At 69.2% G+C, this 50,244-nt stretch carries 40 protein-coding genes and 1 tRNA gene; 23 read left to right on the plus strand and 18 right to left on the minus strand.

What is annotated here, in order from left to right:
- Window positions 1-12: 12 nt before the first annotated feature.
- Genes ACFWP5_RS27470 through ACFWP5_RS27490 form a run of 5 tightly spaced genes read right to left on the minus strand, consistent with a single transcriptional unit; the run spans window position 13 to window position 4,983 of the window.
- Window positions 13-1,032, minus strand: a complete 1,020-nt coding sequence (locus ACFWP5_RS27470) for a Gfo/Idh/MocA family protein (protein WP_384162029.1) — start codon at window positions 1,030-1,032, stop codon at window positions 13-15.
- 25 nt (window positions 1,033-1,057) lie between these two features.
- The gene (locus ACFWP5_RS27475) at window positions 1,058-1,966 is read right to left on the minus strand and encodes a sugar phosphate isomerase/epimerase family protein (protein ID WP_384161916.1); all 909 of its coding nucleotides are present in this window, start codon (window positions 1,964-1,966) and stop codon (window positions 1,058-1,060) included.
- A gap of 1 nt (window position 1,967) precedes the next feature.
- On the minus strand, window positions 1,968-2,882 hold the full coding sequence (locus tag ACFWP5_RS27480) for an ATP-binding cassette domain-containing protein (protein WP_384161919.1): 915 nt from the start codon (window positions 2,880-2,882) through the stop codon (window positions 1,968-1,970).
- Between the two features lie 5 nt (window positions 2,883-2,887).
- A complete protein-coding gene (locus tag ACFWP5_RS27485) occupies window positions 2,888-3,964 on the minus strand; it encodes an ABC transporter permease (protein ID WP_384161922.1) in 1,077 nt (358 codons plus the stop codon).
- Window positions 3,964-4,983: a sugar ABC transporter substrate-binding protein gene (locus ACFWP5_RS27490; protein WP_384161924.1), complete on the minus strand. Its 1,020-nt coding sequence runs from the start codon at window positions 4,981-4,983 to the stop codon at window positions 3,964-3,966. The genes ACFWP5_RS27485 and ACFWP5_RS27490 overlap by 1 nt, the downstream gene beginning before the upstream one ends.
- Window positions 4,984-5,270: 287 nt before the next feature.
- Between ACFWP5_RS27490 and iolC the strand changes: the two genes are divergently transcribed.
- From iolC to ACFWP5_RS27520, 6 genes are all read left to right on the plus strand, one after another.
- The gene (iolC, locus tag ACFWP5_RS27495; RefSeq protein WP_384161927.1) at window positions 5,271-6,239 is read left to right on the plus strand and encodes a 5-dehydro-2-deoxygluconokinase; all 969 of its coding nucleotides are present in this window, start codon (window positions 5,271-5,273) and stop codon (window positions 6,237-6,239) included.
- A 261-nt stretch (window positions 6,240-6,500) separates the two neighbouring features.
- Window positions 6,501-7,379: a deoxyribose-phosphate aldolase gene (locus ACFWP5_RS27500; protein WP_384161930.1), complete on the plus strand. Its 879-nt coding sequence runs from the start codon at window positions 6,501-6,503 to the stop codon at window positions 7,377-7,379.
- A 14-nt stretch (window positions 7,380-7,393) separates the two neighbouring features.
- Window positions 7,394-8,290 carry a 5-deoxy-glucuronate isomerase gene (gene iolB, locus ACFWP5_RS27505; protein ID WP_384161933.1) on the plus strand — a complete coding sequence of 299 codons (897 nt, stop codon included), beginning with the start codon at window positions 7,394-7,396 and terminating at the stop codon, window positions 8,288-8,290.
- Window positions 8,290-10,167, plus strand: a complete 1,878-nt coding sequence (gene iolD, locus ACFWP5_RS27510; RefSeq protein WP_384161936.1) for a 3D-(3,5/4)-trihydroxycyclohexane-1,2-dione acylhydrolase (decyclizing) — start codon at window positions 8,290-8,292, stop codon at window positions 10,165-10,167. Before iolB ends, iolD begins: the two co-directional genes overlap by 1 nt.
- 29 nt (window positions 10,168-10,196) lie before the next feature.
- Complete coding sequence (locus ACFWP5_RS27515) at window positions 10,197-11,690, plus strand: CoA-acylating methylmalonate-semialdehyde dehydrogenase (protein WP_384161939.1); 1,494 nt, start codon at window positions 10,197-10,199, stop codon at window positions 11,688-11,690.
- 32 nt (window positions 11,691-11,722) lie between these two features.
- Window positions 11,723-12,508: a GntR family transcriptional regulator gene (locus ACFWP5_RS27520; protein WP_384161942.1), complete on the plus strand. Its 786-nt coding sequence runs from the start codon at window positions 11,723-11,725 to the stop codon at window positions 12,506-12,508.
- On the opposite strand, the gene ACFWP5_RS27525 is transcribed toward ACFWP5_RS27520, so the two are convergent.
- Window positions 12,498-13,496 carry an aldo/keto reductase gene (locus ACFWP5_RS27525; RefSeq protein WP_384161945.1) on the minus strand — a complete coding sequence of 333 codons (999 nt, stop codon included), beginning with the start codon at window positions 13,494-13,496 and terminating at the stop codon, window positions 12,498-12,500. The genes ACFWP5_RS27520 and ACFWP5_RS27525 overlap by 11 nt on opposite strands.
- A gap of 87 nt (window positions 13,497-13,583) precedes the next feature.
- The gene (locus ACFWP5_RS27530; protein WP_384161948.1) at window positions 13,584-14,246 is read right to left on the minus strand and encodes an NUDIX domain-containing protein; all 663 of its coding nucleotides are present in this window, start codon (window positions 14,244-14,246) and stop codon (window positions 13,584-13,586) included.
- Between the two features lie 165 nt (window positions 14,247-14,411).
- On the opposite strand from ACFWP5_RS27530, the gene ACFWP5_RS27535 reads away from it, so the two are divergent.
- Window positions 14,412-15,539, plus strand: a complete 1,128-nt coding sequence (locus ACFWP5_RS27535; protein ID WP_384161950.1) for a DUF5954 family protein — start codon at window positions 14,412-14,414, stop codon at window positions 15,537-15,539.
- Window positions 15,540-15,592: 53 nt separating this feature from the next.
- On the opposite strand, the gene ACFWP5_RS27540 is transcribed toward ACFWP5_RS27535, so the two are convergent.
- From ACFWP5_RS27540 to ACFWP5_RS27570, 7 genes are all read right to left on the minus strand, one after another.
- On the minus strand, window positions 15,593-16,216 hold the full coding sequence (locus tag ACFWP5_RS27540) for a DUF305 domain-containing protein (protein ID WP_384161953.1): 624 nt from the start codon (window positions 16,214-16,216) through the stop codon (window positions 15,593-15,595).
- A gap of 73 nt (window positions 16,217-16,289) precedes the next feature.
- Window positions 16,290-16,706: a DUF6153 family protein gene (locus ACFWP5_RS27545; protein WP_384161956.1), complete on the minus strand. Its 417-nt coding sequence runs from the start codon at window positions 16,704-16,706 to the stop codon at window positions 16,290-16,292.
- Window positions 16,707-16,791: 85 nt separating this feature from the next.
- The gene (locus ACFWP5_RS27550; protein ID WP_384161959.1) at window positions 16,792-17,439 is read right to left on the minus strand and encodes a hypothetical protein; all 648 of its coding nucleotides are present in this window, start codon (window positions 17,437-17,439) and stop codon (window positions 16,792-16,794) included.
- 136 nt (window positions 17,440-17,575) lie between these two features.
- Window positions 17,576-19,549, minus strand: coding sequence for a discoidin domain-containing protein (locus ACFWP5_RS27555; protein ID WP_384161962.1), 1,974 nt, complete (start codon window positions 19,547-19,549; stop codon window positions 17,576-17,578).
- 102 nt (window positions 19,550-19,651) lie between these two features.
- Window positions 19,652-23,209, minus strand: a complete 3,558-nt coding sequence (locus ACFWP5_RS27560; RefSeq protein WP_384161966.1) for a choice-of-anchor D domain-containing protein — start codon at window positions 23,207-23,209, stop codon at window positions 19,652-19,654.
- A gap of 250 nt (window positions 23,210-23,459) precedes the next feature.
- Window positions 23,460-26,573 carry a carbohydrate-binding protein gene (locus ACFWP5_RS27565; RefSeq protein ID WP_384161969.1) on the minus strand — a complete coding sequence of 1,038 codons (3,114 nt, stop codon included), beginning with the start codon at window positions 26,571-26,573 and terminating at the stop codon, window positions 23,460-23,462.
- A gap of 363 nt (window positions 26,574-26,936) precedes the next feature.
- Window positions 26,937-27,923 (minus strand): aldo/keto reductase, encoded by a 987-nt coding sequence (locus ACFWP5_RS27570; RefSeq protein WP_384161972.1) that lies wholly within the window; start codon window positions 27,921-27,923, stop codon window positions 26,937-26,939.
- Window positions 27,924-28,171: 248 nt separating this feature from the next.
- Between ACFWP5_RS27570 and ACFWP5_RS27575 the strand changes: the two genes are divergently transcribed.
- The 7 genes from ACFWP5_RS27575 to ACFWP5_RS27605 all read left to right on the plus strand — a co-directional run bounded on the left by ACFWP5_RS27575 (window position 28,172) and on the right by ACFWP5_RS27605 (window position 37,623).
- Window positions 28,172-29,032, plus strand: coding sequence for a FadR/GntR family transcriptional regulator (locus tag ACFWP5_RS27575; RefSeq protein ID WP_384161976.1), 861 nt, complete (start codon window positions 28,172-28,174; stop codon window positions 29,030-29,032).
- A 193-nt stretch (window positions 29,033-29,225) separates the two neighbouring features.
- Window positions 29,226-32,432 carry a discoidin domain-containing protein gene (locus tag ACFWP5_RS27580; protein ID WP_384162032.1) on the plus strand — a complete coding sequence of 1,069 codons (3,207 nt, stop codon included), beginning with the start codon at window positions 29,226-29,228 and terminating at the stop codon, window positions 32,430-32,432.
- Window positions 32,433-32,499: 67 nt separating this feature from the next.
- On the plus strand, window positions 32,500-33,597 hold the full coding sequence (locus ACFWP5_RS27585) for an enolase C-terminal domain-like protein (protein ID WP_384161979.1): 1,098 nt from the start codon (window positions 32,500-32,502) through the stop codon (window positions 33,595-33,597).
- Window positions 33,598-33,650: 53 nt separating this feature from the next.
- Window positions 33,651-35,036 carry an ABC transporter substrate-binding protein gene (locus ACFWP5_RS27590; protein ID WP_384161983.1) on the plus strand — a complete coding sequence of 462 codons (1,386 nt, stop codon included), beginning with the start codon at window positions 33,651-33,653 and terminating at the stop codon, window positions 35,034-35,036.
- A complete protein-coding gene (locus ACFWP5_RS27595; RefSeq protein ID WP_384161986.1) occupies window positions 35,033-35,965 on the plus strand; it encodes a carbohydrate ABC transporter permease in 933 nt (310 codons plus the stop codon). The genes ACFWP5_RS27590 and ACFWP5_RS27595 overlap by 4 nt, the downstream gene beginning before the upstream one ends.
- A complete protein-coding gene (locus tag ACFWP5_RS27600; RefSeq protein WP_384161989.1) occupies window positions 35,962-36,876 on the plus strand; it encodes a carbohydrate ABC transporter permease in 915 nt (304 codons plus the stop codon). The genes ACFWP5_RS27595 and ACFWP5_RS27600 overlap by 4 nt, the downstream gene beginning before the upstream one ends.
- Before the next feature lie 45 nt (window positions 36,877-36,921).
- The gene (locus tag ACFWP5_RS27605) at window positions 36,922-37,623 is read left to right on the plus strand and encodes an ROK family protein (protein ID WP_384161993.1); all 702 of its coding nucleotides are present in this window, start codon (window positions 36,922-36,924) and stop codon (window positions 37,621-37,623) included.
- Window positions 37,624-37,774: 151 nt separating this feature from the next.
- On the opposite strand, the gene ACFWP5_RS27610 is transcribed toward ACFWP5_RS27605, so the two are convergent.
- Window positions 37,775-37,848: transfer RNA gene (locus ACFWP5_RS27610), tRNA-Pro, on the minus strand.
- Window positions 37,849-37,947: 99 nt separating this feature from the next.
- On the opposite strand from ACFWP5_RS27610, the gene ACFWP5_RS27615 reads away from it, so the two are divergent.
- The 4 genes from ACFWP5_RS27615 to ACFWP5_RS27630 all read left to right on the plus strand — a co-directional run bounded on the left by ACFWP5_RS27615 (window position 37,948) and on the right by ACFWP5_RS27630 (window position 42,016).
- A complete protein-coding gene (locus ACFWP5_RS27615) occupies window positions 37,948-38,469 on the plus strand; it encodes a DUF309 domain-containing protein (RefSeq protein WP_384161996.1) in 522 nt (173 codons plus the stop codon).
- 99 nt (window positions 38,470-38,568) lie between these two features.
- On the plus strand, window positions 38,569-39,342 hold the full coding sequence (gene cobF, locus ACFWP5_RS27620; RefSeq protein ID WP_384161999.1) for a precorrin-6A synthase (deacetylating): 774 nt from the start codon (window positions 38,569-38,571) through the stop codon (window positions 39,340-39,342).
- 84 nt (window positions 39,343-39,426) lie between these two features.
- Complete coding sequence (locus ACFWP5_RS27625) at window positions 39,427-41,502, plus strand: MDR family MFS transporter (protein WP_384162002.1); 2,076 nt, start codon at window positions 39,427-39,429, stop codon at window positions 41,500-41,502.
- A gap of 43 nt (window positions 41,503-41,545) precedes the next feature.
- Complete coding sequence (locus ACFWP5_RS27630; protein WP_384162005.1) at window positions 41,546-42,016, plus strand: hypothetical protein; 471 nt, start codon at window positions 41,546-41,548, stop codon at window positions 42,014-42,016.
- Here ACFWP5_RS27630 and ACFWP5_RS27635 read toward each other — a convergent pair.
- Both ACFWP5_RS27635 and ACFWP5_RS27640 read right to left on the minus strand, forming a co-directional pair.
- Entirely contained in the window at window positions 42,000-42,749 is a 750-nt protein-coding gene (locus tag ACFWP5_RS27635; protein WP_384162008.1) for a cobalt-precorrin-6A reductase, read from the minus strand. The genes ACFWP5_RS27630 and ACFWP5_RS27635 overlap by 17 nt on opposite strands.
- 32 nt (window positions 42,750-42,781) lie before the next feature.
- Window positions 42,782-43,573 carry a sulfite exporter TauE/SafE family protein gene (locus ACFWP5_RS27640; protein ID WP_384162010.1) on the minus strand — a complete coding sequence of 264 codons (792 nt, stop codon included), beginning with the start codon at window positions 43,571-43,573 and terminating at the stop codon, window positions 42,782-42,784.
- Window positions 43,574-43,772: 199 nt separating this feature from the next.
- Here ACFWP5_RS27640 and ACFWP5_RS27645 point away from each other — a divergent pair, with 199 nt between their 5' ends.
- Entirely contained in the window at window positions 43,773-44,597 is an 825-nt protein-coding gene (locus tag ACFWP5_RS27645) for an alpha/beta hydrolase (RefSeq protein ID WP_384162013.1), read from the plus strand.
- 90 nt (window positions 44,598-44,687) lie between these two features.
- Complete coding sequence (locus tag ACFWP5_RS27650) at window positions 44,688-45,500, plus strand: SAM-dependent methyltransferase (protein WP_384162015.1); 813 nt, start codon at window positions 44,688-44,690, stop codon at window positions 45,498-45,500.
- Window positions 45,501-45,559: 59 nt separating this feature from the next.
- Here the strand turns inward: ACFWP5_RS27650 and ACFWP5_RS27655 are convergent, their stop codons facing one another.
- A complete protein-coding gene (locus ACFWP5_RS27655; RefSeq protein ID WP_384162018.1) occupies window positions 45,560-46,063 on the minus strand; it encodes a MarR family winged helix-turn-helix transcriptional regulator in 504 nt (167 codons plus the stop codon).
- Between the two features lie 252 nt (window positions 46,064-46,315).
- On the opposite strand from ACFWP5_RS27655, the gene ACFWP5_RS27660 reads away from it, so the two are divergent.
- The 3 genes from ACFWP5_RS27660 to ACFWP5_RS27670 all read left to right on the plus strand — a co-directional run bounded on the left by ACFWP5_RS27660 (window position 46,316) and on the right by ACFWP5_RS27670 (window position 50,230).
- Window positions 46,316-47,353: a zinc-binding dehydrogenase gene (locus tag ACFWP5_RS27660; protein WP_384162020.1), complete on the plus strand. Its 1,038-nt coding sequence runs from the start codon at window positions 46,316-46,318 to the stop codon at window positions 47,351-47,353.
- Between the two features lie 78 nt (window positions 47,354-47,431).
- A complete protein-coding gene (locus tag ACFWP5_RS27665) occupies window positions 47,432-48,655 on the plus strand; it encodes a sensor histidine kinase (RefSeq protein ID WP_384162023.1) in 1,224 nt (407 codons plus the stop codon).
- A 105-nt stretch (window positions 48,656-48,760) separates the two neighbouring features.
- Window positions 48,761-50,230, plus strand: coding sequence for an MFS transporter (locus ACFWP5_RS27670; protein ID WP_384162026.1), 1,470 nt, complete (start codon window positions 48,761-48,763; stop codon window positions 50,228-50,230).
- The last annotated feature ends 14 nt before the right edge of the window (window positions 50,231-50,244 follow it).

Raw genomic sequence — 50,244 nt, forward strand, 5'->3', positions numbered from 1 at the left:
CCCTCGAAGTGGTCACCGGTAGAACTCAGGCCGCTCCACCAACTCCACTTCCACCCGCACCCCATCCTCCAACGCCCGCACCCCCGCCTCGCACACGGCCGCCGCCGCGTACCCGTCCCAGACGCTCGGGCCGGTGACCTCGCCGCGGCGGGTGGCGTCGATCCAGGTCTGGATCTCGCGGTCGTAGGCGTCGGCGAAGCGTTCGACGTAGTCCTGGGCGATGGTGCCGCCCCAGCGGCCGGCCATGTTGGTGACCATGGCGTGGCCGTCGCCGATGCGGGCGGTCCCGCGTTCGCAGACGATCTCGGCCTGGACCTGGTAGCCGAAGCCGCAGTTGACGAACATCTCGACGTCGACGATCGCGCCGCCGTCGGTCTCGAAGACGACGAACTGCGGGTCCTGGAGGTCGTCCGGGGCGCTCGCCGAGGGGCGCGGGCGCAGTACCTGGACGGCCGTGATCTCGTGGCCGAGCAGCCAGCGGGTCGCGTCGGTCTCGTGCGCCACGGAGTCGCTGATGAGCATGGAGCTGGTGAAGCCGGGCGGACTGGCCGCGTTGCGGTGCCGGTTGTGGAGCATGAGCGGTCTGCCCAACTGCCCCGTCCCCAGCAGGGCCTTGAGCTTCATGTACTCGGCGTCGTAGCGCCGCATGAAGCCCACCTGGACCCGGCGGTGGCCGAGTCTCTGCTCCGCCTCCAGCACGCGTAGCGCCGAGGCCGCGTCCGGAGTGAGGGGCTTCTCGCACAGGACCGGGAGGTCGTGCTCGAAGGCCGTCAGCAGGGCGGCCTCGTGGGCCGGGCCCGGTGAGGCGATCAGGACCGCGTCGACGTCGGCCGCCGCCATCGCGGCGGCCGGGTCGGTGTACGCGGTGCAGCCGTCGACACCGGACGCGATCCGTTTGGCGCGCTCGGCGTCGACGTCCACGACGGCGGTCACCCGGGCCCCGTTGACCACGTCCTGGATCCTGCGGACGTGGTCGGCCCCCATTTTTCCGGTTCCGACGACTGCCACTCCGAGCGGGTCGCGCGGGTTCATGGCCATCAGCCGTCCTTTCGGATCGTCAGGCACCGCAGGAACGGAGGAACTTGCGCGTGCGCTCCGCGATGGGCAGGGGCTTGTCCGGCTCGCACGGGTACATGTCCTGCTCGACGATCGCGAACAACTCCACGCCGAGGCGCTGCGCCGCGATCAGCACCGGCTCCAACTCCGGTACGCCGGACGGTGGTTCGCACATCACCCCGCGCGCCACGGCCGGTCCGAACGGCACCTCGTTCTTGACGACGTCGGCGAGGATCTCCGGGTCGACCTGCTTGAGGTGCAGATAGCCGATGCGTTCGCCGTACGCCTCGATCAGCTTGACGCTGTCGCCGCCGCAGTAGGCGTAATGCCCGGTGTCCAGGCAGAGGTTGACCAGTTCGGAGTCGGTCGAGTCGAGGAAGTGCTCGACGTGGTCCTCGGTGTCGAGGTGGGTGTCGGCGTGCGGGTGGACGACGATGTCGAGCCCGTACGCCTCCTTGACCTCGTGCCCGAGCCGCTCCATGCCCTTGGTGAGGTGCGCCCACTGCTCGCCGGTCAGCTCCGGCGGCTCCAGGATCTCGGCGGTCTTGTCGTCCCGCCAGAAGGAGGGGATGACGACCAGGTGCCGCGCGCCCATCGCCTGGGTGAGCGCGGCGACCTGACTGACGTGCTCCCACGTGGCGTCCCAGACGGAGGGGCCCCGGTGCAGGCCGGTGAAGACCGTGCCCGCGGAGACCTTCAGGTCACGTTGGGCGATCTCGTCCGTGAGCCGGGCCGGGTCGGTCGGCAGATAGCCGTACGGGCCCAGTTCGATCCAGGAGTACCCGGCCTGCGCGACCTCGTCCAGGAACCGTTGCCACGGCACCTGTTGGGGTTCGTCCGGGAACCACACGCCCCACGAGTCGGGGGCGGAGCCGACCCGGATGCGGTCCAGGAAGGGACGGTCCGACATGTCAGGCGGTCCCTTCGGGAGACGCGGCCACCGGCGCCTTGAGGGACTTCGCGTCGGGGAGCTCTTCGACGTCGACGCCGCGCACCTGGGACAACTCGTGCTTGAGCGCGGCGAGTTCGGTACCGCCGGCCATGTGGTTGGTGAGCTCTTCGAGAGTGATCTCGCTGCGCTCGGCCGACAGTTCCATCGTGCCCAGCCGCAGCACGCTGAAGTGGTCGCCGACCATGTAGGCGTGGTGCGGGTTGTGCGTGATGAAGATGACCCCGAGACCGCGCTCGCGGGCCGCGGCCACGTACTTGAGGACGACACCGGACTGCTTGACACCCAGCGCGGCGGTCGGCTCGTCCAGGATCAGGACGCGGGCGCCGAAGTAGACGGCGCGGGCGATCGCCACACACTGGCGCTGGCCGCCGGAGAGGGTGCCGATGGGCTGGTCCAGGTTGTCCAGGACGATGCCCATGTTGCGCAGCTCTTCGTCCGCGGTCTTCTTCATCCGCTCGATGTCGAGACGGCGCACCGGCCAGGGGCCCTTGGTCATCTCCGAGCCGAGGAAGAAGTTGCGCCACACCGGCATCAGCGGCACGACGGCCAGGTCCTGGTAGACCGTGGCGATGCCGCGGTCGAGCGCCTGCCGCGGAGTCGTGAAGTGCACCGGCTCCCCGTCTACGAGGAACTCGCCCTCGGTGTGCTGGTGCAGCCCGGAGATGATCTTGATCAGGGTCGACTTGCCCGCGCCGTTGTCACCCAGCACACAGGTGACCTGGCCCGGGCGGACCGCGAGGTCGACACCGTGCAGGGCACGGACGTTGCCGTACGCCTTGCCCGCGTTGCGCAGCTGGACGATCGGTGCGTCCGCGTCCCTCGGCACACTGTCTTCGAGGACGGCGCCGTGGGTGCCGGATTCATTGCTTGCCATGAAGGTCACCTCCGGGAAGCGGTCCGCTGGACCCACAGATTGATGAGGACGGCGCCCAGCAGCATCACGCCGAGGAACGCCTTGAACCAGTCGGGGTTCCAGCCGGCGTAGACGATGCCCTGCTGCACCATGCCGAACATGAACGCGCCGAAGACCGGGCCGATCGCCGAGCCGGCGCCGCCGGTCAGCAGGCAGCCGCCGATGACGGCCGCGGAGATGTAGATCAGCTCCTGACCGACGCCTTCGCCGGACTGCACGGTGTTGAAGGTGAACAGCTGGTGCATGCCGATGAACCAGGCACCGAAGCCGACCAGCATGAACAGGGAGATCTTGGTGAACGCGACGGGCACGCCGACGGCCCGCGCGGAGTCCTTGTTGCCGCCGACCGCGAAGATCCAGTTGCCGTACTTCGTGCGCAGCAGCACCCAGGTGGCGATCGCCGCGAACACCAGCCAGTAGACGATGGTGATCTTGATGTTGACGCCGCCGACGTCGAAGGACGTCGCGAAGACCTTCTTGGCCTGGTCGAAGCCGTCCATGTTGCTGATGTCGTCGGTCGCCACGTTCCCGGTGACCAGTTTCGTCACCGCGAGGTTGACGCCCTGGAGGATCAGGAAGCTGCCCAGCGTGACCAGGAAGCTTGGCAGCCCGGTCTTGACGACCATCCACCCGTTGAGGAAACCGATCCCCAGCGACACCAGCAGCGCGACGATCACACCGACCCACACGTTCATGGTGAGTTGGTAGCTGAGCATGCTCGCGGTCAGCGCCGAGGTGATCACCGCGACACCGGCGGAGAGGTCGAACTCGCCGCCGATCATCAGCAGGGCCACCGGCAGCGCCATGATCCCGATCGTCGACGAGCTGTAGAGGATGTTCGCCATCGAGGCGCCGTCCCGCACGGGCGGAGCGGCGATCAGGAAGAACACGTACACCGCGGCCGCGCCGAGGAAGACACCCACCTCGGGACGCGCCAACAGCCGTAGCGCCAGGGGCCGTTCAGAGGTCCGGCCGTCGGTTTCCTTCGGGCCGGGGGCCGGCGGTGAGGTCACCGCCGGCTCGGCGTGCTGGGTCATACTCATCACCGGGTTCCGTTGGCGGCGTACTTCGCGACGGCGTCGACGTTGGTCTTGTCGACGAAGGCCGGGCCGGTCAGTACGGGCTGCTCACCACCGCCGCTGTAGTTGCCGTTGTTCTTGTAGAGCCACAGCGAGTCGACCGCCAAGTAGCCCTGCAGGTACGGCTGCTGGTCCACCGCGAACTGGACGGTGCCCTTCTTGATGGCGCCCGTCAGGGTGCTGTTCAGGTCGAAGGTGGCGACCTTCGCCTTGCTGCCCGCGTCGGACAGCGACTGCACGGCCGTCATGGCGAACGGGGCGCCCAGTGTGACGACGTAGTCGATGGCCTTGTCCTGCGTGAGCTTGGCGGTGATCGTCGACTTCACCGACGGCATGTCCGTGCCGTTGACGTTCAGCACCTCGGTGGTGCCGGTGAACGTCTTCTTCACGCCGGCGCAGCGCTGGGTCAGACCGATGTTGCCCTGCTCCTGGATGACACAGACGGCCTTCTTGGCGCCCTCCGTGTTCAGCCGCTTGCCGAGCGCCTCGCCGGCCACCGTCTCGTCCTGGCCGAAGAACTCCAGCAGTCCGAGCCTCTTCCAGTCGCTGAGACCGGAGTTGAGGCCGACCACGGGTATGTTCGCGGTCTTCGCCTTGCCGATGACGTCCTTCAGGGCGTCGGGCTTGGCGAGGGTGACGGCGATGCCGTCGACCTTCTGGTCGATCGCGTTCTGCACCAGGTTCGACTGGTTGCCCGCGTTCGGGTCGGCCGAGTAGATGAGCTTGACGTTGTCCTTGTCGGCGGCGGCCTGGGCGCCCTTGCGGACGATGTCCCAGAACGTGTCGCCGGGCGCCTGGTGCGTGACCAGGGCGACCGTCATCCGGGGAGTGCTGGCCTTGCCCGCGGAAGCGCCGGAGCTGTCCTCCGTGGACTTCTTTCCGCCCGAGCTGCTGGAGCAGCCTGCGAGGGTCAGGGCCGCTGCCGCGGCCACCGCCACGAAGGGGGCCATTCTGCGCGAGCGGGAGTAAGTGGAACGGTCCATCTTTCCTGCACCTCACTGTGCTTCTGGGGAAAGGGAGTCATGATCGCAGAAATCCGGGCTCGGGGCCTGTCGACCCCGGGTCGTTTGCCGCGAAACACGGCTGTTGCGCTGGGACGGAATCAAATCCCTGGGCGCGTCCGCTGTCAATACTTTGTTAAGACATCATTTCACGAGCAGGTCCGAATGTAAGTACAAACTATTGACAGGGAGGCCCTCCGAGACCTACACCTGGGAGGCGGCAGGCCCATGGACCCGCCCACCCCCAGCAGCTCAGAGGAGTGTCGCGCATGGCCGAGTCAGCCCAGTCCTTCGATCTCATCACCATGGGCCGCATCGGGGTCGATCTCTACCCGTTGCAGTCTGGCGTACCACTGGCCCGTGTGGAGACGTTCGGCAAGTTCCTCGGAGGTTCGGCGAGCAATGTGGCCGTGGCGGCCGCCCGGCTCGGCCGCAGCACCGCGGTGATCACCCGCACCGGCGACGACCCCTTCGGAACGTATCTGCACGAGGCACTCAAGGACTTCGGGGTCGACGACCGCTGGGTCACTCCCGTCGCGGACTACCCGACCCCGGTCACGTTCTGCGAGATCTTCCCGCCGGACGACTTCCCGCTGTACTTCTACCGGCAGCCCAAGGCGCCGGACCTGGAGATCCGCACCGACGAGCTGGACTACTTCGCGATCCGCCAGGCCCGCGTCTTCTGGATCACCGGCACCGGTCTGAGCGAGGAGCCGAGCCGCTCCGCCACGCTCGCCGCCCTCAAGGCGCGCGACAAGGCGGGCACCACGGTCTTCGACCTCGACTGGCGCCCGATGTTCTGGAAGGACCCGGAGGAGGCCCGCCCGTACTACGCCGAGGCGCTGCGGCACGCGACGGTCGCGGTGGGCAACCTCGACGAGTGCGAGATCGCCACCGGCGTCCGCGAGCCGCGCGCCTGCGCCCAGGCGCTGCTGGACGCGGGCGTGGAGCTGGCCGTCGTCAAGCAGGGCCCCAAGGGCGTCCTGGCCGTGCACCGCGACGGCACGACCGCCGAGGTGCCCCCGGTGCCGGTCGAGGTGCTCAACGGCCTCGGCGCGGGCGACGCCTTCGGCGGCTCGCTGTGCCACGGGCTGCTGGCCGGCTGGGACCTGGAGAGAACCATGCGGTACGCCAACGCGGCAGGCGCCCTCGTCGCCTCCCGCCTCGCCTGCTCCACCGCGATGCCCACCGAGTCCGAGGTCGAGGGCCTCCTCGCCGGCGCGCGAGTGGGCGACTGAGCACGTGGCCGATCCAGTGCCCCGACACGCGACGTTCGCCCCGTCGCGACGCCCGGCACGCTCCCCCAGTGCCTCAAGGGCCTGGGAGGTGCCCCCACTCGCCGCACCGGCCGAAAGCCCAAGTACGTCCAGTACGAGGACTTCCGGCCGGCACTCCCCCAGCCTCCGGCCGGCGGACCCCCAGGGCACGCACCGGACGCCGCTCCTTGACGGGCAGACGTTGCCTGCCGGGTCACTGGCCACCCCTGAACGGAGCTTCTCTTGAGCATCAGCATTCCCGACCTGGTCACGGTCAGAGCCCGGCATCCGGAGGCCGTCGCCGAGGCGGCCGCGCGCCGGGTGCGCCGCCCGCTGCTGGGCGACAGCGGCCGTCTGATGATCGTGGCCGCCGACCACCCGGCCCGCGGTGCCCTGGGCGTCGGCGACCGCCGCACGGCCATGGCGAACCGCGGCGACCTGCTGGAACGCCTGTGCGTCGCGCTGTCCCGGCCCGGTGTCGACGGGGTGCTCGCCACCGCCGACATACTTGAGGACCTGCTCCTGCTCGGGGTCCTCGACGGCAAGGTCGTGATGGGCTCGATGAACCGCGGCGGCCTGTCCGGTGCCGCCTTCGAGATGGACGACCGGTTCACCGGCCACCGCGCCGAGGACATCGCCCGCCTCCGCTTCGACGCGGGCAAGCTGCTGCTCCGCATCGACTACGACGACCCGGGCTCGCTGACCACCCTGGAGGCCACCGCGCGGGCGATAGACGACATGGCCGCCCGCCAACTCCCCCTGTTCGTCGAGCCGTTCATCTCCCGCCGGGTCGACGGCAAGGTCCGCAACGACCTGTCCGCGGAGGCCGTGACCCGCTCGATCGCGATCTCCTCGGGCCTGGGCGGCACCTCCGCCTACACCTGGCTGAAACTGCCCGTCACCGACGACCCGGACGACATGGCCGAGGTCCTGGAGACCTCGACACTGCCCACCGTCCTGCTCGGCGGCGAGGTCGGGGACGACCAGGACGGCGCGTACGAGAAGTGGCGCAAGGCCCTGCGCCTGCCCACCGTCCAGGGCCTGGTCGTCGGCCGCTCCCTGCTGTACCCCGCCGTGGGCAGCGTGGAGACGGCGGTGGACACGGCTGTAGGTCTGTTGTGAACCGGAGGCACACGATGACGAGCGCTTATCACCTTCCCGCGGGCAAGGCCCTCGGCGGCCCCTACGTCGTGGACGTCACGCCCGAGTCCGCCGCGTGGGGCTACTCCAGCCTGCGGGTCCTGGAGCTGCCGCCGGGCGGCACGCACACCTTCGACACCGACGACAGCGAGTGGATCGTGCTCCCGCTGAGCGGCGCCTGCACGGTCTCCGCGTCCGACGACTTCGGCCACGACACCTTCGAACTCGACGGCCGCGAGAGCGTGTTCACCTCCGTCAGCGACTTCGCGTACGTCCCCCGGGACTCCCGTACGACGATCTCGTCCAACGGCGGCGGCCGTTTCGCCCTCAACGGCGCCCGCTGCAGCCGCCGCCTGCCCGCCCGCTACGGCCCGGCCTCGTCGGTGCCGGTGGAGCTGCGCGGCACCGGCAACAGCTCGCGGCAGGTCAACAACTTCGGCGCGGCCGGCGTCTTCGAGTGCGACAAGCTCATCGCGGTCGAGGTGATCACGCCCGGCGGCAACTGGTCGTCGTTCCCGCCGCACAAGCACGACGAGCACCGGCCCGGCGAGGAGTCCGTCCTCGAAGAGGTCTACTACTTCGAGTTCGCCGACCACGAGGGCACCCCGGGTCTCGGCTACCAGCGTGTCTCCCCGTCCGGGCAGGGCCGCAACACGGACGTCCTGGCCGAAGTGCGGGGCGGAGACGTCGTGTTGATCCCGGACGGCTGGCACGGGCCCTCGATGGCGGTGCCCGGTCACCACATGTACTACCTGAACGTCATGGCGGGTCCCGAGGACGACCGCTCCTGGCTGATCTGCGACCACCCCGATCACGCCTGGGTCCGCGGCACGTGGCCCGAGCAGCCCGTCGACCCCCGCCTCCCCCTCTACACGGCACCGGAGAAGTCCTGATGAGCACCCCCACCCGCCGCCTGACCGTCGCCCAGGCCCTGGTGCAGTTCCTGTCGGTCCAGTACACCGAGCGCGACGGCGTACGGCACCGGCTGATCGCCGGCACCTGGGGCATCTTCGGCCACGGCAACGTCGCGGGCCTCGGCCAGGCGCTGCTTGAGGCGGGCGAGGACACGATGCCGTTCCACCAGGGCCGCAACGAACAGGCCATGGTGCACGCGGCGGTCGGTTACGCCCGTCAGCTCGACCGGCTCTCCGCGCAGGCCGTCACGACGTCCATCGGACCGGGCGCCACCAACCTGGTCACGGGTGCCGCGCTGGCCACGGTCAACCGGCTGCCGGTCCTTCTCCTGCCCGGCGACTACTTCGCGACGCGCGCCGCCGACCCGCTGCTCCAGCAGCTGGAGCACCCGGTCGAGGCCGATCTCTCGGTCAACGACACCCTGCGCCCGGTCTCCCGCTACTTCGACCGCGTCATGCGCCCCGAGGCCCTGATCCCGGCCGCGCTGAACGCGATGCGCGTGCTCGCCGACCCGGTGGAGACCGGAGCGGTGACTCTCGCGCTGCCGCAGGACGTTCAGGCCGAGGCGTACGACTGGCCGGAGGAGTTCTTCGCCGACCGCGTGTGGCACGTACGGCGTCCCGCGGCCGATCCGTTCGAGCTGGCGGAGGCGGTCGCGGCGATCCGGGCCGCCGAGCGCCCGGTGATCGTCGCGGGCGGCGGCATCCACCACAGCCGCGCCGAGGAGGCGCTGAAGGCGCTGGTGGACGCCACCGGCATCCCGGTCGCCTCCACCCAGGCGGGCAAGGGCTCGCTCCGCTACGACCACCCGGCCGACCTGGGCGGCATCGGCCACACCGGCACCGCGGTCAGCGACGACATCGCGCGCACCGCCGACCTGGTGATCGGTGTCGGCACCCGCTACACGGACTTCACGACGGCCTCCCACACGCTCTTCCAGAACCCGGACGTCCGCTTCGTCAACCTCAACATCACCGCGTTCGACGCCCACAAGCTGGCGGCGCGCACCCTGGTGTGCGACGCGAGGGCCGGGCTCACCGCGTTGACCGAGGCACTCGCCGATCACCGTGTGAACTCGGTTTACGAGGCCGAGTACCGCGCGGGCAAGGAGCGGTGGGAGCAGGTTGTTGACACCGCGTTCACCGCCCCCGACGAGAACGCCGTACCGACCCAGACCCAACTCCTCGGCGCCCTCGACGCGGTCGTCGGCGACGACGACGTGGTGATCAACGCGGCCGGCTCGCTCCCCGGCGACCTGCACAAGCTGTGGCGGGCGCGCAGCCCGCGCCAGTACCACCTCGAATACGGCTACTCCTGCATGGGCTACGAGATCCCGGCCGGCATCGGCGTCCAGCAGGCGGCCCCCGACACCCCCGTGTGGTCGCTGGTCGGTGACGGCACGTACCTGATGATGCCGACCGAGATCGTCACCGCCGTCCAGGAAGGCCTCCCGGTCAACCTGGTCCTGATCCAGAACCACGGCTACGCCTCCATCGGCGGCCTCTCCGAGCAGGTCGGCGGCGAGCGCTTCGGCACCGCCTACCGCTACCGCGCGGCCGACGGCACCTTCTCCGGCGCCCCGCTCCCGGTCGACCTCGCCGCCAACGCGGCCAGCCTCGGCATGGACGTCCTGCGCGCCAAGACGGTCCGCGAACTGCGCGAGGCGCTGGCCACGGCCCGCGCCTCCGACCGTCCGACCTGCGTCTACGTCGAGACCGACATCGCCACCCCGACCGCTCCCCCGGCCGAGGCCTGGTGGGACGTACCGGTCGCCGAGACCGCCTCACGGCAATCCGCCGTACAGGCCCGCGAGGAGTACGACCGCCAGGTCGTCGACCGCCGCCGCCACCTCTGAACTCCCCTCCCCTGAAAGGCCCTTGCACCATGAAGACCATCACCCACTGGATCGACGGCAAGCCCGTCGAGAGCACCTCGGGCCGATTCGGTCCCGTGTACAACCCGGCGACCGGCGCGCAGGAGAAGCAGGTCGGCTTCGCGACCGTCGACGAGGTGGACATCGCCGTCGCCTCCGCGAAGGCCGCGTTCGAGAGCTGGGGCACCGCCTCCCTCGCCAAGCGCACGGCGATCCTGTTCAAGTACCGCGAGCTGCTGGACGCGCACCGCGACGAGATCGCCGAGCTGATCACCGCCGAGCACGGCAAGGTGCACTCGGACGCGCTCGGCGAGGTCGCGCGCGGCATGGAGATCGTCGAACTCGCCTGCGGGATCAGCGTGCAGCTGAAGGGCGAACTGTCGACGCAGGTCTCGACCCGCGTCGATGTCGCCTCAATCCGCCAGCCGCTGGGCGTGGTTGCCGGCATCACGCCGTTCAACTTCCCGGCCATGGTGCCGATGTGGATGTTCCCGCTGGCCATCGCGACCGGCAACACCTTCATCCTGAAGCCGAGCGAGAAGGACCCGTCGGCGTCCTACCGCCTGGCCGAACTCGCCTCCGAGGCGGGCCTGCCCCAGGGCGTGCTGAACGTCGTGCAGGGCGACAAGGTCGCCGTCGACCGCATCCTGGAGCACCCGGACATCGAGGCCGTCTCCTTCGTCGGCTCGACGCCGATCGCGAAGTACATCCAGCTCAAGGCAGTCGAGCACGGCAAGCGCGTACAGGCCCTCGGCGGCGCCAAGAACCACATGCTCGTCCTGCCCGACGCCGACCTGGACTTCGCCGCCGACCAGGCGATCAACGCGGCCTACGGCTCGGCCGGCGAGCGCTGCATGGCCGTCTCGGTCGTGGTCGCGGTCGGCGACACCGGTGACGAGCTGGTCGCCAAGATCGCCGAGCGCGCCGGCAACCTGCGCATCGGCCCCGGCAACGACCCGGCGAGCGAGATGGGCCCGCTCATCACCCGCGAGCACCGCGACAAGGTCGCCTCGTACGTCGCGTCGGCCGCCGAGCAGGGCGCCGAGGTCGTCGTGGACGGCACCGGCTTCTCGGTCGACGGCCACGAGGACGGCTTCTTCCTCGGCGTCTCCCTCCTCGACAAGGTGCCGCTGACCGCGGACGCGTACAAGGACGAGATCTTCGGCCCGGTCCTGGTCGTCGTCCGCGCCGAGTCCTACGACGAGGCCATCACCCTGATCAACAGCTCCCGTTGGGGCAACGGCACCGCGATCTTCACCCGGGACGGCGGCGCCGCCCGCCGCTTCCAGATGGAGGTCAAGGCAGGCATGGTCGGCGTGAACGTGCCGATCCCGGTGCCCGTCGGCTACCACTCCTTCGGCGGCTGGAAGGACTCCCTCTTCGGGGACCTCCACGTCTACGGCAACGACGGCGTCGCCTTCTACACGCAGGGCAAGGTGATCACCACCCGCTGGCCGGACCCGGCCGACGGTGGCATCAACCTCGGTTTCCCCAGCAACTCCTGACAATCCGTCACGATCCGTGAGGAGGTGCCCCTGTGGCGAAGACCGGTGGCTACTCGCGTGCCGCGAACGGGTCCCCGCTCGATGCCCTGCATTTCGCGCTGGACCGCAACAGTCCGGTGCCGCTGTACTACCAGCTCGCACAGCAGCTGGAGGCGGCGATCGAGCACGGGACCCTCGCTCCGGGCAACCTCCTGGGCAACGAGATCGACCTGTCCGTACGCCTCGGACTGTCCCGCCCCACCGTCCGCCAGGCCATCCAGTCCCTTGTCGACAAGGGACTGTTGGTCCGGCGGCGCGGGGTCGGCACGCAGGTGGTGCACAGCCAGGTCAAGAGGCCGCTGGAACTCAGCAGTCTCTACGACGACCTGGAGTCGGCGGGGCAGGGCCCGACCACAGAGGTCCTGCGCAACGAGGGTGTGCCCGCGACCGCGGATGTCGCGGCCGCCCTCGGTGTCCCGGAGGGCAGCGAGGTCACCCTCCTGGAACGGCTGCGCTCCACGCACGGCCAGCCGGTGGCGTTCCTGTGCAACTACCTCCCGTCGAACCTGCTCCAACTCGACACCGCCCGGCTGGAGTCGACGGGCCTGTACCGGATGCTGCGCACCGCCGGCATCACCCTGCACAGCGCCCGCCAGACGATAGGCGCCCGCTCGGCCACCCCGGCGGAGGCCACCCGCCTCGACGAGAAGGAGGGCGCGGCACTGCTCACGATGCAGCGCACGGCCTACGACGACACGGGGCGGGCGGTCGAGTACGGCACGCACATCTACCGGGCGTCGCGGTACGCGTTCGACTTCCAGTTGCTGGTCAGGCCCTGACCGTCCCGGCGGAGTCCAGGAACTCCCGCTGCTCCGCCGTCAGTTCCAGGTCCACGGCCGCGAGGTTCTCCTCCAACTGGGCGACCGACGACGCGCCCGCGAGCGGGACGATCGGCAGCGGACCGCCCAACTGCCAGGCCAGGACGACCTGGTTGACACTCGCCCCGGTCTCCTTCGCCACCTCCCGCAGCGCGGCGAGGCGGGCGGGGGTGCCCGGGTGGTCGTAGTCGGCGGGCAGGGGTTTGTCCTCGCGTGTGTAGGCGCCCGCCAGCAGAGGTGAGTAGGCGACCAGGGTGAGGGCGGGCTCGGCACGCAGGTAACCGAGCAGGTCCGGGCCGGCGCTGCCGAGGCTGCCGTCGGGGAAGAGGTCCGACGGCACGTCCGTCCGGGGGCGCAGATAGCTGTGCTGGTACTGGAGGATCTCGTAGCCGGGCAGGCCGGCCGCGGCGGCGAGCGCGCGGGCCCGTTCCACGCGCCAGGCGGCGTGGTTGCTGACGCCCAGGAGACCGACGGTGCCCTCGGCGACCAACTCGGCGAACCCTTCTACGGTTTCCTGTAGCGGAACGCTCCGGTCCTCGATGTGCGCGTACAGCAGGTCGAGTTTGTCGACGCCGAGGCGTTCGCGGCTGCGCTCGGCCGACTCGCGGATGACCTTCGCGGACAGGCCCTCCGGGTTGTCGGCGAACCCGGTGCCGGGTGCCAGGGGGCGGGCGCCGAGCTTGGTGGCGATCACGATCTCGTCGCCGATGCCGCGGCTGCGCCGCCACCGTCCGAGCAGTTTCTCGCTCTGGCCGCCCTGGCTCCCGTCGGTCCAGAAGGCGTAGTTGTCCGACGTGTCGATGAAGTTCCCCCCGGCCTCGACATAGCGGTCGAGTACGGCGAAGGAGGTCTCCTCGTCGGTGCGGGAGCCGAACAGCATCGCGCCGAGCGCGAGCACGCTCACCTCACGGCGGTGCGCCGGATCGGTGCCTATCGTGCGGTACTTCATGGTGGTCCCTCCCGTTCGCACCCGGTACTCCGGGCGCGAACGGGAGTCTTCCTCTTGAAGCGCACTTCAAGTCAAGGCCCCAGGCGGCTACTTGGCGAACGGCCCGTCCAGCGCCGCCCATTGGAGCAGCATGATCGTCTTGGCGTCGGCGATCTCGCCGGTGCGGATCATCTCCAGGGCTCTGCGGAAGGGCAGTTCGAGGATCTCGATGTCCTCGCCCTCCTCCTGGAGTCCCCCGCCCTCGTGCGTGCGGGTCGAGGGGCCGTAGGAGGCGGCGTAGAAACCGATGCGTTCGGTGACCGACCCCGGACTCATGTAGACGTCGAAGACGTGCTCCACCTCCCCCACGGTGTGCCCGGTCTCCTCCACCACCTCGCGCCGAACAGCCTCCTCCGGGTGCTCGTCCTCGTCGTCGAGGAGTCCTCCCGGTGTCTCGACGAGCATGCCGTCGGGGTGGCCGTTGACGTACACGGGGAAGCGGAACTGGCGGGTGAGCAGGACCGTTTCGCGCTCGGCGTCGTAGAGGAGCAGGGTCGCGCCGTTGCCGCGGTCGTGGGTCTCGCGTTCCTGGGTGGTCCAGGTGCCGTCGGCGTGCCGGAAGTCGAAGGTCGTGGTCCGCTCGACGTACCAGTGGCTGGACAGCAGGGTCACGTCGCGGACCTTGACGCGGGGGTTGCCGGTCAGGTCGAGGCCGGTGCGGTCCAGGCCGGTGCGGCCCCGGCGGTCGGGGGTGTCGGCGCCCGCGGTCATCGGACACCGGCCGGACGGGAGGGGGCGATCGAGTTGGTCATGTCCGACGTCTATCACCCCGGAGCGCGAGACGCCTGGCCGGAACCTGTGCCCCACGAGCCCAACTGGTGTGCCGGTTGCGTTGATTCGTCGCGTACCGTCCCGGGGTCCGGGCATGCTGGAAGCATGTCTGAGCACGGTGATCAGGTTCCCGGATACCGGATGATCAGGATGGAGGCCCTGCCGGACGCCCCGGCGGCGGCCCTCGCGGACGTGGAGGCGTGGCAGGCCCGCAAGGCCTATCCGAACGTCCTCGGCGGTGGTGGCCCGGTGTTCGGTGTGGCCGAGGAACTGGAGACCGGTGGCTGGCAGATCATCTCCCTCTTCTCCAGCTCCTACCCGCAGGGCTCCCGCGACACCCTGGCCATGACCTTCCGCGAACGGGCGCGGGACGCCGGTGACGCGGGCGACACGGCGGCACAGCAGGAGTGGCAGCGGAACGCGGAGCGGCTGGACTGGGAGGCCCTGAACGAACTCACGGTGCTCGGCCGCCGGTTCCGGATCGTGCGGGGGGACCAGTTCATCCGGATGGGCCCGACGGGACCGGAGCCGCCCCGGCCGTCGGACCCCGATCCGGCGAAGGTCGGGCACGGTCACGAATACCGCGGCCGTACCAAGGGATTCGTGATCGACCCGTTCACCCCGACGGGCATGTCCGAGGGCATCCTGCGGATGGAGCTGCTGTCGCTGGTCCAGGCCCCGGGCACGGCTCCCTCCGCCGTACGGAAGGACTCGTTGCGCGCCGTGGAGACGCATCCCGGGGGTGTGCTGCTGCCCGCCGAGTTCACCGCGGCCGAGTTCTCGGACGGCCACTGGGCGCCGAGGCAGATGACGAACGCGAGCCCGCAGGGGTCGCGGGACACGCTCACCACCTATCTGCGGGTGATGGCGCCGGTCATGGAGAAGCTCGACGACGAGACCCGGGCCGAGTACGGGCGGCTGGCCGACCGGATCGACGACGAGCGCTGCGACGAGATCGTGATCGACGGATGCCGGACGCGGATCGTGCGCGTAGAACGCCTCGTCCGCGTCGGCCCCGACGGTCCCGAGAGCCCGCGCCCCTCCGACCCCGACCCCGAACTCCCCACCGCCGTCCAGGAGGAGCAGCTCCGCGAGGAGGGCGTGTTCGACGAGTACCGGGTACTGAACGAGGAGGAGACCGAGCAGCGCCGCGTGGCGGAGGAACAGGCGAAGGAGTTCCTCCGGCTGTTCGAGGAGCAGCGGCGACGGCGCGAGGCCGCGGAGGAGGCCTGAGTTGACGCGGTGGGTGGGGCCGATCGGCCCCACCCACCTCTTGGACGGTGCCGTCAGCTCTTGCCAAGCATCTTGTTCATCTGCTTGATCTCGGCGCTCTGAGCCGTGATCACGTCGGCCGCGAGAGTGGTGGCGGGGGTGTAACTGCCGTCCGCCTTCTCGGTCTTGGCCATGTCGATGGCACCCTCGTGGTGCTCGACCATCATGGTGAGGAACATGGTGTCGAAGTCGGCGCCGGAGGCCTTCTCCAGTTTGCCCATGTCGGCGTCGCTCATCATGCCGGGCGTGGCGGACGACGACATGTCGTGACCCATGCCGGAGTCCATGCCGGACATGTCCTGGGGAACCTGCTCGCCCCACGAGGTGAGCCAGCCGGACATGGTCTTGATCTCCGGGGCCTGGGCGCCCTTGATCTTCGTGGCGAGGCTCTTGACCTGCGCCGAGGAGGCGTGGCCGGCGGCCAGTCCGGCCATCTCCACGGCCTGGCGGTGGTGCTGGATCATCTCCTTCGAGAAGGAGACGTCCGCGGCGTTGTGGCCGCCGGTCGCGGTGGCGGTCGCGGTCCCGCTGCTCGCCTTGCCGCCGCCGTCGTTGCCGCACGCGGCGAGCGTGAGGGCGGCCACCGAGGCGGTGACGGCGAGAACGGTACGACGGACGAACCTGCGCTGTGCGGTCATGGTGGAACTCCTGGTGTGTGGATCCGTTCAGGGCATGCCGATGCGCGCACGGTGACGTGTCGCGCAGGTTGCTCTAGATCCGCAGGAGTTGGAGTTCGGCGAGCGAGGGCGGGGCCCGGCCCCCGTCGGGACCACTGCCCGTCCCGGACGTACGCCCGTCCGGTACCTCGGCGCAGGCCGCCACATCGGGTTGCAGCACCGGAATCACGGCCGGGGCACCGGCGACGGACGCGGAGGCGCAGGTCGCGTCGGCGTGCGCCATGTGGCTGCCGCCGCAGTCGCCCGAGCCGTGATCACAGGCGTCCGGCATCGACGCCTTCTCGCCCGTCGCCACCGTCGTCGCCATCCCGGCATGCCCATGCGCGGAGTCGGCCATGGGAACGGGCCCGAGGCCGTGCATCCCGAGCAGGCCGAACAGCAGGACGGCAACGAGCAGCCCGTAGGACCGCACGCGACGGTGCGGTCCTACGGGCTGCTCGGGACGGGCCATGACGCCACCATACCCACCCTGGGTATCGGGCCCGCACCGGACACCCCTGTCGTTACGGCTGCCAGTGCGGCTGTCAGGGCATTTGTCAGGGTTGCAACGCGGGTGCCCTCGCGCTGCGGTAGGTGGAGATGCCCAGGGCCAGCAACCAGTAGCTGAGGATCGCGCCCATCAGGGCGGTGGTGCCCCAGCCGTTCGCCGCGTAGAAATGCGCGGGAGTGTTCCCGAAGAACAGGGACGGCACGAAGGCCAGGTTGATCCCGGCCAGGACATAGGCCGACCTGGCGGTCCAGCGCGGCAGCAGTTGCGTGCGGGAGACGGCGAAGCCCAGCGCGGTCAGGAAGAACGCCAGCATCAGCCGGGAGATCGACCCGTAGAGGATGTAGGTGCCGCTGACGTCGATCGTCGGGTCGATCGGATGGTCGGCGGCGATGACCGCGCCGGCCTCCAGTCCGCTGGAGACCAGCGTGATCGTCGTGTAGACCAGCCCCGCCGTGAAGGCCATCGAACCGGCCCACTCGTAGTCCGGGTTCACGCGTTTCACCAGTTCGCGGAACGCGGTCACGAACACGAGCAGGAACGCCAGCGCGACGATCCCGATCAGCAGCCGCGCCAGCACGTTGGCGTCCGGCGGCGGGCCCGAGTAGACGAAGTACAGGGGCACTTCGACGATGAGAGCGACGGCGGCGGCGATGCCCGCACCGCCCGCCAGACGCCTGGCCGACATTTCGTTCATGGGGTCCCCCGGAGTTCCGTGTGGTGGATTCGGTACGTCATGAATCCTGCCGCCGACGGCACTCACGGTCCCTGGGCCTGAGGACCGGATCGGGGGTGGGCCTGACGACACCCCCCATCCATCGGATGTAAAGGAGTCAGGCGCCGAAGACCTGGAACTCCGAGACCTGCGCGGCCGGCCAGCCATTGTTCGCGGTGATGTTGAGTCGTACGTAGCGGGTGGTGACCGTGGAGGGCAGCGTGAGGGTCGCGGTGTTGCCGGTCGCCGGGTCGAAGGTGTAGCCCGCCTGGGCGAGGAGCTGGGTGGAGGTGCCGGCGTCCGTGCCGCCCTGGACGGAGATCGTCTGGGTACGGGTGGCCCAGGCGGTGGCCGGGGGAAGTTTCAGGACGATCCGCTTGACGCCGGTCGCGGCGCCCAGATCGACCTGGAGCCACTGCGGGAAGGCGTTGTTGGCGGACTCCCAGTAGGTGTTCGTGTCACCGTCGGTCGCGTTGCCCGAGGCGTACGACTGGGTGTGGCTGCTCTCCGAAGTGGGGCGGTGGAGCGCCAAGTTGGTGGTGCTGGACGGGGCGTCGGTGGTGACGGTGACCTGGTTGGAGGGCTGCGACACGTTGCCCGCCGCGTCGTAGGCGACGATGTCGAAGGTGTACCCGGTGGACGCGCCAAGTCCGGTGACGGTGAAGGAGGTTGAACTGGTCGTACCCACCTGTGTACTGGTCGAGCCGGACACCCGCAGGACTCGGTAGCCGCTCACGCCGACGTTGTCGGTCGACGTGTTCCAGGTCAGCGAGACGGAGTCGCTGGTGTGCCCGGTGACGGTCAGGGCACCCGGCGCGGCGGGCGGTGCGGTGTCACCACTGGTCGGAACTACCGGCTGGGTGGGGCGAGTCGGGGTCAGCGCGAGCTGGCCCTTGAGCATGCGGCCGCCGTCACCGGTGAGGCGCAGGTAGTAGTCGGAGGAGCAGGCGGTGCCGTCCTCGTCGAGGGCGAGGAACCCGGAGTTGGTGGGCACCCACGCCTGGGTCTCGGCGGTCTTGGCGATCTGGTTGCCCTCGTTGTACTCGTCGAACATGGAGATGTAGATGCCCTGCACCCCGGCCCGCACCATGTTGTAGAACTGCCGCCACATGAAGTCGCCGTGCGCGCGCTGCCGGCCGGAGACGTCGCCGGGCAGGACGCAGGGCTGGAAGTCGATGCCGTTGGCGTTGCAGTCGGCCTGGTCGGGGACGGTGTAGGTGGTGTAGGCGTTGTCGGCCTCGGTCACGTTGCCGATGGCGCCGACCATCCACGGCGAGATCATGTTGAAGGCGTGGTAGACACCCAGGTAACCGGGCTGTGAGCCCCCGGTGCCGGTCCGCCATTCGCGCGGGACGCCGCCGATGACGTAACAGCCCTGTCCCTTGAACCAGTTGACGACGTCGAGGCAGGCGTCGGCGGTGAAGGGGTGGTTGGGGTCGTTGAAGCCGAAGCCCCAGACGCAGACGACCGGCTTGCCGTTCTGCTTCGCGTACGCCGAGGACACGGTGTGCGCGGACATCTTGTTCGTCCAGTCCGTCTTGATCTCGGACTGCATGTTCGTCCAGTTGGAGACGTCGTACATGATGTAGAACTTCCGGCCGTACGACTCGGCGGCGCTGCGCACCTTGGTCGCCATGGCGTCGCGGGTGGGGCCCTCGCCGCCGGTGGGGTTGAAGCGTTGCAGGGCTGCCGTGTCGATGTTGTTCTGCTGCATCCACAGGAAGTGGGTGTTCACCGTCTGCTGGTCGTAGGAGGAGAACAGCTTGGCGGGCTGGCCGTTGCCCAGGGCGGCGTACGACGTCTGGTAGGTGTTGGTGTACTCCCGCACATCGGGCCAGCAGCTGATGCCGGTGTTGGTCGGGGACGGCGGCTGGCTCCAGTTCTGGGTCCAGTGCCACCAGCCGTTGATGGGCGCGCCGTCGCCGGTACAGGCGAACCAGCCCTGGTAGCCGACGGTGATCTTGCCGACGACGTCGCCCGGCGCGCCGGCCGCCGACGCGGTGGGGGCGAGCACGGTCTCGGCCGCTCCCGTGGTTCCCACCGCGGTGGCCGCGATCGCGGCCCTCAAGAAGACTCTGCGTGTGACACCCATGTGGACTCCTCCGGACTCCTCTTCGGTGGTCGGTGCCTCCGGGCGCGGGCGTGAACGCGCTCGCGCCCGGCGACACCATCGGGTCGGGTCAACCGGCTCGGATCAGCTGTTCCAGACCTGGAACTCCGAGATCTGACCGGCCGGCCAGCCGTTGTTCGCCGTGATGTTCACCCGGAGGTATCGCTGGGTGGTCGCGGTGAACGTGAGGGTGACCGTGTTGTTGGTGGTCGGGTCGAAGGTGTACGTCGCCGACGACTTGAGGGTGGTGAAGGAGGAGCCGTCGGTGCTGCCCGACAGGGACAGCGTCTGGTTGCGGGCGCCCCAGCCTGCGGGGAGTTGGAGGACGACCCGGCCGGCGCTCTGAGCGGAACCGAGGTCCACCTGCACCCACTGCGGGAAGGCGTTGTTGGCGCTCTCCCAGTAGCTGCCCTGGTTGCCGTCCGTCACGTTCGACGCCGCGTACACGTCGGTGTGGCTGGACTCGGTCGTGGACGCGCCGGCCGCCATGTTCCTGCTCACCGTGCCGGCACCAACGCCGGTCAGCGCGACCGTAGTTGTGCCGTTCGACGCGTTGCTGGCGATGCTGAGATCACCGGCGCGGGTGCCGGACGCGGTGGGTGTGAACGTGACGCTCACCGTGCAGGAGGCGTTCGCCGCGATCGACGTCCCGCAGGTGTTGGTCTGCGCGAAGTCGCCCGTGACGGTGATACCGGAGACGGTCGCGGCGGCGGTTCCGGTGTTGGTCACCGTGACCGTCTTCGCACCGCTGGCGGTGTTGAGCGCCTGGGTGGGATACGACAAGGACGTCGGGTCGGCCGCCAGGGTCGCCGACGAGGAGCCGCCGCCGCTCGGGAACACCTCGAAGTCCGACAACTGGGCAGCGTTCCAGCCCGTGTTGGCGGTGATGTTGACCCGCACGTATCTCGCCGTGGCGGCACTGAACGTGATGGTCACCGTGTTGCCGGTGCTCGGATCGAAGGTGTACCCGGCCGAGGCCTTGACCGTCGAGAAGCTCGAACCGTCCATGGATCCCTGCACCGACAGAGTCTGCGTACGAGCCGACCACGCAGTCGCCGGCGGGAGTTTGAGCACGACCTTGCCGACGCTGTAGTTCTGGCCGAGGTCGACCTGGGCCCACTGCGGGAACGAACCGAGCGTGCCCTCCCAGTACGTCGACGCGTCCGTGTCGGTGAGGTTCGAGGCGACGTACGGACTGCTGCTCGAACTCGCCGCCGCCGGGCGCCCGGCGGCGATGTTGGTGGTGCTGTCGATGCCGCTGCCGGTCAGGGAGACGGTGGTCGGGCTGTTGTTGGCGTTGCTGGTGACGGTCAGGTTGCCCGCGCGCGATCCGCCCGCCGTGGGCTTGAACCCGACGTTCACCGTGCAGGACGCGCCGACCGCGAGGGTTGTGCAGTTGTTGGTCTGGCTGAAGTCACCGGTCGCCGCGACGGCCGAGACGGTCGCCGACGCGGTGCCCGAGTTCGTCACCGTCACCGTCTGCGCGGTGGCCGACGAGCCGACCACCGTGGCGGCGAAGGACAGACTCGCCGGATCGGTGTTCAGCACCGGCCCCGGCGCGGTGCCGGTACCGGAGAGGCTGACCGTGTTGGTGGTCCCGCCCGCGTTGACGGTCAGCGCGCCGTTACGGCTGCCGGTCGCCGTCGGCGTGAACTTCACGCTGACGGTGCACGAGCCGTTCGCCGCGATCGACGAGCCGCACGTGTTGGTCTGGGCGTAGTCGCCGCTGGTGGAGATCGCCGAGACGGACGCGGCGGTGTTGGTCGGATTGGAGACCGTCACGGTCTGTGCGGTGCTCGTCGAACCGGTCGCTACCGAACCGAAGTTGAGCGCGCCGGGGGTGGCCGTGACGCCCTCCGACGGGTAGGGCGGGAAGACCGGAGCGGGCCAACCGCCGCAGTACGGCGTGCCGCTGATGCCGGAGTTGCCGCCGCCGTCGGTGATGACGAAGTTGCCGCCCGAGCAGTTGTACACCGGGGACGAGTAACCGACGCCGGTAGCCGTGACGTTGGTGAACTTGGCGGCGCCGCCGGTCTGTTCCTGCAAGGCGAAGGTTCCGGTGCCCGCGATGGTCACGTTGTTGAGGTTGACCCCGCTGATGGTGCCCTCGACCCACTGGACGGCTTCGTAGGGGCTCTGCTGGATCAGCGCGTTGGTCACGTTGATCGGGCCGGTGATCGCGCCCTGGCTGCCGTCGAACCACAACGCACCCACGCCGAACTGCCAGTTGGGGTCGAGGCTGCCGGCCCGGACCATGGTGTTGTCGGAGATCGTGGTGGTGCCGACCGGCGTCGACGTGAAGCGCTGCCCCACGTGGATGCCGCCGCCCTGGGCGATGCCGGTGTCCACCACGCGGTTGCCGCTGACGGTGTTGTCGTGGCCGCCGTAGATCGCGATGGCGTTGGCGAGGATCTGCAGTGACACGGTGTTGTTGGAGATCGTGTCGTTGGCGTCGGCGCCGATACCGGAGTCCGCCCAGGTGGCGATGCCGTCGTCGCCGGTGTTGCGGATCTCGCTGTTGGTCACCTTCGAGTTGGTGACGCCGCCGTGGAAGTTGATGCCGTCGGCGGTGGTGTCCCGGATGCGCATGCCGGTGAATGTCAGGCCGTCCATCGGCCCGTCCATCCAGGCGCCGACCTTCATGTGGTCGATCCACACACTGGAGACGGTCGAGTTGCTCATCGCGCCGCCGATGCCGTTGACCTGGGCGCTGTCGTCGCGTTCCTGCACGTTGCCGAAGATCGCGAAGTTCTGCAGGCGCACGTCGGTGCTCGCGTTGGGCGCGGAGTTGCCGTAGAAGCCGGGGGCCGTGCCGGTGACGGTCGAGTACCACATGCCGGCGCCGGCGATCGTGACGTTGTTGACGCTGATGTGGCCGGGGATGTTGAAGGTGCCCGGCGGGATCCACACGGTGCCACCGGGTCCTGCCGAGCTGATCGCGGCGTTGAACGCGCTGGTCGCGTCGGCCACGCCGGTCGCGTCGGCGCCCTTGCTGGTCACCGACACCGCCCCGGAGGGTGCGGTGAGGGCGGCGCCGACCTGCTCGAAGTCGGCGAAGTCGAGCGTGTACGAGGAGGCGGTATCCCCCGCGTCGACCTGGAGCTTGAAGGTCGTTCCCGCCGGATAGGTGGTGGAGAACAGGCGGTGGGCCTCGTCGAAGAAGTGGTGCGGGTTGCTGCCCGGCGTGTTGGTGAAGGGGTAGCTGCCGTAGTACCAGCTGTAGGCGTTGGTCAGGGTGAAGTCGGGCTGCTTGACGCCGTTGACGTACAGCGACAGCGCGGCGGTGTAGACCGAGCCGCCCGAGGTGTCGGGGATGCTGTACCGGAAGTTGATCGAGTTGGTCGCCACCGGCGTGGTGAACGTGACGTACTGGCCGGTGCCCTGCAGCGTCGTCGCCTTGCGGTACGACGCCTCGTCGGCCAACTGGCCCTGGGTGTAACTCGGGCCGATGGACGAGCCGTTGGTGGCGGAGTTCTCCGCCTGCACCTCGACGTACGGCAGGCTCGCGCCGCTGCCGCCGGTGGCGGTGGATGCCGCCGCAGCGGGTGGAACAGCCAGAGCGAAGACGCCTACGGCGGCCAGCATCACGGTGCTGACCCCGCAGACGAGGGCTCGTCTCAGATCTCGGATGGAATGGAACACGTGCCACTCCTTACGTAATGAAATGCCGGAACAGTCGCGCTGGTGCCGCCAGAGAGGGAGGGGAGACGGGGGGTTGATGACGATGCATGGGGGACCGTAATATCGTTGACATGATCACGCAATATCTGGACAGAGCTTTGCAACAAACAAAATTGGATCCCGCAAGATCTCAGGTGTCCGCACACGATGGTGCCGCCGGACGGGTTGTCCGGCGGCACCATGGGGAGGGTGGGTCAGGAGGAGGGCGGGGTCAGGCGTTCCAGACCTGGAATTCGGACAACTGACCCGCGGGCCAGCCGGTGTTGGCGGTGATGGTGACGCGGAAGTAGCGCTCGGTGGCGGCGGGGAAGGTGAGCGTCACGGTGTTCTTGGTGCCCGGGTCGAAGGTGTGGGCGGCCGAGGACTTCAGGGCGGTGAAGGTGGCGTTGTCGGTGCTGCCTGCGAGGGTCAGGGTCTGGGTGCGGGCGCCCCAGCCCGCGGGGAGTTGCAGGACCACGCGGGAGGCGCTCCGGTCCGAGCCCAGGTCGACCTGGACCCACTGCGGGAACCTGTTGTTGGCGCTCTCCCAGTAGGAGCCCTGGTTGCCGTCCGTCACGTTCGACGACGGGTACACGTCGGTGTGGCTGGACTCGCCGGTGGGCCTGCCGGCGGCGAGATCGGTCCCGGCGGTGTCGGTGCCGATGCCCGAAAGGGCCACCGTGGTGGGGCTGTTGGACTGGTTGCCGGTCAGGGCGAGGGTGCCGGTGCGGGTGCCGGAGGCGGTGGGTCCGAAGGTGACGGAGACGGTGCAGTTCGCTCCGGCCGCCAGGGAGGTACCGCAGGTGTTGGTCTGGGCGAAGTCACCCCCGGCGGTGACCCCGGTCAACGACGCAGTGGCGGTACCGGAGTTGGTGACCGTGACGCTCTGCGCGGCACTGGTCGTGTTCACCGCCTGGTCGGCGAAGGTGAGTGATCCCGGAGACGCGGTCAGGGTGGCCGACGGTGAGCTACTCCCCGCGGCGAAGCTGAAGTTGTTGATGTTCCAGCCGCCGCTGTCCTGATCGAGCGTCAGAATCTGCCGGCCGGCGGGCAGGGTCACGTGGGCGGTCGCGGTGCCCCAGGTCTGCCAGTCGCCGGTGGCGGGCAGGTCGACCGCTCCGGTGAGGTTCGTGCCGGAGTCGTCCGACAGGTGCAGCGCGCCGGTCACCGCGGACGGGGCCGCGACGCGGAGGTCGAGGGTGTAGGTGCCGGCCGTGGCGACGTCCACGGTGTAGCGGAACCACTGTCCGGCGCCGGTCCAGCCCAGGTTGTAACCGCCGCCTGTGTCCGAGGTGTTGTCGAGGTCCACGCCGTCGGCGCGGTAGGAGTTGGCGTTGCCGTTGACAGAGGTGACGTTGTAGGCGACGCCCTGGCCGCCGGTGTCGTAGTTCTCCGCCTGCACCGTGCCGGGTACGGCGGCGGGGGTGCCTCCGTAGGGGCCCTCGGGAGCGGCCGGCGGCCAGTGGTTGTCACTCAACGTCGCGACGAAACCGGTGGAGTTGTTGACGAAGGCCGAGGTGTCGGAGCCAAGTCCCGTGACCGTGTTGCCGGTTATCGTCGCGGAGCCGGTGGGCGCGGAGTAGAACGGCGGCGAGATCGCGATGCCGTTGCGGCCGGGATCGCTGACCGTGTTGTCCTGCAGCAGGGTGTTGGTCGAGGTGGAGAAGGCGATCCCGTCGTAGAGGGAGTCGGTGACGGTGTTGCCGGTCACCGTGACCTTGTCGACGGTCCCGGTGTTCTGCCCGTCGCCGCCGTTGCCGATGTGCAGGGCGGGCTGGCCCTGGCTGTAGGCGTTGCCGCCGGAGCGGACCACGGTGTTGCCGGTCACGGTCGCGGACAGCAGGTCGCTGCCGTTGACACCGAAGCGCCCGGCGCCCAGACCGATGTAGCGGGCGGTGTCGCTGATGTAGTTGTCCTTGACCTGGTGGCCGCTGCCGCCGTAGATCCCGATGCCCTTGCCGCCCCACGGCGCGATCGAGGTGTTGTCGCTGACGGTGACATCGCTCATCGGTTTGTACTGGGTCTGGGAACCGTCGCTGTTGGTGTTGTAGGCCACCGAGTTGATGGCGATCGCGTCGTCCCCGGTGCCGCGGACGAAGTTGTTCGTGACCATCAGGTCGTTCCCGGTGTCCGCGCCCAGCGACACGTTGTTGACGTTGATCCCGTCGGCCCAGATCGACGTCAGCCTGCTGTTCTTCACCGTTCCGCCGGTGCCGGAGGCCCAGAAGCCCGACATGGTGTGCTGGGTCCAGATGCCGTCGGCCAGCCAGTTGGTGCCGGTGGTGTCCATCGCGCCGCCGTCCCCGCCGATGGTGCTCCGGCTGACGGCGTTGGCGTCGATGTGGAAGTTGCGCACAGTGCACGAGGTCAGGTCGAACAGGGCTGCCAGCGGTGTGCTGTTGGGGACCGGGACGTCACGGTAGACCGTGCTGTACCAGAGGCCCGCGCCCGCGATGGTGATCCCCTGCGCGTTCAGTCCGGCGGTGCCCTTCACGTAGAAGGTGCCCTGCGGAATCCACAGGGTCCTGCCCTGCGACTGGGCCTGGTCGACGCAGCTCTGGATGGCGGCCCGGCTGTCCACGGACTGGCTGTCGGCCGCGCCGTTGGTCGGATTGTCGTCCGCCACCGCACCGCAGCTCGTGATCGAGATCGAGTCCGCCGGCTGCGTCAGCGGCGCCGGCGGGTTCTCCACGTCGAGGGAGTCCACGTCGTAGAAGGACGCGCTGTTGTCGGAGTCCTTCCGCAGCGAGAACGTGGCGCCCGCCGGGATCGGGGACCCGGTGACGAAGGTGTGCGACTCGTCCCAGAAGACCCTCGGGTCGCCGTCGGCCGGGTTCTGGTCGTCGCTCGTGTTGTAGTTGCCGTTGCCCTCGTACACCCAGCTCTGCCGGGAGTTGAGGTTCAGCGCCTGCCGGAACACGCCGTTGACGTACAGGTTCAGCGTGCCGGTCTCACCACCGCCGGACGCCGAATCCGGAATGCTGGCACGGACGTTGAGGAAGGAGATCGGCTGCCCGGTGGTGTTCGTCCACTGCACCGACTGGCCCGTGCCATCCAGGTGGACATAGGAATGGCCCGAGGCCTCCAACGCGGCGCTTGAGTACTGCGTCGTCGGCGCCGAGGTCAGCGACCGGACGGCCGCGCCCCCGCCCGGCGTTCCGCCCTCGGCCTCGTAGACGGAGAACGGCGTCGTCGCACCTGCCGCGGCGCTCGCCGCCGCGCTCGCTGCGACCTTGATCGGCGGCGCCTGCTGTGTGGCGGCGGCCGGTAAAACGGACACGCACAGCGCACCGACCGCGGCGACGGCGGCCACCGCCAGTCGCCGGGGTCTGAGGATCGTCAGCATGTGAGGCTCCTTCACGGAGTGGGGGGAGACCGGCGCCCCGACCGTACAGAGACCCCATCCACCCCGCTAGATTCCGACGAAGTAAAGAATGAATCACGCAAGCAGCTGTAAGTTTCTTGCGGAACTCTGCAAATAGTGGACGTATCGTGAACGGCCGACAATCGCGGGGCGGGCGCGCCAGGCTGGTCGATCGTGGACACGGACCGCGTCGTGCTCGCCGGCTTGGTCCCCGAGACGCTGGTCCCCAAAGGGGATTGAGGGTGGCAGGAGTCTTTGCGCTCAGGCTTCCACCGGACAGCCTCGTCGCCTCGCACACCACCTTTCACCGATCTCCGACTCCACGTCATGCCGTTTCAGCCGCTGCTACGAGGGCGGGACTTCCGCCGCCCGTGCGGCTGCCGTGTCGAGGTCCAGCCATGCTTCCTCGGTCAGTTCGGTGGCGGTCCAGCGAGCAGCGGACACGACCTCCTCAGAGGTACGGAAACCCGCGACCACACAGGCCACGCGGGGGTCGCGCAGCGGAAACCGCAGGGCGGCGTGCGGGAGTGATGTGCCGTGTCGAGCGGACACCGCGGCAAGAAGCCGAGCACGACGCAGTGCCGATTCCGAGGCGGGGCCGTAGTCGAAGGTGGCGTCACTCGCGGGGTAAGTGCGGCTCAGCAGACCCGAGTTGAACGGTGCGGCGGCCACCACCGCGACCCCACGCTCGGCGCACGCGTCCAGCAAGGGGCGAGCGGTACGGTCGAGAAGGGTCCACCGCCCGGCCACCATGACGGCGTCGACCTCCGCCTCCGCGACGATGCGCAGCAGTGGGGCGACCGTGTTCGCGCCGACACCGACGGCGCCGATGACGCCTTGGTCGCGCAGAGCGGTCAACGTGGGCAGGGCATGGCCGAGGGCGGCGTCCAGGTAGTCGTCGGGATCATGGACGTAGACGATGTCCACATGGTCCAGTCGCAGGCGATTCAGGCTGCCTTCCAGGCTTCGCAGTACACCGTCCCGTGAGTAGTCGGGGCGGCGGACCAGCGTGTCGGGTACGGCGAAGCCTCCTGCCGTCAGGTCGGATCCGGTGGGTGCCGGGTGCGGTTCCAGCAGTCGGCCGACCTTGGTGGAGATGGTGAACTCCGTCCGTGGACGGTGGACGAGGGCATCGCCGAGCCTCCGTTCGGACAGTCCGAGGCCGTAATGCGGGGCGGTGTCGTAGTAGCGCACCCCCGCGTCCCAGGCGGCCTCGAGGGTGGCCTGTGCCTGGCAGTCGCCGATCGGGCTGTGGAGATTGCCGATGGGGGCGGCACCGAATCCCAGCGTGCTGACCTGGACGCTCGTACGACCGAGTGGGCGTGCCCTCACGAGATTCCCACTTCCGCGGCCCATGCCGCATAGAGAAGGATCTGCTTCATCTGGCAGGCAGGACCCTAAGGATGGGATCCATTCTGCGCAACACCCATGCGGAAGTGCGTAGTTCATTGTGTTTCGTCAGGATTTTCGCCGCACTTCCACCCGAGATGCGTCCGACCTCTTCCCAACTCGCAGCGGCAATGCCATATTGGCCACCGAAAATGAACCTGATTAATCCGTGACGCAAGAGGGGGCTCGCCTTGGGCGACTCGACAGGCGACTCAACACCGGCTCCCGGCAAGGAAGGTGACGCGACGTCACATCCCTACCGCCCGGGGTACGAACTGGTCGCGGAACAACTGCTGGACCACATCGCCCAGCAGAACCTTCGGCCCGGCGACCGCCTCCCCACCGAACAGGGCCTGGCCCAGATCCTGGGAGCATCCCGCAACGTCACCCGCGAGGCCGTGAAGGTCCTGGCCGCCATCGGCCGGCTCACGGTGCGGCGAGGCGCCGGCATCTTCGTCGCGGCCTCGGTCGGCGGGCTGCTGGACGACGAACTCTCGCACTTCCGGCCGACCAGCATGGAAGACGTCCGCATGCTCCTGGACTACCGCAAGGTGATCGAGTCGGAGACAGCACGCCGTGCCGCCTCCCTCGCCACCCCGATCGAGGTCCGGGCCATCCGGGAGAGCGCGGAGAGCTCCCTGACGGCGGCCACGATGAACGACGTGGACACCTTCGCCAAGGCGGACGCGGCCTTCCACGACGCGGTGGGTGCCGCCTCGCACAACGTGTTCCTGAGGGCGAGCGTCGCCGGCGTGCGGCGCCTGGCATCCCAGTCCGACGTGCTGCTCTTCCACGGTGACGTGCCCGGATCGCTGGAAGTCGCCGCACATCAGCATGTGGCCATAGCGGAGGCGGTCGCCGCGGGGGCGGCCGATCTCGCCGAGCGGCTGATGGTGGAACACATCGGCACCACACAGAGCCAGTTCGAGAGGAAGATTCGCGACCGGCTGTTCAGTCCCGACGCTCACGCGGCCACCGAGGAGCCTTCGGGACCTTCGGGGAGCGACAGCACCGGGACTCCGCCGCCGTCCGCGGAGGCACCAACCTCGTAAAACCGGCCGACCCCGCATGTGCCGCAGCACAGCGATCGGGCCGCCCGACGCCCTGAAGTCCCGGTGGACGACCGGGACTCCCAGGTATCAACCTCCCTCAGGCGATTGGATACGTGTGTCTCATCCGTCTGCGCGCAGGGGCGTCTTCGCGCCGCTGCGAAGAAGTTTCACGGCCGTCTGCTCGGTGGCCGTTGTGGCAGCCCTGCTGAACGCCGTGCCGGCCCAGGCGGCTCCCCCGCCGCCGGACCTGAATGTCTATGTCTCCCCGACCGGCCGGGACGTGGGCTCGGGCACCGCCGCACACCCCTTCAAGACCCTCGACCACGCGCGGGACTACGTACGCGACGTCAAGCAGAAGGCCAAGGGCGACATCCATGTCCGGCTCATGTCCGGTACCTACCGGCTCAGCCGTACGTTCGCCCTGACCGCCCGGGACTCCGGCCGCGACGGACACAGGATCGTCTACGAGGCCGCCCCCGGCGCACACCCGGTGATCAGCGGCGGCGAGCGGGTCACCGGCTGGGTTCCGGCCGACGGAGCGGGTCAGGTCTACAAGGCCGAGGTGGGCGACATGGACACCCGCCAGCTCTATGTGGACGGCGAGTTGGAGACCCGGGCGCGCAGCGGCAAGAACCCCGCCGGCTTCAGCCAGACGTCGACCGGCTATGCCTTCACCGACCCCGCCCTCAACACCTACAAGCGTCCCTCGGACCTGGAGGTCGTCAGCTCCTGGGGCTGGAAGCTGATGCGCTGCCCCGTGCAGTCGATCGCCGACAACAAGATGACGATGCAGCAGCCCTGCTGGCACAACGCCCATCTCCAGCAGGGCCAGGAGATCCAGAACCCGACCTGGCTGGAGAACGCCCGCGAACTGCTGGACACACCCGGTGAGTGGTACCTCGACAAGGGCGAGGGCGAGATCTACTACATGCCCAAGGCCGGCCAGGACCTCTCCACCGCGAACGTCACCGTGCCGCTGGTGCAGGACCTGGTGGACCTCAACGGCACCAGGGCCGCTCCGGTCAGCGACGTGTCCTTCCGGGGCATCACCTTCTCCTACTCCACCTGGCTCGCGCCCAGTTCCTCCGAGGGCCTCATCGAGGGCCAGGCCGGGTTCCGGATGGTCGGCAACGACCCCGACTTCGACGCGACCCGCCTGAAGTGGCAGAAGACGCCGGGTGCCGTCAACGTCGGCTACGGCCACGGCATCGGCTTCGAGGGCAACACCTTCACCCATCTCGGCGCGGTCGGGCTCAATCTGAACACCGGTACCCAGGGCACCGACATCACGGGCAACGTCTTCCGCCAGATAGCTGCCACCGGCGTCCAGATCGGTGGGGTCGAGGTGATCGACGCCCACCCCGACGACCCCCGGGACATCACCAAGGACACCGAGGTCGCCAACAACGTGGTCACCAAGGTCGCCGACCAGTACAACGGCTCCATCGGCATCCTGGCCGGCTACACCGACCACACCACGATCACCCACAACAAGGTCTACGACCTGCCCTACACCGGCATCTCCGTCGGCTGGGGCTGGGGCCTCACCGACCAGGGCGGCGACACCAACTACCCCGGGAATCTGGGCGTTCCGATCTGGGACACCCCCACGACCAGCCGCGACACCGAGGTCACGGACAACGAGATCTACGACATCATGAAGTCGCAGGCCGACGGCGGCGCCATCTACACGTTGAGCTCCAACCCCGGCGGCGTGGTGGCCGGCAACTACATCCACGGCACACCACCGCCCGCCTACGGCGCGATCTACCACGACGAAGGCAGCCGGTACTGGACGAACACCGGCAACGCCCTGTGCGACGTCGCCTACCAGTGGCTGTTCCTCAACCACGGCATGGACATCGACGCCACAGGCAACTTCACCACCCAGCCCGCCTACTCCACCCAGGCCAACAGCACGGGCAGCACCATCAGCGGCAACACCACCGTGGGTTCCTGCGCCCAACTGCCGGCGTCCGTGGTCAACAACGCGGGCCTGCAGCCGAGTTACCGCCACCTCGACCCGGACCCCGCCGTCCCCGACCACCAGGCGCCCAGCAGGCCCGGCACTCCGAGCGCGGTCGCCGATTTCCCCACGATCGCCGACCTCACCTGGGCCGCGTCCACCGACGACACCGCGGTCACGGGCTACTCCGTCTACCGCGACGGCAAGCTGATCAGCGCCACCGGCACGACCTCGGTGCGCCTTCCGGGCCTGACCGCCGGGAAAACGTACACCTTCAGGATCACCGCCCGTGACGCCGCCGGCAACGAGTCCGAGGCCAGCCAGGCGCTCAAGGTCACCATGCCTTCCGGCTCCGACCTCGCACTGAAGAAGCCGGTCACCGCCTCTTCGTACTCGGAGGACAACACTCCCCAAAGGGCGGTGGACGGAGACCTCTCCACACGCTGGGCCCAGGGCCTGGGCCTGCCCGACCCGTCCTGGATCCAGGTCGATCTCGGTGCGTCGTACGACGTGAACGGCGCGATCACGACCTTCGAGAAGGCGAGCGGGTACAAGTACCGCATCGAGGTGTCACCCGACGAGGTCCACTGGAAGACACTCGCGGACCGCACCGCCGCGAACACCACGGCGGCGACCGACTACGCCCACACGGACGCTCCGGTCGCGGGCCGTTTCGTACGACTGACCGTCACAGGATCCAACTGGAACGGCGGCAGCATCTACGACTTCCAGGTCTACGGCACCCCCAGAACCGTCACGGGCCACACGGCCCCGACCGCTCCCGGACAGCCCACTTTCAAGCAGCTGCTGCCCAGTCTGGTGGACGTCAGCTGGCCCGCGGCCACCGATGACACCGGCGTGACCAGCTACGTCGTCTACCAGGACGGCAAGCGGATAGCTGTCACCGGCGCCACGACCCTGCGGGTCTCCGGCCTGACCCCCGCCACGGAGTACTCCTTCACCGTGGTGGCACGCGACGCCGAACTCAACGCCTCCGCGCCCAGCCCGGCGGCGAGGGTGACCACCCCGGCCGACAACGACCTGGCGCTGAACAGGACGGCGACCGCGTCCTCCGAGTCGGAGGGCTACGCCCCGGCGAAGGCGGTCGACGGCGATCTGTCGACCCGCTGGGCGCAGGGCCTGGGACTGCCCGACCCGTCCTGGCTCCAGGTCGACCTCGGGAGGGACACGGCCGTCTCCGCCGTGGTCACCACCTTCGAGTTGACGAGCGGCTACAAGTACCGCCTGGAGTCCTCCACCGACGGCCAGAACTGGTCGACGTTCGAAGACCACACAGCCGAGAACACCACTGCGCGGACCAACTATGCCTTCGCCGACACCCCCGTCACCGCACGCTTCCTGCGCCTGACCGTCACCGGTTCCAGCGGGAACGGCGGCAGCGTCTACGGGCTCCAGGCGTACGGCGGCTTCTGAGCGCTCCGCTGCCGAGTACTCCGCTTCCGAGCCGAAACCTTTCTCCCTACAGAAGACGAAAGCCAGGATGAAGATCACCCATGTCGAAGTACACCGGATCGATGTTCCGGCAGCCAGTCCGCCCTTCCGCTGGCGCGACGGGCTGAGCGGAAGCGCTCCGGTGGGCGACGGCGCGGTCCTGCACATCGGGACGGACGAGGGAGCCGAGGGCGTGGCGGTGTTCGCCCGTCCGGGCGCCTACTCCACCCTGCGGGACCTGGTGGACCGGGTCTTCCGCGCGGAACTGGTCGGAGCCGACCCGTTCCAGCGGGAGTGGTTGTGGCACCGGGTGTGGGAGCTGGACCGTATCCACGAACTCCCGCTCCCCGCCCTGGGCCTCATCGACATCGCCTTGTGGGACCTGGCCGGCCGCTACCACGGCGAGCCGGTCTGGCGCCTGCTCGGCGGCTTCCGAGATGCCATCCCCGCCTACGCCTCCACCTCGACGTTCTCCAGCATCGCGGAGTTCCTCGACGTGGCGGACCAGTGCCTGGCCCTGGGGTACCGCGGTATCAAACTGCACGCCTGGGGCGACGCACGCCGTGACGCGGAACTGTGCCTGGCCCTGCGCGAGCACGTCGGCGCGAGCGTCCCTCTCATGTACGACGGCTCGGCGGGCTTCGACCTGCCCGACGCGATCCGGCTGGGACGGGCACTCTCCGAGGCCGACTACCTCTGGTACGAGGAGCCGATCCGCGAGTTCAGCATCTCGGCCTATCAGCGGCTCGCCGAGACCGTGGACGTACCGCTTCTGGTGGCCGAGACCTCCGACGGAGCGCACATGAACGCGGCGGACTTCATCCGGGCCGGTGCCGCCACCTTCGGTGTCCGGACCGGCACCACCCTCCGGGGCGGTGTCACCGGCGCCATGCGCACCGCGCATCTCGCCGACGCCTACCGCCTGCGGGCCGAGGTGCACGGTTCGGACCTTCCCAACCACCACCTGTGCATGGCCATCTCCAACACCACCTACTACGAGTCCCTGGTGACCTCGGTGAACGTCGTCCGAGAGCGCCATGTGGACGACCAGGGCCTGGTACACGCCCCCACAGGGCCCGGCATAGCCCTTCCCCTCGATTTCGGCTACGGCAGCGCACTCCTGCCGTTCGTCGAGCAGCCGCGCTGACCGGCACAAGAACAGAGCTGACCCACGCAAGAACAGAAAGGCAAGGCAAGACAATGGAGTCTTCCCGATCTCCGAGATCCGGCCGGCGGCACTCGCTGCTCCGCGCGGCGGCAGTCACGCTGTCCCTGGCCACCGCGGCCGCCATGGCAGGCTGCGCCGGCGCCGGCACCACCACCCAGTCCTCCTCCGCCCAACCGACGTTCAAGCCGGGCACGCAGAAGGACGGTTCACAGATCACGGTGTGGGCCGACTCGACCCGGCTGCCGTCGGTGCAGGCGTACCAGAAGTCGCACCCCGACGTGAAGATGAAGATCGTCACGTACGACGGCGGAGCCGACGGCTCGACCTACCTCCAGTCAAAGGTGCAGCTGTTCGACAGGACCGGCAGCGGGTGGCCCGACGTGGTGTTCGGCACGCCGACCGACGTGACCTGGGCGTCGGAGGCCACCAAGCCCGGCGCGCAGCCGTTCGCCGCGCCCCTGGACGAGAAGCTCGTACCGCAGAGCACCCTGGACGGATTCGCCAAGGGTTCGCTGACGCCCTGTCAGTTCAACGGCCACACCTACTGCGTGCGCAACGACATCGCGCAGGTCGTCCTCTGGTACAACAAGTCCCTCATGGACAAGTGGGGTTACCAAGTCCCCACCACCTGGGAGGACTACGAGGCCCTCGGCACGAAGGTCGCCAAGGAACACCCTGGTTACCTCGTCGGCTCGGTCGGCGACACCAACTCCCACGAGTCGTACTTCTGGTCGGGCCAGTGCCCCGCGTTCAGCCTGGTGAAGCCCGGCACCCTGCGCACGGACCTGCAGGACCCGAAGTGCACCCGGATGGCGACCCTGCTGGACAACCTGATCAGCGCCAAGGCCGTCGCCACGCAGGGCTTCTTCAGCCAGGGATTCGCCAAGAACAGCGGCAGCAAGGTCCTGATGGCCTACGGCCCTTCCTGGTACGGCCAGTACCTCTTCAAGGCGGGCTTCAAGACTTCGGCCAAGCAGATAGCCGCAGCGCCCCCGCTGGCGTGGAAGGGAGAGAGCACGACTGCCACGGGCAACGTGGGCGGCGGTGTGTGGATGGTGTCCTCGCACAGCGCCAACCTCAAGGCGTCCTCGGACCTGGTCACCTGGCTGACCACCTCCGACGAGAACCAGGCCACCGCGCCCACCTATCCGGCCTACACCCAGGCCGCGAAGGCCTGGCTGGCCAACCCGGCCAACAAGGACTACTTCGCCAGTGATGTGAGCGGGCCGTTCGAACAGGCCGCGAACGAGGTGTGGACCGGCTGGTCGAACACCAGGTTCTCGGACTCCACCGCCTGGTCCAGCGTCGTACTCCCGGCTCTGACCGCCGGAAAGAGCCTGACGGAGACGCTGCCGGCCTGGCAGCAGGAGATAGCCGGCGAGGCCAGGACCCAGGGCTACAAGGTGGTCGATCAGTGACCTTGCTGGACACCGAGCGCGTCGCCGTCTCCCCTTTGCGCCGCCGCACCACGCCGCGGCGCAAGGGCCGCGGCCCTGCGGGCTACTTCTTCGTCGCCGGCTACGCGCTGCTGCTGCTGGCGTTCGGCGTCTTCCCCACCGGGTACGCGTTCTACCTGTCTCTCACCAACGACCGGGGCCAGTTCACCGGGCTCAACCAGTTCGTGAAGGTCGTCCAGGACTACCGCTTCGCCCCGGCCTTCGCCCACATGCTGATCTATCTGGTCATGTGGCTGGTGACGCTCGTCGTCCTGGTCGTGCTGACCGCCGTGGTCCTGCGCAGCCGCGTGCGTCCGGGCACCTCGGCGCTCTTCCGCTTCCTGTACTACATCCCCGGTGCCCTCGCCGGAGTGGCGAGCGTGCTGGTCTGGCTGTTCATGCTGGACCCCGATGTCAGCCCGGTGTCGCGGCTGCTCACCGCCCTGGGGTTCAAGACGTTCGCCGCCGTCCTGGCGCCCGGCAACCTGCCGCTGATCCTCATGCTGATCGCCTTCTGGACCGGCGCAGGCGGCTGGATGGTCGTAATGTACGGGGCGTTGAACAACATCCCCGACGAGGTGCTGGAAGCCGCCCGCATGGACGGCGCGGGGCCCTGGCGCACCGCCTGGCACATCCAGATCCCGATGATCCGGCAGTGGATCGTCTACATGGCGATCATGGCCTTCGCGACGGGCACCCAGTTGTTCGTGGAGCCCCAGCTTCTCCAGACGGCCAGCCTCGGCAGGGTGAGTCCCACCTGGTCGCCGAACCAACTCGCGTACGTCTACGCCTTCCAGCAGGGCGACTTCAACGGCGCCGCCGCCATCTCCGTCGTCCTCCTTGCCGTGGGCCTCATCGCCGCCGGGCTCCTGGTCGCTCGATCGAACCTGTTCACGTTGGATGAGAAATGACACAGACCCCTCTCTTCCTGACGGCCGTGAAGCGGCGTGTCCGTCCGTCCAGGGCCCTCCCCTTCCTGGTCGTGGCACTCCTCCTGGCCCTGCTGCTGGTGTTCTTCGTACTGCCGGTGATCTGGCTGCTGTTGGCACCCTCGAAGACCGCCGGCGAAGTGGTGCGGGACAACCCGCTCTCCTTCGGGTCGTTCCGTCAAATAGGCACGGCCTGGCGGCACTTGTTCGCCTTCCAGGACGGCGCCATGACGAGGTGGCTACTCAACTCGGCCGTCTACTCGGGCGGTTCGCTCGTCCTGACACTGGCCGTCAGCGTTCCGGCCGGCTACGCGCTGGCGCTGACGAGGTTCCGGGGACGCAAGACGCTCCTCATGATCACCCTGGTCACCATGATCATGCCGCAGGCCACCCTGGTGCTGCCGATCTTCCTGGAACTCAACCGCTTCCATCTCATCGGCACCATCTGGGCGTTGATACTCCCGTTCTCCTTCTATCCGTTCGGCGTGTACCTGGTCTACATCTACTTCGGGAGCAGCCTCCCCAGGGACCTGCTGTCCGCCGCGCGCATCGACGGCTGCACCGAGTGGCAGCTCTTCTCACGCATCGCGCTCCCGCTCGCCAAACCGGTGGTCGGACTGGTCGCGTTCTTCAGCTTCGTGGGCAACTGGAACAACTTCTTCCTGCCCTATCTCGTCGTGCCGAACAGCGAGCAGTTCCCCGTCCAGGTGGGCCTGAACCAACTGCTGACCTCGACGCCGTCCTTCAACCCCGTCGCCGGCGCCGGCCTGAACATCACCATCCCCGAACTCGCCCTGGCCATCATCGTCGCCATCCTGCCCGTGCTGGTGCTCTTCGTCTTCTCGCAGCGCACGCTGGTGTCCGGGATGCTCGCCGGATCGAGCAAGGAATGAGCGGCGCCGCGCCACCCTCCTCGGCACGTCCGCAAAGGAGACCGTGTGTACCGGCTCAATCCGCGCTACGACCCCGCACCGCAGGCCGTCCTCCACACGGGATGGCAGGCAGTGGCCTCCCAACTCCCGGACACCCCAACGGCGTTGGCCATCGAGGGGCCCCTGTCCGTCGACAACGACGCCCACGCCTTTCTGACCGGCGAGTGGTCCGCAGGCACCGTCCGCGGGCACCGCCGCGCCGTGGGCATCACGCTCGGCACAGGTGTCGGCTCGGCGTTTCTCGCCGACGGCCGCATCTGCGACAACGGTCCCGGCACACCGCCCGAGGGGCGGATGGACCTCACCGAGATCGATGGCCGACCGCTGGAGGACACCGTCTCACGCCGGGCGATCCTCGCCCGTTACGGCGACCCCGCCGCCGACGTGAGCGACATCGCCGGACGCGCCCGAGCCGGGGAGGAGCGGGCCCAGTGGGCGCTGGACGACGTCTTCACCGGGCTGGGCCTCGCGCTGGGCCCGCGCATGTTGGACTTCGGCGCGACCGCCCCGGTCGTCGGAGGCTCCATGGCCCGCTCCTGGGACCTCGTCGCCTCCGCTCTGTCCACCGGTCTCGTGACCGGGGGCTGGACGCCGGACGACCCGCGTGCCGACGCGGATCCACTGCCTCCCGGAGCTCGCGCGACAAGACCTGCCGGCTCCACGGGGGACGCCGCACTGGTGGGCGCGGCCCGCGCGGCAGGCGAATGATCGCCTCGTCCCGCAACCGGGCGAACTGCCTGCCCTCACCCGTACCGAAGACCAGGACGCCGATGAGCGGCGTGCTCAACCCCGAAGACGGGAAACGACCCATACGAAAAGGGCCCCCGCAAGCTCTCGCCTGCGAAGACCCTTCACACCGTCGGGACGACAGGATTTGAACCTGCGACCCCTTGACCCCCAGTCAAGTGCGCTACCAAGCTGCGCCACGTCCCGGTGCGCTTCCCACGGAGAACCGTGTGATCGCGCGAACAGCACTTTACCCCACGCCCGGGGGTGCGCCGAAGCCGGTGCCGGGCGCGGGACAATCGTCGTATGAGCGACACAACCTCAGGCGGTACGGCCGACGCGCGGGACCGGGACGGCGAGGGGCGGGCGCGCAACGCCCGGCCGCGGGACGGGCTCGGGCGACCGCTGCCCTACGACGCGGACGGTGTGGCGCGGCAGCCCGAGGGGGTCGTGCGCGCGCCGGAGGTGACCGTCGTCGAGGCGCAGGCGCTGCTCGACGAGGGGAAACCGTTCCACGCGCACGAGGTCTTCGAGGATGCCTGGAAGTCGGGGCCGGACGAGGATCGTGCCCTGTGGCGCGGGCTCGCCCAGCTCGCCGTGGGGCTCACGCACGCGGCCCGGGGGAACGTCACCGGCGGGGCCCGGCTGCTGCGGCGCGGCGCCGGGGGCGTCGAGGAGTGGGCGTCCGAGTCGGGGCGGGAGCGGCCGTACGGGATGGATCTCGCGGGGGTCGCGGCCTGGGCGCGCGGGCTCGGGGACGACGTGGAGCGGGGCGGCGGGAGGGTCGACGCGCGGGCGCGGGCGCCTCGGCTGCGCGGGGCGCCGTAGCCGCCGGGGTTTTTGAATCATCCCGGTTCATGCCGTTCCGCACCGGTGCGTGACCGTGCGGTGTACGGACTGTCAGTGGCGTGGGGCAGACTCGGGGATGTGCGAAAAATTCATGTCATCGGTATCGGCGCGGGCGACCCCGAGCAGCTGACCCTGCAGGCGGTCAGGGTGCTGCGGAGCACGGACGTGTTCTTCATCCTCGACAAGGGCGAGGTGAAGTCGGACCTCACCCGACTCCGCCGGGACATGCTCGACGCGCACATACCGGAGGGGACGTACCGCCTGGTCGAGGCACAGGACCCGGAGCGGGACCGGAAGGCCGGGGGCGCCGCGTACTCGCCCGCGGTCGGGGACTGGCGCAGTGCCCGGGCCGAGATCTATGAGCGGCTCATCACCGAGGAGTTGGGCGAGGACGAGAGCGGCGCGTTCCTGGTGTGGGGCGATCCTTCGCTGTACGACAGCACGCTCGGCATCCTGGAGGAGATCCTGGAGCGGGGCGCGGTGGCGTTCGAGTACGACGTCGTGCCCGGCATCAGCAGTGTCTCGGCGCTTGTCGCCCGGCACCGCACGGGACTGAACCGGGTCGCCCGGCCGGTGCAGATCACCACGGGCCGGCGGCTGTCCGAGGGGTTCCCGGACGGGGTGGACGACGTGGTCGTGATGCTGGACGCGCACCAGGCGTTCCGGCAATACGCCGACCAGGACATCGACATCTACTGGGGCGCCTATCTGGGCACCCCGGACGAGATCCTCGCCTCCGGTCCGATAGCCGAGGCCGCCCCGCGCATCGAGCGGCTGCGCGCGGAGGCGCGTGAGCGCAAGGGCTGGATCATGGACACGTATCTGCTGCGTCGGCACCCGAAGGGCGAGTAGCGGGCAGGGACTGGGCTGGGGGCTGGGGCACCCGAGTGGACCGCCCCATATGCATGAGGGGTCCACCGGTGTGAAAGTGACCTCGTGACAGTCGCCGAGGAAACCGCGCTGCCCGCCGCGCAGCCGCCTGTGCTGGACCCCCGCCGCCGCAACGTCGTCTTCGTGACGATCATGCTGGGCATGCTGCTGGCGGCCCTCGACCAGACGATCGTGGGTACGGCCCTGCCGACGATCGTGTCGGACCTGGGTGGTGCCGCGCACATGTCGTGGGTGGTCACCGCCTATCTGCTGGCGGAGACCGTCGCGACCGTGCTGGTCGGCAAGTTCGGTGATCTGTTCGGCCGCAAGGTGGTCTTCCAGGTCTCGGCGATCGTGTTCATCACGGGCTCGTTCCTGTGCGGTTTCTCCACCAACATGACGCTGCTGATCGCCTGGCGGGCGGTGCAGGGGATCGGCGCGGGCGGCCTGATGGTGACGGCGATGGCGCTGATCGCCGACGTCATCCCGCTGCGGGAACGCGGCAAGTACCAGGGCGCGATCGGCGCGGTGTTCGGCGTGGCCACGGTCATCGGACCGCTCCTGGGCGGCCTGTTCACCGACCATCTGACCTGGCGCTGGGCGTTCTACGTCAACGTGCCCATCGCGATCGTCGTCGTCATCGCGGCGGCCCGCACCATCCCCGTGGTCAAGTCGGCGGTGCGGCCCGTCATCGACTACCTCGGCATCGCGCTCATCGCGGTCGGCGCGAGCTCGCTGATCCTGGCGACGAGTTGGGGCGGCAACGAGTACGCGTGGGGTTCGGCGACCATCATCGGCCTGTTCGTGGGCGGCGCGGTCGCGCTCGGCCTGTTCTGCTGGATCGAGACCCGGGCCGAGCAACCCATGCTGCCCATGCGGCTGTTCGCCAACCCGGTGTTCGCGGTCTGCTCGATCCTCAGCTTCATCGTCGGCTTCGCGATGCTCGGCGCGCTGACGTATCTGCCGACCTATCTGCAGTACGTCGACGGCGACTCGGCCACGATCTCCGGCGTGCGGACGCTACCCATGGTGATCGGGCTGCTGATCGCGTCCGTCTTCAGCGGCAACGTGGTCAGCAAGACCGGTCAGTACCGCATCTTCCCGATCATCGGCTCCGCGGTGATGGGCGTCGGGCTCTATCTGATGTCCCTCATGGGCCCGGGCACCGGCGCGTGGCTGGAGTCCCTGTACATGTTCGTGCTCGGCTCCGGCATCGGGCTGTGCATGCAGGTGCTGACGATCGCCGTGCAGAACACCGTCGAGTACACCGACCTCGGCACCGCGACCTCCGGCGTCACCTTCTTCCGTACGCTGGGCAGTTCGTTCGGTACCGCCGTCTTCGGCACGATCTACGCCAACAGCCTGGGGCCGAACCTCAAGGACGGGATCGCCTCGGCCGCGAGGACGAGCGTGCTGAACCCGGCCGTCATCACGAAGGCGGCGACCAGCCCCGAGGGCCTGCACAAGCTCCCGGCCGCCGCCGCGGCGCCGATCATCAACGCCTACGCCGACACCATCCAGACGGTGTTCCGTTGGACGGTCCCGGTCGCGGTGATCGGCTTCGTCGTCGCCCTGTTCCTCAAGCAGGTCGAGCTGCGCGACAGCGCGCGGATGGGCTCCACCGACATGGGCGAGGGCTTCGCGTCACCGCGCGGCGCGGACTCGCAACGGCTCCTCGAAACGGCCGTCGGCAAGGTCATCGGCAGTACGGACCTGGACACCGCCCGGCGGATCATCACGTCCTCCGACACCCGGCTGGACGTCGCCGGCGCCTGGGCCGTGATGCAGGTCGAACTGTTCGGCAGGATGGTCGGCCACGCGAGCCTCGGCCTGATCGCCGCGCGCCGCCACATGCCTCCGGAGGTTCTCCTCCCGGTCTTCGACCGCATGGTCCAGGAGGGCTATCTGACCCGCGACGGCTACCTCCTCTCCCACACGGCGGCGGGCGAACGCGAGGCCGAGGTCATCGGCAAGGCGTGGGGCACCTGGCTGGAGGAGAGGGTGCAGCAGGACATCGGCCGCCCCTCGGGCGCGGACCTGCGCGCCGCGGTCGACTCCATCGCCAAGCGCCTCCTGGTGGAGGACCTGACCTCCGGACTGCCGCAGCGCGCGGCAGAGTTGGAGACGAGTTCGGCGCCGTGAAAACCGGGTGCCCGGTGCGAGGAGCTGTGGTCATACTCGGGGCATGTCCCCGACGCCCGTGCGCTTCTACGACCCCGGAGATACCCTCTCCCAATTCTCGGCGTCGGTGCTGGTCCGCTGCCCACGCTGCGAGCGAATCGCACACTTCGAGCGGCGGCCCTGCAGCGCCGCCGACGCCGACGCCGACGGCAGGAGGTACCCGCAGACCCGCGTGATCTGCCGGTCCTGCGGCCTGTGCCGGATCAGCACGGGCCCCTCCCGGTGCTACCGGCCACCTCTGTGGCTGCAGACCGAGACCAGGCACGGGCAACTGTGGGCGTACAACCTCCGGCACCTCGACCTGATCAGGCGGTTCGTCGCCGCCGATCTGCGCGAACGGGCGCCCTGGGACGACCACGGCCGGAAGATGACGCTGGTCGCCCGCCTCCCGGCCTGGGGCAAGAGCGCCAAGAACCGGGACGAGATACTGCGCACGGTGGACCGTCTCCGGGCCTCGGTCATCGCCCCGGGCTGAGCCCCAACCGCTCCAGCACCCCGACGACACCAGTCACCGCGCTCACCCCGTCCGGCAACCGTGGTCGTCGTACGACCACGACCGGAACCCCCGCCTCCCGCGCGGCCGTGAGTTTCGCCACCGTCGCCGCTCCCCCGCTGTCCTTCGTCACGACCACGTCGATCCGGTGCTCACGCAGCAGCGCCGCCTCGTCTGCGACGGTGAAGGGCCCGGGGGCCAGCAGCACTTCGGCGTCCCGCGGCATGGGGGGCTCGGGCGGCTCCACCGACCGTACGACGAAGTGCAGTTGGGCGAGGTGGGCGAAGGCGGCGAGACCGAGGCGGCCGGTGGTGAGCAGGATGCGCCGCCCGAGTCCGGGGAGTACGTCCGCGGCCTCCTCCAGCGAAGAGACCGGGTGCCAGCGGTCTCCGGGACCTGGCCGCCAGCCGGGCCTGCGCAGCACTACGACGGGCAGCCCGGTCGCCGCGGCGGCCCGCGCCGCGTTCGCGGTGATCGACTCGGCGAAGGGATGGGTGGCGTCGACGACGGCGTCCACGTGGTGCTCCCGCAGCCATGCGGCCAGCCCCTCGGCTCCGCCGAACCCGCCGATCCGTACGTCCCCGGCCAGCGCCCCCGGCCGTGACACCCGTCCGGCGAGAGACGTGGTCACCGTCACTTCGGGAAGGGACGTCAGCTCGGCGGCCAGCTCACGTGCCTCGGTGGTGCCGCCGAGGATCAGGATGTGCGGGGACATGCGGCGAGCGTACGAGGTCACGGGTCGAAGGGTCAGCGGAGGAGCAGTTGGAGGCCGCCGATGATCGTCGCCGCGATCACGAGTTGCTCGAACAATCGCTGGTTGATTCGGTTCACAGCCCATTTGCCAATGAACGCACCGGGCACGACGAACGCCGCGAGCGCCGCGTCAAGGAGGAGGGAGTGCCCGTCGATCAGGCCGAGGCCCACACTGAAGGGCACCTTGGTCACGTTGACGATCAGGAAGAAGAACGCCGACGTGCCGAGAAAGCCCAGCTTCCGGAAGCCCGCGGAGAGCAGGTACATCGACATCACCGGGCCACCGGCGTTGGCGACCATCGTGGTGAAACCGCCGAGCACGCCGTAGGAGCGGGCCTTCGTCCGGCCGGACCTGGTGGTGACGGAGTCCGGCTCGTCGTCGGCCCCGGCACCCGTCTCGGCGGCCGCCTTGCGCCGGCGCCACAGGGTGACCCCGGCCATGAACAGCAGGATCGCCCCGATCGACGTCCGTACGACCGCGTCGTCCGCCCACACCAGGAACAACGTCCCGATCACGACTCCCGCCGCGACCGCCGGGAACAGTCGCCACAGCGTGGGCCAGTGGGCGTGCCGCCGGTAGGTGAGGACGGCGAGGACGTCGCCGACGATCAGGATCGGGAGCAGGACGCCGGTGGAGGCGCGGGCGGGCAGGACGGCCGCGAAGATCGCCAGGCTGACCGTGTTGGCCCCGCTCACGGCGGTCTTGGAGAAGCCGACGAGCAGGGCCGCGGCGGCGAGCGCGGCGAATTCCCAGCCGGATATGTGCCAGAGAGTCATCGTGTTCATGCGAGGACCGATGGTATGTCCATACATCTGGCCGCGTAAGGAGTGTCTCGCCAGGTGGCCCCTGCACGCCCCTGAGCTGTCGACAGCCCTCGCCCCGCCCCGGTGTGCCGCATCCGGTGCGGCAGGCTGGTGACGATCCGCGCGGCCACCTGGGAGGATCCCCCGGGACCACGACCTTCCCGACACCGCCGGAGGACACATGGCCGACACCCGCGAGCACCTCCTCACGGGCACCCACGGCACGATCACCGCACACGAGTGGCCGCACGAGCACCCGCGCTACGTCGCCCTCGTCGCGCACGGATACGGCGAACACGTCGGCCGGTACGCCGAGTTGGCCGCCGTACTGCAGACGCACGGCGCGGCCGTCTTCGGTCCCGACCACCAGGGCCACGGCATGTCAGGCGGCGAGCGGGTGCTGATCGAGGACTTCGAGGACGTGGTCGCGGACCTCCACGCCGTCGCCGACCTGGCACGCGCCACGCACCCGGGCGTCCCCCTCGTCCTGATCGGCCACTCCATGGGCGGCCTGATCGCGTCCCGCTTCGCACAGCGCCACGGCGACGAGTTGGCCGCGCTCGTGCTGTCCGGGCCGGTGATCGGCGGCTGGGAACTGCCGGGCCGGCTGCTCGCCCTCGACGAGATCCCCGACATCCCGGTCAGTCCGGCCGCACTGTCCCGCGACCCCGGCGTCGGTGCGGCGTACGCGGCGGATCCGCTGGTCTGGCACGGTCCGATGAAGCGGCCGACGCTGGAGGCCTTCGCCCAAACCCTGGCGACCGTGGCCGAGTTGGGGAACATCTGCGGACTCCCCCTGCTCTGGCTCCACGGCGGCGACGACCGGCTCGTCCCGCTCTCCGGCAGCCGTGTCGGCGTGGAGCGGTTGAACGGCGGCCAGTTGACCGAGCGCGTGTATCCGGGAGCCCGGCACGAGGTGTTCCACGAGACGAACCGGGCGGAGGTCTTCGCGGACCTGATCCGTTTCCTGGACGGGGTGTTGAACGGCACCACCCGGTCGACATGACCGTGCCAAACTTCTCGCACAGCCCTTTGGGGTCGTCGTACACAGCCCATCAGATTCGTCGTAGTGCGCAGTCGAGCAGAGGAGCATCCCGTGACCGGGACAGAGCCGGCCGTCCAGCGGATCGACACCTCGAAGCCGCATCCGGCGCGGGTGTACGACTGGTTCCTCGGCGGCAAGGACAACTACCCGGTCGACGAGCAACTCGGCAGGCAGATCACGGCACTTGACCCGGGCGCCCCGCGGACCGCGCGTGCCAACCGCTGGTTCATGCAGCGGGCGACGCGGATGCTCGTCCGGCAGTCGGGCATCCGGCAGTTCCTGGACGTCGGCACCGGCATACCGACCGCGCCCAACCTCCATCAGATCGCCCAGTCCACCGCGCCGGACGCGCGGGTCGTGTACGTCGACAACGACCCGATCGTCCTCGCCCACGCCGCGGCGCTGCTGCACGGCACGCCCGAGGGTGCGACGGAGTACGTCCAGGCCGACGCCCGCGAACCGCTCACCATCCTCCAACAGGCGGCCCGCGTCCTCGACTTCGACCGCCCGATCGCCCTGTCCCTCATCGCCCTGCTGCACTTCGTCCCGGACGAGGACGGCGCCCACGAGCTGGTGAACACCCTCATCGACGCGCTGGCGCCGGGCAGTTGCCTCGTAGTGTCCGCGATGACGGCCGACCTCGAACCGGAGAAGGTCGAGCGGGGCATCGCCACCTACGCGGCGGGCGGGGTGACGCTGGTGGCCCGCTCGCACGCCGAAGTGAGCAGCATCTTCAAGGGACTTGAGCCGATGGACCCCGGCATCGTGTCCGTTTCCGACTGGCATCCCGAACTCGCGGAGGGCGAGACCCCGCTCGGCGAGGGGCCGGTCTCACTGTACGGCGGCGTCGGCTTCAAGGTCTGAGACGTCCGGGCCGACGGCGGTGCGTGCGGGTTCCTGGGTGCGGCCGGGTTCCCGAACCGTCAGGCGGACGTCTCGACGTACACGGCCGCCTCGGCATGGCTGACGAAGTCGTCGACCAGCCGGTGGAAGAGCCCGGCGAGCCGGCGCAGGTCCTCGGAGGACCAGTGGGCCAGTGCCATCTCCATGCCGCGGCGGCTCGCGTCCCGGATGCGGTTGACGGCGGCCAGGCCGCTGTCGGTGAGCTGGACGCGCTGGGCGCGGCCGTCGTCGGGGTCCGGGATCCGGATCACATGGCCGAGTTGTTCCAACTGCCGTAGCTGGCGCGTGACATGAGAGGCCTCCACGGACATCCGGACCGCCAGTACGCCCGGGCGCATCGGCTCGCTCTCGGCGATGTACCGGAGGATCGCCACGGCGGCCCGGTCCAGCGGCAGCCCGGCCAGCGCCATCAGACGCTCGTGCTGCCGGGTCCGCCCCGCCAGGTAGGCGATACGGGTGAGGACCCGCTCGATCTCGGCTACGTCCTCCGGAACGGGCGCTGTTACGGGCGGCGGTGTGGACATCTGCCCACCGTAACAGCTACTTGCCTGAGTTAAGCAAGGTCGAAACGATTGCTTGACTCAAGTAACCCATTTATGGTTGCCTAACTCAAGCAAGCCAAGAGCCGGGGCCGCCTGAGCGGAGGTGTCCCCGCCGCGCCGTACGCCGTGGGGACGGAGTACGGCGCAGTCACCGGTCCCGGCGGCCGGAGCACTCCCCCCGTCCGCCGCCGGGGCCGGTGACACCCCTCACGCACATGGAAAGCGAGTCCTCTCATGGCCACGATGAAGTCCGTGCAGACCGGTGCCGTCGACAAGATCGACGTGGTGGACGTGGAGCGTCCGGTACCCGGTCCGAAGGACGCCCTCATGAAGATCCGCGCCTGCGGGATCTGCGGCACCGACACCTTCTTCCTGCACATCGGCGGCGGCCCCTTCGGAGCGGGCGGCGCCATGGTCCCGGTCCCCCTCGGCCACGAACCGGCCGGCGAGATCATCGAGGTCGGCGCGGAGGTCGACGGCCTGAAGGCCGGTGACCGGGTGGTCGTCAACCCGCAGGGCTCGCCCTCCGGGATCATCGGCTGCGGTGGCAAGCACGGCGCCATGAGCGACTACCTCCTGCTGGAGGACTGCGAGATCGGCAAGAGCGTCACCGTGTTCCCGGACACCGTGCCCTTCGACGTCGCCTCGCTCAACGAGCCGATGGCGGTGGCCCGGCACGCCGTCAACCGCTCCGAGGCCGAGCCCGGCGACAAGGTCGTCATCTTCGGTGCCGGGCCGATCGGTCTGGGCGCGGCGATCTGGCTGAAGCTGCGCGGGGTCGAGCACGTCGTCGTCGCGGACGTCATCGCCTCCCGCCTGGAGACGGCGCTCGCCGTCGGCGCGGACGCCGTGATCAACTCCGCGGAGGAGGACGTCACCGCCCGGCTGACCGAGTCGCATGGGCAGGCCGTCAACGCGCTCGGCCAGCCCCGCCCCGGTACGGACATCTACATCGACGCCGCCGGTGCTGCCGCGGTCGTCAACACCACGATCGACTCCGCGAAGTGGGGCGCCAAGCTGGTCATGGTCGCCGTACAGAAGAAGGGCGCCGACATCGACCTCGGCGGGATGCTGCGCAGCGAGCTGACGTTGATCGCCTCGCAGGGCTACCCCACCGAGATCTTCGAGGTCACGCGGGAGATCGTCGAGCACCACGAGCGGTTCGCCAAGCTGATCAGCCACCGTGTGCCCTTCGCCGAGGTCGAGAACGCCTTCGAGCTCGCGCTGACGCCGGGCGCGGCGGAGAAGATCGTCGTCACCTTCGACGAGTAGCGGCAGGCACGCCGGTTCCCGCCCTCGGCGGTGGGAGCCGGTGGGCGGCCGGCTGCTTCGGACAGGAACCCCCACACCATGATCCACAGTTCGCAGCGGCTGCTGCGCTGCCATCCCCGTACCGTCGACCTGGTCGTCGCCGCCGCGCTCGTCGCCTGCTCCTTCCCGGGCAGCGTGATGACGCTCCCGGGCCGCGAGCTCGAAGTCCCTTGGTGGCCCGGCGTGTTGGTCGTGGGTGTCTCCTCCCTCGCCCTGCTGTGGCGGCGCACCCTGCCGCGCACCACGGTGGTGGTCACCCTCTGCTGCGCCATGGCCGTGGCCGCGCTCGGCTACATCCTCACGGTCCTGGTGATCGGACCGCTGATGGTGGCGCTCTACACACTGGCCCTGCGCTCCGACCGGACCACCGCGAACCTCTTCACCCTCTCCGGCATCGCCCTGCTGGTGAGCACCGGGCTGGTCGTGGGACCCCACAGCGAACCGCTGGTCCTGAAGCTGCTCGGCCCGGTCTTCTGGCTGTTGCCGCCGACCTCGCTCGGCACAACGGCCCGTCTCCGCGCGGCCTACCTGGAAGCCGTGCAGGCCCGTGCCGAGCACGCGGAACAGACCCGGGAGCAGGAGGCGCGACACCGTGTCACCGAGGAACGCATGCGGATCGCCCGCGATCTGCACGACGTCGTCGCCCATCACCTCGTACTGGCCAACCTCCAAGCCGGCACGGTCGTACGGCTGATGCGCAGCCGGCCCGAGGAGGCCGAGCGGATCGCCGCCGAACTCGCCGGCACCACCTTGTCGGCCGTTCGCGAACTCAAGGCCACGGTGGGCCTGTTGCGTCACGCGGACGAGTCGGAGACTCCCCCGCGAACCGCTCCCGGACTGGCCCAACTCGCCGATCTGGCGGCCTCGTTCGAGCCCGCCGGGCTGTCCGTCACGGTCAGCACCGAGGGGAAGCCGCAGCCGCTGTCCGCCGGTGCGGATCTCACGGCGTACCGCATCGTGCAGGAAGCGCTCACCAACGTGACCAAGCACGCGGGCACCGGCTCGGCCGAGGTGCGGCTCAGGTACGCGCGCGACCGGCTGAGCATCACCGTCACCGATCACGGCGGTACGACGGCGCCCTCCTCCCTCGCGTCCGGCGGCGGGTACGGCGTCATCGGCATGCGTGAGCGTGCCCTCTCAGCCGGTGGCCGGCTCTCGGCCGGTCACCGGCCCCAGGGCGGCTTCGAGGTGGTCACCGAGCTGCCGCTTCTGTCCCGCAGCCAGAGCCATACACAGACCCACACCCAGAATGCACTTGCTTAACTCAATCAATCTCATTATGGTTGAGTGAGTCAAGCAAGTCGGCTCCCTTTGCTTGTCCCTACTGGTCCCTGCTCGTCTCAGCTCGTTCCCGATGGAGGCACTGCCATGTCCGACGCCCTTGCCCGACCCGCCGAAGCGGGTTCCTCCGCTCCGCCGAGGTCGAACGCCGTCGTCGCGGTGCTGGCCTTCGCCGGAATCGTCGTCTCGCTCATGCAGACCCTGGTCATCCCGATCATTCCGGAGCTGCCGAAGTACCTGAACGCCTCCGCGTCGAACACGGCGTGGGCGGTCACCGCCACCCTGCTGGCCGCCGCTGTGGCCACCCCGGTCGTGGGCCGTCTCGGCGACATGTTCGGCAAGCGCCGCATGCTCCTGGCCAGCATCGTCCTGCTGGTCACCGGCTCCATCGTCTGCGCCATGGCCGACTCGCTGATCCCGATGGTCATCGGCCGTGCGCTGCAGGGTCTGGCCGCCGCGGTCGTCCCGCTCGGCATCAGCATCATGCGTGACGTCCTGCCGAGCGACCGGCTGGCCGGCTCCACCGCCCTGATGAGCGCCTCGCTCGGTGTCGGCGGCGCCCTGGGTCTGCCCTCGGCCGCCTTCATCGCCGACCGCTACGACTGGCACATCCTCTTCTGGGTCTCCGCCGTCCTCGGCGCCCTGTCCTTCCTGCTGGTCCTGCTGGTCCTGCCCGAGTCCAAGGTCCGCACCGGCGGCCGCTTCGACCTCGTCGGCTCGCTCGGACTCTCCGCCGGACTGATCTCCCTGCTGCTCGCGATCTCCAAGGGTTCCGACTGGGGCTGGACCAGCGCGACGACCCTGATCCTCGGCGTCGCCGCCGTGGCGATCCTGCTCGGCTGGGGCTGGTACGAGCTGCGCAGCCCGCAGCCGCTGGTCGACCTGCGCACGACCGCCAAGCCCCAGGTACTGTTCACCAACCTGGCCTCGATCGCCCTCGGCTTCTCGATGTTCGCGATGTCCCTGGTCCTCCCCCAGCTGCTGCAACTGCCCACGCAGACCGGCTACGGCCTGGGCAAGTCGATGCTGGCGGTCGGCCTGGTACTCGCCCCGCAGGGCCTGGTCATGATGGCCATGTCGGCCGTGTCCGCCCGCGTCACCAAGGCCAAGGGCCCGAAGGTCACCCTGATGATCGGCGCGCTGATCGTGGCCTCCGGCTACGCCCTGAACATCCTGCTGATGTCCGAGGTCTGGCACCTCGTCCTGGTGTCCTGCATCATCGGCGCCGGCGTCGGCTTCACCTACGGCGCCCTGCCCGCCCTGATCATGGGCGCGGTCGACCCGTCCCAGACCGGCGCGGCGAACAGCCTCAACACCCTGATGCGGTCCCTGGGCACCTCCTTCGCCAGCGCCATCGCCGGTGTGATCCTCGCCCAGATGACCACCGACTTCGGCGGCTACGCCCTTCCGTCGGAGAACGGCTTCAAGGTGGTCATGGCGATCGGTGCCGGAGCGGCGCTGCTGGCCTTCTTCCTCGCGAGCCTGATCCCCAAGCGCCGTACGGCCGTCGACGCGGAGCCGACCCCGGCTCCCGAGGTCGCCGAGGCCAAAGCGTAAGGCATCCTGGCCAT

It is taken from the genome of Streptomyces sp. NPDC058469 (genome assembly GCF_042721125.1).
In the GTDB taxonomy this organism is placed as follows: domain Bacteria; phylum Actinomycetota; class Actinomycetes; order Streptomycetales; family Streptomycetaceae; genus Streptomyces.

Coding starts and splice junctions, on each gene's coding strand:
- ACFWP5_RS27615 (WP_384161996.1), top strand. CDS start 37,948: ATGAGCGACACAACCTCAGGCGGTACGGCCGACGCGCGGGACCGGGAC.
- ACFWP5_RS27590 (WP_384161983.1), top strand. CDS start 33,651: ATGGAGTCTTCCCGATCTCCGAGATCCGGCCGGCGGCACTCGCTGCTC.
- ACFWP5_RS27550 (WP_384161959.1), bottom strand. CDS start 17,439: ATGAACGAAATGTCGGCCAGGCGTCTGGCGGGCGGTGCGGGCATCGCC.
- ACFWP5_RS27640 (WP_384162010.1), bottom strand. CDS start 43,573: ATGAACACGATGACTCTCTGGCACATATCCGGCTGGGAATTCGCCGCG.
- ACFWP5_RS27670 (WP_384162026.1), top strand. CDS start 48,761: ATGTCCGACGCCCTTGCCCGACCCGCCGAAGCGGGTTCCTCCGCTCCG.
- ACFWP5_RS27490 (WP_384161924.1), bottom strand. CDS start 4,983: ATGGACCGTTCCACTTACTCCCGCTCGCGCAGAATGGCCCCCTTCGTG.
- ACFWP5_RS27645 (WP_384162013.1), top strand. CDS start 43,773: ATGGCCGACACCCGCGAGCACCTCCTCACGGGCACCCACGGCACGATC.
- ACFWP5_RS27480 (WP_384161919.1), bottom strand. CDS start 2,882: ATGGCAAGCAATGAATCCGGCACCCACGGCGCCGTCCTCGAAGACAGT.
- ACFWP5_RS27530 (WP_384161948.1), bottom strand. CDS start 14,246: ATGACCGCGGGCGCCGACACCCCCGACCGCCGGGGCCGCACCGGCCTG.
- ACFWP5_RS27600 (WP_384161989.1), top strand. CDS start 35,962: ATGACACAGACCCCTCTCTTCCTGACGGCCGTGAAGCGGCGTGTCCGT.
- ACFWP5_RS27535 (WP_384161950.1), top strand. CDS start 14,412: ATGTCTGAGCACGGTGATCAGGTTCCCGGATACCGGATGATCAGGATG.
- iolB (WP_384161933.1), top strand. CDS start 7,394: ATGACGAGCGCTTATCACCTTCCCGCGGGCAAGGCCCTCGGCGGCCCC.
- ACFWP5_RS27630 (WP_384162005.1), top strand. CDS start 41,546: ATGTCCCCGACGCCCGTGCGCTTCTACGACCCCGGAGATACCCTCTCC.
- ACFWP5_RS27635 (WP_384162008.1), bottom strand. CDS start 42,749: ATGTCCCCGCACATCCTGATCCTCGGCGGCACCACCGAGGCACGTGAG.
- iolC (WP_384161927.1), top strand. CDS start 5,271: ATGGCCGAGTCAGCCCAGTCCTTCGATCTCATCACCATGGGCCGCATC.
- ACFWP5_RS27660 (WP_384162020.1), top strand. CDS start 46,316: ATGGCCACGATGAAGTCCGTGCAGACCGGTGCCGTCGACAAGATCGAC.
- iolD (WP_384161936.1), top strand. CDS start 8,290: ATGAGCACCCCCACCCGCCGCCTGACCGTCGCCCAGGCCCTGGTGCAG.
- ACFWP5_RS27545 (WP_384161956.1), bottom strand. CDS start 16,706: ATGGCCCGTCCCGAGCAGCCCGTAGGACCGCACCGTCGCGTGCGGTCC.
- ACFWP5_RS27585 (WP_384161979.1), top strand. CDS start 32,500: ATGAAGATCACCCATGTCGAAGTACACCGGATCGATGTTCCGGCAGCC.
- ACFWP5_RS27555 (WP_384161962.1), bottom strand. CDS start 19,549: ATGGGTGTCACACGCAGAGTCTTCTTGAGGGCCGCGATCGCGGCCACC.
- ACFWP5_RS27565 (WP_384161969.1), bottom strand. CDS start 26,573: ATGCTGACGATCCTCAGACCCCGGCGACTGGCGGTGGCCGCCGTCGCC.
- ACFWP5_RS27665 (WP_384162023.1), top strand. CDS start 47,432: ATGATCCACAGTTCGCAGCGGCTGCTGCGCTGCCATCCCCGTACCGTC.
- ACFWP5_RS27525 (WP_384161945.1), bottom strand. CDS start 13,496: ATGAAGTACCGCACGATAGGCACCGATCCGGCGCACCGCCGTGAGGTG.
- ACFWP5_RS27515 (WP_384161939.1), top strand. CDS start 10,197: ATGAAGACCATCACCCACTGGATCGACGGCAAGCCCGTCGAGAGCACC.
- ACFWP5_RS27540 (WP_384161953.1), bottom strand. CDS start 16,216: ATGACCGCACAGCGCAGGTTCGTCCGTCGTACCGTTCTCGCCGTCACC.
- ACFWP5_RS27655 (WP_384162018.1), bottom strand. CDS start 46,063: ATGTCCACACCGCCGCCCGTAACAGCGCCCGTTCCGGAGGACGTAGCC.
- ACFWP5_RS27470 (WP_384162029.1), bottom strand. CDS start 1,032: ATGAACCCGCGCGACCCGCTCGGAGTGGCAGTCGTCGGAACCGGAAAA.
- ACFWP5_RS27475 (WP_384161916.1), bottom strand. CDS start 1,966: ATGTCGGACCGTCCCTTCCTGGACCGCATCCGGGTCGGCTCCGCCCCC.
- ACFWP5_RS27485 (WP_384161922.1), bottom strand. CDS start 3,964: ATGAGTATGACCCAGCACGCCGAGCCGGCGGTGACCTCACCGCCGGCC.